General features: G+C 71.5%; 51 protein-coding genes, 1 tRNA gene and 1 pseudogene (1 of these 53 running past the window's edge). 27 read left to right on the forward strand and 26 right to left on the reverse strand.

Annotated features, from left to right (window positions below; translation table 11 throughout):
* Positions 1-102: 102 nt before the first annotated feature.
* The 3 genes from ACFYZZ_RS40670 to ACFYZZ_RS40680 all read right to left on the reverse strand — a co-directional run bounded on the left by ACFYZZ_RS40670 (position 103) and on the right by ACFYZZ_RS40680 (position 3401).
* On the reverse strand, positions 103-684 hold the full coding sequence (locus ACFYZZ_RS40670) for a hypothetical protein (RefSeq protein ID WP_389187635.1): 582 nt from the start codon (positions 682-684) through the stop codon (positions 103-105).
* 237 nt (positions 685-921) lie between these two features.
* Complete coding sequence (locus ACFYZZ_RS40675; RefSeq protein WP_386574700.1) at positions 922-1824, reverse strand: tRNA (adenine-N1)-methyltransferase; 903 nt, start codon at positions 1822-1824, stop codon at positions 922-924.
* 50 nt (positions 1825-1874) lie between these two features.
* Positions 1875-3401: a site-2 protease family protein gene (locus ACFYZZ_RS40680; protein WP_389187638.1), complete on the reverse strand. Its 1527-nt coding sequence runs from the start codon at positions 3399-3401 to the stop codon at positions 1875-1877.
* A gap of 176 nt (positions 3402-3577) precedes the next feature.
* Between ACFYZZ_RS40680 and ACFYZZ_RS40685 the strand changes: the two genes are divergently transcribed.
* Both ACFYZZ_RS40685 and ACFYZZ_RS40690 read left to right on the forward strand, forming a co-directional pair.
* A complete protein-coding gene (locus tag ACFYZZ_RS40685) occupies positions 3578-4534 on the forward strand; it encodes a RecB family exonuclease (protein WP_389187641.1) in 957 nt (318 codons plus the stop codon).
* Positions 4535-4548: 14 nt separating this feature from the next.
* Positions 4549-5220 (forward strand): response regulator, encoded by a 672-nt coding sequence (locus ACFYZZ_RS40690; RefSeq protein WP_381666685.1) that lies wholly within the window; start codon positions 4549-4551, stop codon positions 5218-5220.
* An 81-nt stretch (positions 5221-5301) separates the two neighbouring features.
* Here ACFYZZ_RS40690 and ACFYZZ_RS40695 read toward each other — a convergent pair whose 3' ends face one another.
* The 4 genes from ACFYZZ_RS40695 to metH form a co-directional block, all read right to left on the reverse strand.
* Positions 5302-6882: an ABC transporter substrate-binding protein gene (locus ACFYZZ_RS40695; RefSeq protein WP_389187645.1), complete on the reverse strand. Its 1581-nt coding sequence runs from the start codon at positions 6880-6882 to the stop codon at positions 5302-5304.
* A gap of 64 nt (positions 6883-6946) precedes the next feature.
* Positions 6947-8551, reverse strand: a complete 1605-nt coding sequence (locus ACFYZZ_RS40700) for an ABC transporter substrate-binding protein (protein WP_389187648.1) — start codon at positions 8549-8551, stop codon at positions 6947-6949.
* Positions 8552-9011: 460 nt separating this feature from the next.
* Entirely contained in the window at positions 9012-9713 is a 702-nt protein-coding gene (locus ACFYZZ_RS40705) for an HAD family hydrolase (RefSeq protein ID WP_389187652.1), read from the reverse strand.
* Positions 9714-9823: 110 nt separating this feature from the next.
* Positions 9824-13339 carry a methionine synthase gene (metH, locus tag ACFYZZ_RS40710; protein WP_389187656.1) on the reverse strand — a complete coding sequence of 1172 codons (3516 nt, stop codon included), beginning with the start codon at positions 13337-13339 and terminating at the stop codon, positions 9824-9826.
* 299 nt (positions 13340-13638) lie between these two features.
* Here metH and ACFYZZ_RS40715 point away from each other — a divergent pair, with 299 nt between their 5' ends.
* The 6 genes from ACFYZZ_RS40715 to ACFYZZ_RS40740 all read left to right on the forward strand — a co-directional run bounded on the left by ACFYZZ_RS40715 (position 13639) and on the right by ACFYZZ_RS40740 (position 21051).
* Positions 13639-14403 (forward strand): IclR family transcriptional regulator, encoded by a 765-nt coding sequence (locus ACFYZZ_RS40715; RefSeq protein ID WP_386574692.1) that lies wholly within the window; start codon positions 13639-13641, stop codon positions 14401-14403.
* A gap of 368 nt (positions 14404-14771) precedes the next feature.
* Positions 14772-15566: an MIP/aquaporin family protein gene (locus ACFYZZ_RS40720; protein WP_386574691.1), complete on the forward strand. Its 795-nt coding sequence runs from the start codon at positions 14772-14774 to the stop codon at positions 15564-15566.
* Between the two features lie 81 nt (positions 15567-15647).
* Positions 15648-17186 carry a glycerol kinase GlpK gene (gene glpK, locus ACFYZZ_RS40725; protein WP_389187661.1) on the forward strand — a complete coding sequence of 513 codons (1539 nt, stop codon included), beginning with the start codon at positions 15648-15650 and terminating at the stop codon, positions 17184-17186.
* Positions 17187-17233: 47 nt separating this feature from the next.
* Complete coding sequence (locus ACFYZZ_RS40730) at positions 17234-18850, forward strand: FAD-dependent oxidoreductase (protein WP_389187663.1); 1617 nt, start codon at positions 17234-17236, stop codon at positions 18848-18850.
* Between the two features lie 294 nt (positions 18851-19144).
* The gene (locus ACFYZZ_RS40735) at positions 19145-19816 is read left to right on the forward strand and encodes a FadR/GntR family transcriptional regulator (RefSeq protein WP_389187666.1); all 672 of its coding nucleotides are present in this window, start codon (positions 19145-19147) and stop codon (positions 19814-19816) included.
* Between the two features lie 185 nt (positions 19817-20001).
* The gene (locus tag ACFYZZ_RS40740; protein WP_389187669.1) at positions 20002-21051 is read left to right on the forward strand and encodes a PAC2 family protein; all 1050 of its coding nucleotides are present in this window, start codon (positions 20002-20004) and stop codon (positions 21049-21051) included.
* A gap of 70 nt (positions 21052-21121) precedes the next feature.
* Here ACFYZZ_RS40740 and mshC read toward each other — a convergent pair whose 3' ends face one another.
* From mshC to ACFYZZ_RS40760, 4 genes are all read right to left on the reverse strand, one after another.
* Complete coding sequence (gene mshC, locus ACFYZZ_RS40745) at positions 21122-22351, reverse strand: cysteine--1-D-myo-inosityl 2-amino-2-deoxy-alpha-D-glucopyranoside ligase (RefSeq protein ID WP_389187672.1); 1230 nt, start codon at positions 22349-22351, stop codon at positions 21122-21124.
* 93 nt (positions 22352-22444) lie between these two features.
* Entirely contained in the window at positions 22445-23263 is an 819-nt protein-coding gene (locus ACFYZZ_RS40750) for an SCO1664 family protein (protein ID WP_389187675.1), read from the reverse strand.
* Positions 23227-23817, reverse strand: coding sequence for a DUF3090 domain-containing protein (locus ACFYZZ_RS40755; protein ID WP_386574682.1), 591 nt, complete (start codon positions 23815-23817; stop codon positions 23227-23229). The genes ACFYZZ_RS40750 and ACFYZZ_RS40755 overlap by 37 nt, the downstream gene beginning before the upstream one ends.
* A 91-nt stretch (positions 23818-23908) precedes the next feature.
* A complete protein-coding gene (locus ACFYZZ_RS40760) occupies positions 23909-24595 on the reverse strand; it encodes a histidine phosphatase family protein (protein ID WP_389187679.1) in 687 nt (228 codons plus the stop codon).
* Positions 24596-24657: 62 nt separating this feature from the next.
* Here ACFYZZ_RS40760 and corA point away from each other — a divergent pair, with 62 nt between their 5' ends.
* Positions 24658-25653 (forward strand): magnesium/cobalt transporter CorA, encoded by a 996-nt coding sequence (gene corA, locus ACFYZZ_RS40765; RefSeq protein ID WP_389187682.1) that lies wholly within the window; start codon positions 24658-24660, stop codon positions 25651-25653.
* A 7-nt stretch (positions 25654-25660) separates the two neighbouring features.
* Here the strand turns inward: corA and ACFYZZ_RS40770 are convergent, their stop codons facing one another.
* Together ACFYZZ_RS40770 and ACFYZZ_RS40775 are read right to left on the reverse strand one after the other, a co-directional pair.
* Positions 25661-26449: a ferritin-like domain-containing protein gene (locus tag ACFYZZ_RS40770; RefSeq protein ID WP_389187685.1), complete on the reverse strand. Its 789-nt coding sequence runs from the start codon at positions 26447-26449 to the stop codon at positions 25661-25663.
* 201 nt (positions 26450-26650) lie between these two features.
* The gene (locus tag ACFYZZ_RS40775) at positions 26651-27706 is read right to left on the reverse strand and encodes an LLM class F420-dependent oxidoreductase (RefSeq protein WP_389187688.1); all 1056 of its coding nucleotides are present in this window, start codon (positions 27704-27706) and stop codon (positions 26651-26653) included.
* A 174-nt stretch (positions 27707-27880) separates the two neighbouring features.
* On the opposite strand from ACFYZZ_RS40775, the gene ACFYZZ_RS40780 reads away from it, so the two are divergent.
* Positions 27881-28864, forward strand: a complete 984-nt coding sequence (locus ACFYZZ_RS40780) for an aldo/keto reductase (protein WP_389187691.1) — start codon at positions 27881-27883, stop codon at positions 28862-28864.
* A complete protein-coding gene (locus ACFYZZ_RS40785; RefSeq protein ID WP_389187693.1) occupies positions 28861-31101 on the forward strand; it encodes a helix-hairpin-helix domain-containing protein in 2241 nt (746 codons plus the stop codon). Before ACFYZZ_RS40780 ends, ACFYZZ_RS40785 begins: the two co-directional genes overlap by 4 nt.
* A 137-nt stretch (positions 31102-31238) precedes the next feature.
* Here the strand turns inward: ACFYZZ_RS40785 and ACFYZZ_RS40790 are convergent, their stop codons facing one another.
* On the reverse strand, positions 31239-31973 hold the full coding sequence (locus ACFYZZ_RS40790) for a hypothetical protein (protein ID WP_389187696.1): 735 nt from the start codon (positions 31971-31973) through the stop codon (positions 31239-31241).
* Positions 31974-32020: 47 nt separating this feature from the next.
* On the opposite strand from ACFYZZ_RS40790, the gene ACFYZZ_RS40795 reads away from it, so the two are divergent.
* Positions 32021-32209 carry a DUF5703 family protein gene (locus ACFYZZ_RS40795; protein ID WP_005485166.1) on the forward strand — a complete coding sequence of 63 codons (189 nt, stop codon included), beginning with the start codon at positions 32021-32023 and terminating at the stop codon, positions 32207-32209.
* Between the two features lie 71 nt (positions 32210-32280).
* Here ACFYZZ_RS40795 and ACFYZZ_RS40800 read toward each other — a convergent pair whose 3' ends face one another.
* From ACFYZZ_RS40800 to ACFYZZ_RS40810, 3 genes are all read right to left on the reverse strand, one after another.
* Positions 32281-33102 carry a chaplin family protein gene (locus tag ACFYZZ_RS40800; protein ID WP_389187699.1) on the reverse strand — a complete coding sequence of 274 codons (822 nt, stop codon included), beginning with the start codon at positions 33100-33102 and terminating at the stop codon, positions 32281-32283.
* A gap of 141 nt (positions 33103-33243) precedes the next feature.
* Positions 33244-33477 (reverse strand): chaplin ChpH, encoded by a 234-nt coding sequence (chpH, locus tag ACFYZZ_RS40805; RefSeq protein ID WP_389187701.1) that lies wholly within the window; start codon positions 33475-33477, stop codon positions 33244-33246.
* A 146-nt stretch (positions 33478-33623) separates the two neighbouring features.
* Entirely contained in the window at positions 33624-34949 is a 1326-nt protein-coding gene (locus ACFYZZ_RS40810; RefSeq protein WP_389187704.1) for a M20/M25/M40 family metallo-hydrolase, read from the reverse strand.
* Positions 34950-35147: 198 nt separating this feature from the next.
* Here ACFYZZ_RS40810 and ACFYZZ_RS40815 point away from each other — a divergent pair.
* The 4 genes from ACFYZZ_RS40815 (at position 35148) to ACFYZZ_RS40830 (ending at position 41071) form a co-directional block, all read left to right on the forward strand.
* Positions 35148-35235, forward strand: a tRNA-Leu gene (locus tag ACFYZZ_RS40815).
* Positions 35236-35388: 153 nt separating this feature from the next.
* Positions 35389-35526, forward strand: a complete 138-nt coding sequence (locus tag ACFYZZ_RS40820; protein ID WP_389187707.1) for a hypothetical protein — start codon at positions 35389-35391, stop codon at positions 35524-35526.
* A gap of 266 nt (positions 35527-35792) precedes the next feature.
* A complete protein-coding gene (locus tag ACFYZZ_RS40825; protein WP_389187710.1) occupies positions 35793-39653 on the forward strand; it encodes a Pls/PosA family non-ribosomal peptide synthetase in 3861 nt (1286 codons plus the stop codon).
* 74 nt (positions 39654-39727) lie between these two features.
* A complete protein-coding gene (locus ACFYZZ_RS40830; RefSeq protein WP_386574662.1) occupies positions 39728-41071 on the forward strand; it encodes a M1 family metallopeptidase in 1344 nt (447 codons plus the stop codon).
* On the opposite strand, the pseudogene ACFYZZ_RS40835 reads toward ACFYZZ_RS40830, so the two are convergent.
* The 3 genes and pseudogenes from ACFYZZ_RS40835 to ACFYZZ_RS40845 form a co-directional block, all read right to left on the reverse strand.
* A pseudogene (locus tag ACFYZZ_RS40835) lies at positions 41068-41301 on the reverse strand (L-idonate 5-dehydrogenase); the annotation flags it as partial. The gene ACFYZZ_RS40830 and the pseudogene ACFYZZ_RS40835 sit on opposite strands and share 4 nt — an antisense overlap.
* Positions 41302-41321: 20 nt before the next feature.
* Positions 41322-42719: a GntP family permease gene (locus ACFYZZ_RS40840; RefSeq protein ID WP_389187714.1), complete on the reverse strand. Its 1398-nt coding sequence runs from the start codon at positions 42717-42719 to the stop codon at positions 41322-41324.
* 39 nt (positions 42720-42758) lie between these two features.
* Positions 42759-43277, reverse strand: a complete 519-nt coding sequence (locus tag ACFYZZ_RS40845; RefSeq protein ID WP_386574658.1) for a gluconokinase — start codon at positions 43275-43277, stop codon at positions 42759-42761.
* A gap of 142 nt (positions 43278-43419) precedes the next feature.
* Between ACFYZZ_RS40845 and ACFYZZ_RS40850 the strand changes: the two genes are divergently transcribed.
* A complete protein-coding gene (locus ACFYZZ_RS40850; RefSeq protein WP_389187717.1) occupies positions 43420-44121 on the forward strand; it encodes a FadR/GntR family transcriptional regulator in 702 nt (233 codons plus the stop codon).
* Here ACFYZZ_RS40850 and ACFYZZ_RS40855 read toward each other — a convergent pair.
* Positions 44118-44492, reverse strand: a complete 375-nt coding sequence (locus ACFYZZ_RS40855; RefSeq protein WP_386574656.1) for a YchJ family protein — start codon at positions 44490-44492, stop codon at positions 44118-44120. The two genes, ACFYZZ_RS40850 and ACFYZZ_RS40855, sit on opposite strands and share 4 nt — an antisense overlap.
* 127 nt (positions 44493-44619) lie before the next feature.
* On the opposite strand from ACFYZZ_RS40855, the gene ACFYZZ_RS40860 reads away from it, so the two are divergent.
* Genes ACFYZZ_RS40860 through ACFYZZ_RS40870 form a run of 3 tightly spaced genes read left to right on the forward strand, consistent with a single transcriptional unit; the run spans position 44620 to position 47361 of the window.
* The gene (locus tag ACFYZZ_RS40860) at positions 44620-44919 is read left to right on the forward strand and encodes a dsRBD fold-containing protein (RefSeq protein WP_389187720.1); all 300 of its coding nucleotides are present in this window, start codon (positions 44620-44622) and stop codon (positions 44917-44919) included.
* Between the two features lie 12 nt (positions 44920-44931).
* Positions 44932-46236 (forward strand): phosphoribosyltransferase family protein, encoded by a 1305-nt coding sequence (locus ACFYZZ_RS40865; RefSeq protein WP_389187723.1) that lies wholly within the window; start codon positions 44932-44934, stop codon positions 46234-46236.
* A 9-nt stretch (positions 46237-46245) separates the two neighbouring features.
* Positions 46246-47361 carry a CapA family protein gene (locus ACFYZZ_RS40870; protein WP_389187725.1) on the forward strand — a complete coding sequence of 372 codons (1116 nt, stop codon included), beginning with the start codon at positions 46246-46248 and terminating at the stop codon, positions 47359-47361.
* Between the two features lie 9 nt (positions 47362-47370).
* Here ACFYZZ_RS40870 and polX read toward each other — a convergent pair whose 3' ends face one another.
* The 4 genes from polX to ACFYZZ_RS40890 all read right to left on the reverse strand — a co-directional run bounded on the left by polX (position 47371) and on the right by ACFYZZ_RS40890 (position 51567).
* The gene (gene polX / locus ACFYZZ_RS40875) at positions 47371-49098 is read right to left on the reverse strand and encodes a DNA polymerase/3'-5' exonuclease PolX (protein WP_389187728.1); all 1728 of its coding nucleotides are present in this window, start codon (positions 49096-49098) and stop codon (positions 47371-47373) included.
* Between the two features lie 35 nt (positions 49099-49133).
* Positions 49134-49760, reverse strand: a complete 627-nt coding sequence (locus ACFYZZ_RS40880; RefSeq protein ID WP_389187732.1) for a cytochrome b/b6 domain-containing protein — start codon at positions 49758-49760, stop codon at positions 49134-49136.
* Entirely contained in the window at positions 49744-50472 is a 729-nt protein-coding gene (locus ACFYZZ_RS40885; protein WP_389187735.1) for a molybdopterin-dependent oxidoreductase, read from the reverse strand. Before ACFYZZ_RS40885 ends, ACFYZZ_RS40880 begins: the two co-directional genes overlap by 17 nt.
* A gap of 78 nt (positions 50473-50550) precedes the next feature.
* A complete protein-coding gene (locus ACFYZZ_RS40890) occupies positions 50551-51567 on the reverse strand; it encodes a hypothetical protein (RefSeq protein ID WP_389187738.1) in 1017 nt (338 codons plus the stop codon).
* A 305-nt stretch (positions 51568-51872) separates the two neighbouring features.
* Here ACFYZZ_RS40890 and ACFYZZ_RS40895 point away from each other — a divergent pair, with 305 nt between their 5' ends.
* The 4 genes from ACFYZZ_RS40895 to ACFYZZ_RS40910 are packed head-to-tail and all read left to right on the forward strand — an operon-like array spanning position 51873 to position 54055.
* A complete protein-coding gene (locus ACFYZZ_RS40895) occupies positions 51873-52781 on the forward strand; it encodes a DMT family transporter (RefSeq protein ID WP_389187741.1) in 909 nt (302 codons plus the stop codon).
* Positions 52782-52814: 33 nt separating this feature from the next.
* Positions 52815-53330 carry an NUDIX hydrolase gene (locus tag ACFYZZ_RS40900; protein WP_389187744.1) on the forward strand — a complete coding sequence of 172 codons (516 nt, stop codon included), beginning with the start codon at positions 52815-52817 and terminating at the stop codon, positions 53328-53330.
* Between the two features lie 21 nt (positions 53331-53351).
* Positions 53352-53744, forward strand: coding sequence for a YidH family protein (locus ACFYZZ_RS40905; protein ID WP_389187747.1), 393 nt, complete (start codon positions 53352-53354; stop codon positions 53742-53744).
* Positions 53732-54055, forward strand: a complete 324-nt coding sequence (locus ACFYZZ_RS40910; protein ID WP_389187749.1) for a DUF202 domain-containing protein — start codon at positions 53732-53734, stop codon at positions 54053-54055. Before ACFYZZ_RS40905 ends, ACFYZZ_RS40910 begins: the two co-directional genes overlap by 13 nt.
* 72 nt (positions 54056-54127) lie before the next feature.
* On the opposite strand, the gene ACFYZZ_RS40915 is transcribed toward ACFYZZ_RS40910, so the two are convergent.
* Entirely contained in the window at positions 54128-55078 is a 951-nt protein-coding gene (locus ACFYZZ_RS40915) for an NADP-dependent oxidoreductase (RefSeq protein WP_389187752.1), read from the reverse strand.
* A gap of 114 nt (positions 55079-55192) precedes the next feature.
* Between ACFYZZ_RS40915 and ACFYZZ_RS40920 the strand changes: the two genes are divergently transcribed.
* The 3 genes from ACFYZZ_RS40920 to ACFYZZ_RS40930 form a co-directional block, all read left to right on the forward strand.
* Positions 55193-55492, forward strand: a complete 300-nt coding sequence (locus ACFYZZ_RS40920) for a hypothetical protein (RefSeq protein WP_389187755.1) — start codon at positions 55193-55195, stop codon at positions 55490-55492.
* Positions 55493-55659: 167 nt separating this feature from the next.
* Positions 55660-56682 carry a phosphotransferase family protein gene (locus ACFYZZ_RS40925; protein WP_389187757.1) on the forward strand — a complete coding sequence of 341 codons (1023 nt, stop codon included), beginning with the start codon at positions 55660-55662 and terminating at the stop codon, positions 56680-56682.
* A gap of 6 nt (positions 56683-56688) precedes the next feature.
* Positions 56689-56828: the start of an acyl-CoA dehydrogenase family protein gene (locus ACFYZZ_RS40930; RefSeq protein ID WP_389187760.1), read on the forward strand. The gene runs 1084 nt beyond the window's last position; the window shows 140 of its 1224 coding nt (coding positions 1-140); its start codon is at positions 56689-56691; its stop codon lies off the right edge, out of view.

Consider the following 56828-nt stretch of genomic DNA (forward strand, 5'->3'; position numbering starts at 1 on the left):
CTGCGCGATCTGGCACAACCGGACCATCGGCGCACCCATCACCAGGTCACTGATCGCCTACGACCACTGAGCCACATCGGAACTACTCGTCTAGGCCTGTCGTCAGACGCTGTGAGCCCCGGCCGGGGTGGAGCGGAGGAACGCGGTGCCGTTCCATCGCCACTTGGCCGGGGTTTTCACGTCGGGGCAGCAACTGGGCACGTCGGACGAGGAGTAGCCGAGCAGGGTGGCGCTGACGGCACCCGCGCGCAGGGCGAAGTCGGTGACGGTGAGGCGGTCCTTGGGGTCGACGAGGGTGGCGACCACGCGGGCCTTGCCGCCGTCCGTGCCCCGGGTGAGGACGTAGACGCCGTCGGGCGGGGTGCCCATGGGGGCGTCGCAGTGCACGACCGCGACGGTTTCCGGTCTGCCGTCGCCGTCCAGGTCGCCGGCTCCCTGCTTCACCACCAGCGCCTTCACCGGTCCGCAGTCGAGGGGGAAGTCGACGCCCGTGGTGCTGGGTGGTGCGACGGCGGCGGGGGCCGACTTGGCCTCGGTGCCGGGGGCCGGTTGGGCGGCCGTGGCCGAACCGGGCTGGACGACGGAGGACAGGGCGATCACGCCGGCGACCGCGGTGGCCGTGGCGACCCAGTGGATGGGTCCGGCGTGCGTGTGGGCGAGCTCCGGAACGGCGGATTGCTGCACTAGGAGTGTCTCCTGTGAGGGCTGTGCCGGTGGGGGGGGTGGCCTGCATGGTGCCACACGTCACAGTGCGGGGGAACGGCGGGGTCGGTACGGGATTTTCGCCGGCGAAGTGCACACGCGCGCGTGGGGCCGTACACCTCCTGGTGCCGTGTCAACGCAAGGGCGCCGTGCCCGAGTTCCCCGGATCGTCCGGGAACTTGGGCACGGCGCCCTTGCGTTGTGCTCGGTGGGAGCGGGTCAGCGGCCGGAGCCGCCCTCGGCGTTGGGGCCGGCGTAGTCCTCGCCGTAGGCGCCCTTGGCGGGGCGGCGGCGGCGCATGGGCGGCTCGACGCCGTCCGCGAGGCGGCGGGCGGTGAGCAGGAAGCCGGTGTGGCCGATCATCCGGTGGTCCGGGCGGACGGCCAGGCCCTCGATGTGCCAGTTGCGGATCATCGTCTCCCAGGCGGTCGGCTCGTTGAAGCAGCCGATCTCCCGGATGGACTCGACGGTCCGGGCGAGCTGGGTGGTGGTGGCCACGTAGCAGCACAGGATGCCGCCGGGCACCAGCGCCTTGGAGACGGCCTCCAGGCATTCCCAGGGGGCGAGCATGTCGAGGATGACGCGGTCCACGTCGACGTCGGACAGGTTGTCCTGCAGGTCGCCGACGGTGAGCTGCCAGGCGGGGTGCGGGCCGCCGAAGTAGCGCTCCACGTTCTGCTGGGCGATCTCGGCGAAGTCCTCGCGGCGCTCGTAGGAGTGCAGCATGCCCTGGTCGCCGATGGCGCGCAGCAGGAAGCTGCTGAGCGAGCCGGAGCCGACACCGGCCTCCACGACGCGGGCGCCGGGGAAGATGTCGGCGAAGGCGAGGATCTGCCCCGCGTCCTTGGGGTAGACGACGGCTGCCCCGCGGGGCATGGACAGGACGTAGTCGGGGAGCAGGGGGCGCAGCGCGAGGTAGGCCACGTTGCCGGTGGTGCGGACAACGCTGCCCTCGGGAGCACCGATCAGTTCGTCGTGCGGGAAGGAGCCCTTGTGGGTGTGGAAGTTCTTCCCGGCTTCGAGCGTGAACGTGTAGTGGCGGCCCTTGGGGTCGGTCAGCTGAACCTGGTCCCCGACCTTGAAGGGCCCGCGCCTGCGGGCGGCACCGGTCGGTTCGGACATGTGACCAGCCTACCGGCACCTGAGGGGGCCGCCGACCACTAGGGCCTGTCCTAGGACGGCCTCGCCATGGCCTTCACGAAGGCGCGTTCGACGTCCGCGGCGGACAGGACGCCGTAGATCTCACCGCTCTCCTCGACCACCAGGTACTCGGTCGCCGGTGTGGCCCGCAGGACGTCCAGCAGCTCCTCCCCGGACAGCTCGGCGGAGACCCGCATGCCGTCGGTCAGCTCCTGGGCGAGGCCGCTGACGGCGACCCAGGGGCGGCGGTGCTCGGGTACGCCGACGATGGCGGCCTCGCGGACGAGGGAGAGGGGGTGTCCCTCGGCGTCGACGACGACCAGGGCGCGGGCACCGGCGGCGTTGGCGCGACGCAGGGCCTCGGAGAGCGGGGTGTCGGTCTGCACCGGTACGGCCCGCCGGGTCAGGGTGCGGGCCCGCAGCTCGGGGAGGTGCTCGCGCAGCCGGGCCATGCGCAGGCTGTTGCCGGCGCCGGTCCAGATGATCGCGGCGAGGATGGCGGCGAGCAGGGCGTCGGTGACGGTGTCCATGCCGCTGATCTCCTCGCTGCCGCCGCCGAGGGCACCGGACTGGTTGAGCAGCGGGAGACCGACCAGGACCGAGATGGCGAGGGCGCGGCCGACCCAGGCGGCGGCGACGGTGCCGCTCATGGGCTTGCCGGTGATCTTCCAGACGACGGCGCGGAGCATGCGGCCGCCGTCCAGGGGCAGGCCGGGCAGCAGGTTGAAGGCGGCGACGATGAGGTTGGAGATCATCAGGCCGGCCAGCAGGACGCCGGGGACGGTGTCGGGCTCCACCGGCTTCATCGCGAGGTAGAAGATCCCGGCGAGGACGAGCGAGAGCAGCGGCCCGACGAAGGCCAGGACGAACTCCCGGCCCGGGGTCTCGGCCTCCTTCTCGATCTCGGAGACGCCGCCGAAGAACTGGAGCTGGATGCGGCGGACCGGGAGCTTGAAGCGGATCGCGGCGACCGTGTGGGCCAGCTCGTGGACCAGCACGGAGGCGTAGAAGGCGACGGCGAAGAACAGGGACACCAGATAGCGGGCGGCGCCCAGTTCGGGCAGCACACGGTCCAGCTGGCCGCCGAAGACCCAGGTGATCAGCGCGGCGACCAGGAACCAGCTCGGCGCGACGTACACCGGCACGCCGAAGGGCCGGCCCATGAGCAGCCCGCCACCGGGTTCCCTGGCCGGCGGCTGGGGCGGCTCCCCCTTGGCGATCCCGGAGTGGGCGAGGGTCCGGTGCTCGCCGGACCCGGTGCGGGTGCCTGCGGCGGGCGTCTCTTCGCCGGCCCTGGTGTCCCCGGTGTCCCCGGCATTCTTGGCGTTCCCGGCGTTCTTGCCGGTCGTCGGGTGCGGGGGCTCGGTCGGGGTGTCTTCGGCGGTGTCGGGATCCGGGTGGGGGTCCCGGTCCGCGGGAGGCGGGGGCGTCGGGGCGTCGTGGGGCTCCGGCCCGGGGTGGTCGGTGGTTCCGGTCGTCGGGGCCGTAGGACCTGCGAGGTGCTCGGCCGGCTCGTCGTTGCCGGACCGCGGCTGCCCGCTCCCGCCGCTCACGTCCACGCTGTCCCCTCGTTCGAAGCGTCTTCCGCACCAACCGGGCGGAAGGGTCTGGGTCGATGGTATGCGGCCGTGGTGACGCGTTCCGCCCCGGCACCCCCTGTGTTTGCCCCGCCGTCGAGCGCCCGACGCGCCCGCGGCTGGGTCACTGTCAGTGCCGGGCCGTATGGTCTGGGGACATGGACAGCAGCAGCGAGGACGCGGGGGCACGGCCCGGCGCGGTCGAGGACTCAGGGACAGCCGGCTCCAGCGGTGGCGCCGCCGGGTCGGCGGGTGAGCGTGCCGCCATGGCGCCCACGTCGTTGTCCCCGTCGCGCGCCGGTGACTTCATGCAGTGTCCGCTGTTGTACCGGTTCCGGGTGATCGACCGGTTGCCGGAGAAGCCGAGCGAGGCGGCGACCCGGGGCACGCTGGTGCACGCCGTGCTGGAGCGGTTGTTCGACGCCCCCGCCGGGGAGCGGACCGCGCCGCGGGCCAAGGCGCTGATCCCGGGCCAGTGGGACCGGCTGCGGGAGAGCAGGCCCGAGCTCGGCGAGCTGTTCGCCGACGACCCCGAGGGTGAGCGGCTGGCCCGCTGGCTCGGCGAGGCCGAGCAGCTCGTGGAGCGCTGGTTCACGCTGGAGGACCCGTCCCGGCTGGAGCCCGCCGAGCGGGAGCTGTTCGTGGAGGCCGAGCTGGAGTCGGGTCTGCGGCTGCGCGGGATCATCGACCGGGTGGACGTGGCGCCCACGGGCGAGGTGCGGATCGTCGACTACAAGACGGGCAAGGCGCCGCGGCCGGAGTACGCCGAGGGCGCGCTGTTCCAGATGAAGTTCTACGCGCTCGTCGTGTGGCGGCTGAAGCAGGTGGTCCCGCGCCGGCTCCAGCTCGTCTATCTCGGCAGCGGGGACGTGCTGACGTACGACCCCGTCCTCGCCGACCTGGAGCGCGTGGAGCGCAAGCTGCTCGCCCTGTGGGAGGCCATCAGGCGGGCCACGGACACCGGGGAGTGGCGGCCCCGGCCGACCAAGCTGTGCGGCTGGTGCGACCACCAGGCGCACTGCCCGGAGTTCGGCGGCACTCCCCCGCCCTATCCGCTGCCCGTGAGGGCGCCTGAGTCGGAGGCCGTGCAGCAGGGCAGAATGGGCCGGGACTAGCGAAGGAGTGTCACGTGGCCATCCGCGTCCTACTGGTCGACGACCAGCCCCTGCTGCGTACCGGTTTCCGCATGATTCTGGAGGCCGAGCAGGACATCGCGGTCGTGGGCGAGGCCGGTGACGGCCTGCAGGCTCTCGACCAGGTGCGCGCCCTGCAGCCCGATGTCGTGCTCATGGACATCCGGATGCCGCGGATGGACGGGGTGGAGGCGACCCGGCAGATCTCCGGTCCGGGTCGGGACGGCCCGGCGAAGGTGCTCGTGCTGACCACGTTCGACCTCGACGAGTACGTGGTGGAGGCGCTGCGGGCCGGGGCGAGCGGCTTCCTGCTCAAGGACGCGCCCGCCGACGAGCTGGTGCAGGCGATCCGGGTCGTGGCGGCCGGCGAGGCCATGCTGGCGCCGAGCATCACCCGCCGTCTGCTGGACAAGTACGCCACGCACCTGCCCTCCGGCGAGGAGCCCGTGCCGGACACCCTGCACACCCTCACCGACCGCGAGGTGGAGGTGCTGAAGCTGGTGGCGCGCGGGCTGTCCAACGCCGAGATCGCCGCCGACCTGTTCGTCAGCGAGACCACGGTCAAGACGCACGTCGGGCACGTCCTGACCAAGCTGGGCCTGAGGGACCGGGTGCAGGCCGCGGTGTACGCGTACGAGAGCGGCCTGGTGCGGCCCGGCGCGCAGTAGCACGTACGGGCGGTACGGAAAAACGCCGAGGGCGCCCTCCCCCGCAGGGAAGGGCGCCCTTTCGCGCCGGGACCGGGGTCGTCAGCTCTTGCTCAGTTCCCAGAACCGGAACACCGTCGAGGCGTCCAGGCAGTACTCCAGGCCGTAGACGCCGTCGCGGACGAGCGCGTACTGCTTGGCCTGCCAGACCGGCAGCACGGGCAGCTCGTCGGCGACGATGTCCTGCAGCTTCCCGAAGTCCTTGTCGGTCGCGGTGCGGTCGCTCTGCGCGGCCGTGCCGGGGATGAGGGAGCCGGTGATGGTGTTGTTGCTGTAGTTGTTGCCCAGCACGTTGCCCTTGCCGAAGAAGGGGGCCGTGAAGTTGTCGGCGTCCGGGTAGTCCGGCACCCAGCCCTTCACGTACACGCCGTACTTGCCCTGGGCGATGTCCTTCTCGTACTGGTCGAAGCCGACGGACTTGACGTCGGCCTGGAACAGTCCGCTCGCGTTGAGCTGGCCGGCGATGGCCTTCAGCTCCTCGTCGGTGGCGGGGCCGTAACGGGACGGCGTGGACCACAGGGTGAGCTTCACCTTGCCGGTGATGCCGTCGGCGCGCAGCGCGGCGGCGGCCTTCTCCTTGGAGGGGCGGGCGCCATAGGTGTCGAAGAACGCCGTGTTGTGGCCCGCGATGCCCGCCGGGATGATCGAGTACAGCGGGGTGGCCGTGCCCTGGTAGACGTTCTTGACCAGGGCGTCGCGGTCGAGGAGGTAGGCCATGGCCTTGCGGACGCCGACCTTGCCGGCGACCGGGTCCTTCATGTTGAAGACCAGGTGCTGGACCTCGGCGCTGCTGCCCTCGATGACGTCGACGCCCTTCTTGCCGTCCTGCTGGTCGAGGTCGGCGATGTCGGTCGCGGACAGACCACGGTAGGCGATGTCCACGTCACCGCTTTCGAGGGCCGTCTTCAGGCCGGCCCGGTCGCCGTGGAAGAACTTCAGCGTGACGCCGGAGTTCTTGGCCTCGGCGGTGCCCTTGTAGTGGGAGTTGACGGAGAAGACCGCCTCGTCCTTGTCGAAGGAGTCCAGCTTGTAGGGCCCGGAGCCGACGGCCTTGTCGTCGGTGCGCAGGCCGTTCGCGTCGTACTGCTGGTGGTCGACGATGGAGCCGGCACCGGAGGCGATCTTGCTGGGGAAGGTGGCGTCGGGGACCTTGAGCCGGAAGACGACCGTCTTCGCGTCCGGTGCGTCGACCTTGTCGAGCATCGGGAACATGATCGCCGGGCCGGCGGAGTCGTTGATCTTCAGCATGCGGTCGAAGGAGAACTTCACGTCCTCGGAGGTGAGGTCGTCACCGTTGCTGAACGTCAGGCCGTCCTTCAGCTCGCACCTGTACACCATTGCCCGGGTGTCGGTGAAGGAGCACTGCTTCGCCGCCTCCGGCTCGGGCTCCGTGCCGCCCTTGGGGAAGCTGAGCAGCGACTGGAAGACGTTGTTGAACAACAGCCAGGAACCGGGGTCGTAACCGGAAGCCGGGTCCGTGGCGAGGACGTCGTCGGACATCCCCATCACCACGGAGGAGCCGGTACCCCCGGATGCACCGTCTTCCGTGCCGCAGCCGGTCAACAGGCCGGAGGCCAGCCCCGCCACGATGGGAAGAACTGGCCACTGGTTGCGCATGTTCACTGTGTGCCTTGTCGTCGGTTCGTCGATCCGAGGCCCCCGTTCCGTGCCCCGGACAAGAGAAGCGTCAGCCGCTCACACCGCGGCCGAGCTCCCACAACTGAAGCGTCGAGGAGGAGTTGAGGGCGTAGGAGACGCCCGTGATGTCGTTCCGTGCGGCGACGTACTGCTTGCCCTGCCACAGGGGCAGCACGGGGACGTCCTCGGCGACGATGTCCTGAATCTCGGTCAGGGTCTTGGTGGCGTTGAGCCGGTCGGCCTCGCGGCGGGACTCCGGGATCAGCTTGCGCTGGACCGTGCCGTTGGAGTACGGCGAGCTCAGGAAGTTGCCCTTGTCGAGGAAGGGCGCGACGAAGTTGTCGGCGTCCGGGAAGTCGGGGAACCAGCCCATGCCGTAGACGTCGTACTGGCCCTTCTTCTCGGCGGGCCGGAAGGACGCCCAGGGGTGGCCCTGGATGCTGACGTCGAACAGACCGCTGCCGCGCAGCTGCTGCTGCAGGATCTGGAACTCCTGCTTGGTGGCCGAGCCGTAGTGGTCGGTGGTGTAGTGCAGCGTCAGCTTCACCGGGGTGGTGATGCCGGCCTTGGCGAGCAGGTCCTTCGCCTTGCCGACGTTGGGGTCGCCGTACTTGTTGAAGAACGAGTTGGAGTGGCCGGTGAGGGTCGCCGGGACCAGCGAGTACAGCGGCTCGGCCTGGGTGCCGTAGACCTTGGAGACGAGTTCGCCGCGGTTGATGATCTGGGCCATGGCCTGGCGGACGGCCTTGCTCTTCACCGTCGGCGCGTCGGTGTTGAAGGCGAGGTAGCGGATCTCCAGGCCCGGCATGTCCACCAGGTCGACGTTCGCGTCCGAGCCGCTGTCCAGCTTGGTGATCTGCGCCGGGGACATGGCGCGGGTCATGACGTCGATGTCGCCCTTGTCGATCGCGGCGCCCATGGCGTCCGCGTCCTCGTAGGTGCGCAGCACGACCTCGCTGTTGTTCACCTGCACGCTGCCCTTGTAGGACGGGTTCTTGGTGAAGGTGCCGCTGACGATCGCGTTGTCCTTGACGTCGGCCTTGAAGGTGTACGGGCCGGAGCCGTCGACCTCGAAGCCGTCGCGCAGCTTGCGCCGGTCGTAGTCCTTGGGGTCGATGATGCCCGCGACCGGGGTGGACAGCTTGTACGGGAAGGTGGCGTCGGCCGTCTTGAGGTGGAAGATGACCTCGCGGTCGCCCTGGGTCTCGACCGTGTCGATGGTGTTCAGCAGGGCGGCGACACCGCTGTCGGCGTTGATGCGCAGGGCACGCTCGATGGAGTACTTGACGTCCTCGGCCGTGACCTTGTCGCCGCCCGCGAACGTCAGGCCGTCCCGCAGCTTGCAGGCGTAGCGCTCGTTGCCGCTGTCGGTGAAGGAGCAGCTCTCGGCCGCCTCCGGCACCGGCTCGCCCTCGCCCTTGGGCTGGGTCATCAGGGTCTGCACCGTCTGGCGCAGGATGTTCCAGGTGCCGACGTCGTAGGCGTAGGCGGGGTCGAGGGGGGCGGGCGCATCACTCGTGACGGTGAACCGGTCCGTGGTGCCGACGACGATGGCGTTCCCGCTCTTGCTCCCGCCGGCGGATCCGCCGCACGCGGCGAGAACCGGCGTGAGCAGGCCGGCGACTGCCGGAAGCACCAAAGTCTTGCGGTTCATGCGGGACTTTCTCCAGAGCTGTACGAATCCGTGTACCCGGCATGCAGGGGTGGCTGCGGCGGATCACGGGGGTTGCTGCGATGTTCTCGCGACGAGATTAGACCGCCCCCGCAGGAGGGTTCACAGCCGCGCGAGTTGAGACCCCATCACGCAGTGAAACCGGGTGTGGACAGACCGAAAACCCGACAGTGGCAGGTTTGGTGCAGCGTCCCATCAATCGGGACACAAGGGCACGCCCGATGACCCCGAACCGGGGTGATCGGCACACCTGGGCAACGTTGTCGAGCCCGTCACACGTGGGGAACGTCACACTTCCAACTGGGTTGGCGGTTACCGGAATTAGGTCGGGCGGCCCGCTTCGAATTCCACCCAGGTGTACTTCCCCGGAATTTTGTCCACCGCGTCCAATGGACTTTGACTCCCCCAAGCTCTGCGAGCAGGGGGTACCCCCAGTGAACGGCTAACACATTTCCGTCATGAGGCTGCACAGAAATGCCAGGTCGACCTCTTCCAGCGAACTCACGACCGTGCGCCCGTCGGTCTGGGCGATGGGCGCCACCGAGGGCACGGCGACCACCCGGCAGCCCGCGGCCTCCGCGGACTCGACGCCGGTCGCGGTGTCCTCGATCACCGCGCACCGGGCCGGATCGGCACCGAGCCCGGCGGCGGCGAGCAGATACGGGTCCGGGTACGGCTTGGTGCGCGACACCTCGTCGCCGGCCACGGTCAGGGCGAAGTGCTGGGGGCCGAGGGCGGCCAGCACGCGGTCGATGATGCGCCGATGGGAGGCGGAGACCAGGGCGGTCGGGATGTCGTGCTCGTACAGCTCGGCGAGCAGCCGGCCGGCGCCCGGCATCAGCGGCAGGGAGCGGCCGATGCGGTCCTCGAACCCGTCGTTGAGCAGCGTGGTCAGCTCGGCGAGGGTGATGTCGGCGCCGGTGGCCTCGATCAGGAATCCCGCGCTGCGGGTCATGGGGCCGCCGACCACGACATGGCGCCAGGTCTCGTCCAGGGTGTGGCCCAGGGCGGCGAAGACCTCGACCTCCACGTCCCACCAGAAGCCCTCGGTGTCCACCAGGGTGCCGTCCATGTCGAGGAGTACGGCCTGCAGGGCTGAGCCTTCGGCCGTACGGGTTCCGAGCGCGGGGACCGTACTGGTCATCCTGGCGCACCTCCTTGAGGGACGACCAGGCCGGTTCCCGGACAGGGAACCGGCCTGCGGTGGACCGACCAGTGTACGACTTATCCGATCAGTGTGCTGTGCGACGCGCCTCACCGGGCGTTGAAGTACTTCGCCTCCGGGTGGTGGATCACGATCGCGTCGGTGGACTGCTCGGGGTGGAGCTGGAACTCCTCGGACAGGTGGACGCCGATCCGCTCGGGCTGCAGCAGTTCGGCGATCTTGGCGCGGTCCTCCAGGTCGGGGCAGGCGCCGTAGCCGAGGGAGAAGCGGGCGCCCCGGTACTTCAGGGCGAACATGTCTTCGATATCGGCCGGGTCCTCGCCGGCGAAGCCGAGTTCGGAGCGGACGCGGGCGTGCCAGTACTCGGCCAGCGCCTCCGCCAACTGCACGGACAGGCCGTGCAGTTCGAGGTAGTCGCGGTAGGAGTTCGACTCGAAGAGCTTCGCCGTCTCCTCGCCGATGCGGGAGCCGACGGTGACCACCTGGAGGCCGACGACGTCCGTCTCCCCGGACTCCTCCGGGCGGAAGAAGTCGGCGAGGCACAGCCGGCGGCCGCGGCGCTGGCGCGGGAACGTGAACCGGGTGCGCTCGTTGCCCCGCTCGTCCAGGATGATCAGGTCGTCGTCCTTGGAGACGCACGGGAAGTAGCCGTAGACCACGGCCGCCTCCAGCAGGTTCTCCGTCTGGAGCCGGTCGAGCAGGCCGCGCAGGCGGGGGCGGCCCTCGGTCTCCGCCAGTTCCTCGTACGTCGGACCGTCCCCGGTGCGGGCCTGCTTCAGCCCCCACTGGCCCTTGAACAGTGCGCCCTCGTCCAGCCAGCTCGCGTACTCCTTGAGCTGGATGCCCTTGATGACGCGGGTGTCCCAGAACGGCGGGGTCGGCACCGGGTTGTCGGTGGCGACGTCGGAGCGGACGTGCCCCTCCTCGGGGCGCTCCTCGACCTGGACGGCGGCCGTCGCGCGGACGCGGCGCTGCCTCAGCTCGGGCAGCTGTGCGCCGGGCACGCCCCGCTTGACGCCGATCAGGGCGTCCATCAGGTGCAGGCCCTCGAAGGCGTCGCGGGCGTAGCGGACCTCGCCCTCGTAGATCTCGTGCAGATCCTGCTCGACGTAGGCGCGGGTGAGGGCGGCGCCGCCGAGGATGACCGGGAAGCGGGCGGCGAGACCGCGCTGGTTCAGCTCCTCCAGGTTCTCCTTCATGATCACCGTGGACTTCACCAGGAGGCCGGACATGCCGATGACGTCGGCCCGGTGCTCCTCGGCGGCTTCCAGGATCGCGGAGACCGGCTGCTTGATGCCCAGGTTGACGACGTTGTAGCCGTTGTTGGACAGGATGATGTCGACGAGGTTCTTGCCGATGTCGTGCACGTCGCCGCGCACGGTGGCGAGGACGATGGTGCCCTTGCCCTCGGCGTCCGACTTCTCCATGTGCGGTTCGAGGTAGGCGACGGCCGTCTTCATGACCTCGGCGGACTGGAGCACGAACGGCAGCTGCATCTGGCCGGAGCCGAACAGTTCGCCGACGACCTTCATGCCGTCCAGGAGAGTGTCGTTGACGATGTCCAGGGCGGGGCGGGTCTCCAGGGCCGCGTCGAGGTCGGCCTCCAGGCCATTGCGCTCGCCGTCGATGATGCGGCGCTTGAGGCGCTCCTCCAGCGGGAGGGCGGCCAGTTCCTCGGCCTTGCCCGCCTTCAGGGACTTCGCGGTGGCGCCCTCGAAGAGCTGCATGAGCTTCTGGAGGGGGTCGTAGCCCTCACTGCGGCGGTCGTAGATCAGGTCGAGGGCGGTCTGGACCTGCTCCTCGTCGAAGCGGGCGATCGGCAGGATCTTGGAGGCGTGCACGATCGCCGAGTCCAGGCCCGCCTTGACGCACTCGTCCAGGAAGACGGAGTTCAGCAGGATGCGGGCGGCCGGGTTGAGGCCGAAGGAGATGTTCGACAGGCCCAGCGTGGTCTGTACCGCCGGGTGCCGCCTCTTCAGCTCGCGGATCGCCTCGATGGTGGCGATGCCGTCCTTGCGGGACTCCTCCTGGCCGGTGCAGATGGTGAAGGTCAGAGTGTCGACGAGGATGTCCTCCTCGCGGATGCCCCAGTTCCCGCTGAGGTCGTCGATCAGCCGCTCGGCGATCTCGACCTTCTTCTCGGGGGTGCGGGCCTGGCCCTCCTCGTCGATGGTCAGCGCGATCAGGGCGGCGCCGTGCTCCTGGGCCAGCCGGGTGACCTTGGCGAAGCGGGAGTCGGGGCCGTCGCCGTCCTCGTAGTTGACCGAGTTGATCACCGCGCGGCCGCCGAGCCTCTCCAGGCCCGCCCGGATGACGTCGACCTCGGTGGAGTCGAGGACGATCGGCAGGGTGGACGCGGTGGCGAAGCGGCCGGCCAGTTCCTCCATGTCGGCGACGCCGTCGCGGCCGACATAGTCCACGCACAGGTCGAGCATGTGCGCGCCCTCGCGGATCTGCTCGCGCGCCATCTCCACGCAGTCGTCCCAGCGGGCGCCCAGCATGGCCTCGCGGAACTTCTTGGAGCCGTTGGCGTTGGTGCGCTCGCCGATGGCCAGGTAGGAGGTGTCCTGGCGGAACGGCACGGTCTGGTAGAGGGAGGCGGCGCCGGGCTCGGGCTGCGGCTGCCGCTCGGTCGGGGTGAGGCCCCGGACGCGCTCGACGACCTGGCGCAGGTGCTCCGGGGTGGTGCCGCAGCAGCCGCCGACCAGCGAGAGGCCGTACTCGCGGACGAAGGTTTCCTGGGCGTCGGCCAGTTCCGGCGCGGTCAGCGGGTAGTGGGCGCCGTCCTTGCCGAGGACCGGCAGGCCCGCGTTGGGCATGCAGGACAGCGGGATACGGGCGTTGCGGGCGAGGTAGCGCAGGTGCTCGCTCATCTCGGCCGGGCCGGTGGCGCAGTTCAGGCCGATCATGTCGATGCCGAGCGGCTCCAGCGCGGTGAGGGCCGCGCCGATCTCGGAGCCGAGCAGCATGGTGCCGGTGGTCTCGACGGTCACGGACACGATCACCGGCACGTCCAGGCCGAGGGCGGTGAGGCCCCGGCGGGCGCCGAGGACGGCGGCCTTGGTCTGCAGCAGGTCCTGGGTGGTCTCCACGAGCAGGGCGTCGGCGCCGCCGGTGATCAGGCCCTCGGCGTTGCGCTGGTAGGCGTCGCGCAGGGTGGTGTAGGGGGCGTGGCCGAGGGTGGGCAGCTTGGTGCCGGGGCCGATGGAGCCGAGGACCCAGCGGGGCCTGCCGTCCTTGGCTGTGAACTCGTCGGCGACCTCGCGGGCCACGCGGGCGCCGGCCTCGGACAGCTCGTGGACGCGGCCCGGGATGTCGTACTCGGCGAGCGCGGAGTGGTTGGCACCGAAGGTGTTGGTCTCGACGCAGTCGACGCCCACGGCGAAGTACGCCTCGTGGACGGAGCGGACGATGTCGGGGCGGGTGAGGTTGAGAATCTCGTTGCAGCCCTCGAGGTCCTGGAAGTCCTCGAGCGTCGGTTCCTGGGCCTGGAGCATCGTGCCCATGGCTCCGTCGGCGACCACCACACGGGTGGCGAGTGCTTCGCGGAGCGCGGACGCACGGGTCCGGCTGTCGGCGGAAGGGGTCGTTGGCAACGAGGCCATGAAGGGGCTCCCTGGGGTGCGACGGCTGTCGGCTATGCGCCTTCCCCGGACATTGCTGGGCAAGGGCACGGCGTCAGAGTAACCGGCAGTGGGCTTGGATGGGCAGCGGCGTCCACGAGGCGGACTCGGGTGGCGGACCCTCGGATGGCCGCGGCGCCGCTTGCAGGCGACGGGAGATGTAACAGGTGTCGGTCGACCATTAGCGGGAGGCCGTCATGGACCGGTAGTGTTCGACATTGCCGAACGGTGTCTTCGATGCTGTTCGGGAATGGTCGAAGGGGACGGAGGGCAGGACGGCGATGGCACGGAACATCCAGTCGCTCGAACGGGCGGCCGCGATGCTGCGGCTGCTCGCGGGCGGCGAACGACGGCTCGGTCTGTCGGACATCGCCTCGTCGCTGGGCCTCGCCAAGGGCACCGCCCACGGCATCCTGCGCACCCTCCAGCAGGAGGGCTTCGTCGAACAGGACGACGCCTCCGGGCGCTACCAACTGGGCGCCGAGCTGCTGCGCCTGGGCACCACCTATCTCGACGTGCACGAGCTGCGGGCGCGCGCCCTGGTGTGGACCGACGACCTGGCCCGGGCCAGCGGGGAGAGCGTGTACCTGGGCGTCCTGCACCAGCAGGGCGTACTGATCGTGCACCACGTCTTCCGGCCCGACGACAGCCGGCAGGTGCTGGAGATAGGGGCCATGCAGCCGCTGCACTCCACGGCACTGGGCAAGGTGCTGTCGGCGTACGACCCGGTGGCGCACAGCGAGGCCATGGAGGCCGACCGCAAACCCTTCACCGACCGCACGGTGTGCGAGCAGGCGGACTTCGAGCACATCCTCGACATCACGCGCGCGCGTGGGTACGCGGCGGACGTGGAGGAGACCTGGGAGGGCGTGGCCTCGGTCGCCGCGCCCATCCACGACCGGCGCCGGATGCCCGTGGGCGCCGTCGGCATCACGGGCGCCGTGGAACGGCTCGGCCGGGACGGCGAACTGCGCCCCGAACTGATCGCGGCGGTACGGGACTGCGCCCGCGCGGTCTCCCGCGACCTGGGCGCGGGGCGGTTCTGAGCAGCCGGGCGATGCGCCGCTGACCAGCGGATGACCCACCGGGGACGACCGGGACGCTAGGCGGCGTTCCGGTTCTCGCCATACCCTGAAGTGGACATATAGGGCGAGAAGGTACGTCAGCGCACGAAGAGCGATAACCGGCAGCGATCAATAACGATCCTGTTTTCGATAACAGAACCCTTGACGCATACGTAACGCCGAAGCAAGACTCCCGTCCATCGGTCGGCATTGTCGAACACCTACCGGCAATACGCGCTAGAGTGTGACAACGCCAAGGGCCGGAACATCGCTCTCACCCCCGAGGGCGCCAGAACCCCCGGCGGGACCCGGGGTTCGGCTTCCCTGGACGAAGGACAAAGGAGTCGCGGGTGTCCAGCTCCGACATCTTCATCGGCGAGACCATCGGTACCGCCATACTCATCCTGCTCGGTGGCGGCGTCTGCGCCGCCGTGACGCTGAAGGCCTCCAAGGCCCGTAACGCCGGTTGGCTCGCCATCACCTTCGGGTGGGGTTTCGCCGTACTGACGGCCGTTTACACCTCGGCGCCGCTCTCCGGCGCCCACCTGAATCCGGCCGTGACGCTCGCGCTCGCGATCAAGGACAAGGACTTCAGCAACCTGCCCGTCTACTGGGGCGGCCAGCTGCTCGGCGCCATGATCGGTGCCACCCTGGTCTGGGTCGCCTACTACGGTCAGTTCCACGCGCACCTCACCGACAAGGAGATCGTCGGCGGTCCGGGTGCACAGGCCACGGCGGCCAAGGCCGTCGAGGCGCAGGAGACGGGCGCCGGCCCGGTCCTGGGCGTCTTCTCCACCGGTCCCGAGATCCGGAACGCGGTGCAGAACCTCCTCACCGAGATCATCGGCACCGTGGTGCTGGTGCTCGCCGTCCTCACACAGGGCCTGAACGACAAGGGCAACGGCCTCGGCACCCTGGGTGCCCTGATCACCGCCTTCGTGGTCGTCGGCATCGGCCTCTCGCTCGGCGGTCCGACCGGCTACGCGATCAACCCGGCCCGTGACCTCGGCCCGCGCATCGTGCACGCCCTCCTGCCCCTGCCCAACAAGGGCGGCTCCGACTGGAGCTACGCCTGGATCCCGGTGGTCGGTCCGCTGATCGGCGCCGCCATCGCTGCAGGCATCTACAACGTCGCCTTTGCTTAAGAAGAACCGAGAGAAGAACCGAGTCTTCCAGCACGCGCCGTACGTACAGCCCCATCACCACGGATCTTTCAGGAGCACACAGTGACCGACGCCCACACCGCAGGCCCGTTCATCGCGGCCATCGACCAGGGCACGACTTCCTCGCGCTGCATCGTCTTCGACAAGGACGGCCGTATCGTCTCGGTCGACCAGAAGGAGCACGAGCAGATCTTCCCGAAGCCGGGCTGGGTCGAGCACAACGCCAACGAGATCTGGACCAACGTCCAGGAGGTCGTCGCCGGAGCCATCCAGAAGGCCGGCATCACCCGCGACGACATCAAGGCCATCGGCATCACCAACCAGCGCGAGACCACCGTGCTGTGGGACAAGAACACCGGTGAGCCCGTCCACAACGCCCTGGTCTGGCAGGACACCCGCACCGACGCCCTGTGCAAGGAGCTCGGGCGCAACGTCGGCCAGGACCGCTTCCGCCGCGAGACCGGTCTCCCGCTCGCGTCGTACTTCTCCGGTCCCAAGGCCCGCTGGCTGCTCGACCACGTCGACGGCCTGCGGGAGCGCGCCGAGGCGGGCGACATCCTCTTCGGCACCATGGACACCTGGGTCATCTGGAACCTGACCGGCGGTGTCAACGGCGGCCACCACGTCACCGACGTGACCAACGCCTCCCGCACCATGCTGATGAACCTGCACACCATGCAGTGGGACGAGAAGATCGCCGAGTCCATCGGTGTCCCGCTGCAGATCCTGCCGGAGATCCGCTCCTCCGCCGAGGTCTACGGCGAGGTCACCGGCGGCAAGCTCGGCGACCTGCTCGGCGGCATCCCGGTCGCGTCCGCGCTCGGCGACCAGCAGGCGGCCCTGTTCGGCCAGACCTGCTTCTCCGAGGGCGAGACCAAGTCCACCTACGGCACCGGCACCTTCATGGTGATGAACACCGGTGACAAGATCATCAACTCCTACGCGGGCCTGCTGACCACGGTCGGCTACAAGATCGGCGACCAGCCGACCGTGTACGCCCTGGAGGGCTCGATCGCCGTCACCGGCTCCCTGGTGCAGTGGATGCGCGACCAGATGGGCCTGATCTCCACCGCCGCCGAGATCGAGACGCTCGCGCTCTCGGTCGAGGACAACGGCGGCGCCTACTTCGTGCCGGCCTTCTCCGGCCTGTTCGCCCCGCACTGGCGCTCCGACGCCCGCGGTGTGATCGCCGGCCTGACCCGGTACGTCACCAAGGCGCACCTCGCCCGTGCGGTCCTGGAGGCGACCGCCTGGCAGACCCGGGAGATCGCCGACGCGATGGTCAAGGACTCCGGCGACGAGCTGGTGACCCTGAAGGTCGACGGCGGCATGACCTCCAACAACCTGCTGATGCAGACGCTCTCGGACGTCCTGGACGCACCGGTGGTGCGCCCGATGGTCGCCGAGACCACCTGCCTCGGCGCCGCCTACGCCGCCGGCCTGGCCGTCGGCTTCTGGTCCAGCACCGACGAACTGCGCGCCAACTGGCGCCGGGCCGCCGAGTGGACCCCCCAGATGGACGCGGACACCCGCGACCGCGAGTACAAGAACTGGCTCAAGGCCGTCGACCGGACCATGGGCTGGATCGAGCACGAGGACTGAGCGGCCCGAACCGCTCAGACAGCTCTGACGAGGAGTAAGAACCCGAAATGACCAGTCAGCCCACCCTGCAGTCCGTGCCTGCCCTGGGGACGCACCCGGCCTCCGGCTCCAACCCGAGCCGGGCCGAGACCAGGGAGCAGCTCTCCAAGGCGTCGTACGACCTTCTTGTGATCGGCGGCGGCATCCTGGGCATCTCCACCGCCTGGCACGCCGCGCAGTCCGGACTCAGGGTGGCGCTGGTCGACTCCGGCGACTTCGCCGGTGCCACCTCCTCCGCCTCCTCCAAGCTGCTCCACGGCGGTCTGCGCTACCTGCAGACCGGCGCGGTGAAGCTGGTGGCGGAGAACCACTTCGAGCGCCGTGCGGTCTCCCGCCAGGTGGCCCCCCACCTGGCGAACCCGCTCACCTTCTACCTCCCCGTGTACAAGGGCGGGCCGCACGGCGCGGCGAAGCTCGGCGCGGGCGTCTTCGCCTACTCCGCGCTCTCCGCGTTCGGGGACGGCGTCGGCCACCTGCTCTCCCCCGCCAAGGCGGCGCAGGACGTGCCCGAGCTGCGCACCGAGAACCTCAAGGCCGTGGCCGTGTACGGCGACGACCAGATGAACGACGCGCGCATGGCGCTGATGACGGTCCGCGCGGCCGTCGAGGCGGGCGCGGTCGTCCTCAACCACGCCGAGGTCACCGGACTGCGCTTCACCAAGGGCCGGGTCACCGGCGCCGACCTCCGGGACCGCATATCCGGCGAGGAGTTCGGGGCCAATGCCCGCCTGGTGCTGAACGCGACCGGCCCCTGGGTCGACCACCTGCGCCGGATGGAGGACCCGAACGCGGCCCCGTCCATCCGCCTGTCCAAGGGCGCGCACCTGGTCCTGAAGCGCACCTCCCCCTGGAAGGCCGCGCTCGCCACCCCCATCGACAAGTACCGCATCACCTTCGCCCTCCCCTGGGAGGACATGCTGCTGCTCGGCACCACCGACGAGGAGTACGAGGGCGACCCGGCGGACGTCGCGGTCAACGAGAAGGACATCGCCCAGATCCTGGACGAGGCCGCGTTCTCCGTCCGGGACCAGCAGCTGCAGCGCGACCTGATCACCTACGCCTTCGCCGGCTTGCGTGTGCTGCCGGGCGGCCCCGGTGACACCGCCAAGGCCAAGCGCGAGACCGTCGTCACCGAGGGCAAGGCCGGCATGCTGTCGGTCGCCGGCGGCAAGTGGACGACCTTCCGGCACATCGGCCGCACGGTGATGCAGAAGCTGGAGGAGCTGCCGGGCCACCCGCTCGGCGACGACTTCGAGCCCATCTCCTCGCTGCCGAAGAAGCTCCCGCTGCCCGGTGTCGCCAACCCGCGCGCGGTCGCCCACCGCCTCCTGGTGGACCACCCGGCGCCCGGCCCGCGCATGGCCGCCGACACCGCCAAGCACCTCGCCACCCACTACGGTTCGCTGGCCTTCGACATCGCCCGGCTGGCGAACGAGAGCCCGGAGCTGGCCGAGCGCGTCCACCCGGACGCTCCGGAGATCTGGGCGCAGGTCGTGTGGGCCCGCGACCACGAGTGGGCCGAGACGGCGGACGACGTGCTGCGCCGGCGCACCACGCTGACCATCCGTGGCCTGGCCACGGACGAGGTCCGCGACAAGGTCCAGGGCCTGCTCGACAAGAAGTAGGTCCCGGCCGGCCCCTCCCCCCTGACCGGGGCCGGAACGGATGAGGGACGGCTCCTCCCGCACGAGGAGCCGTAGAGACGAAGGGGGCGGCTCCGCGCCGACGGAGCCGCCCCTTTCGTGTGCGCGCGCGTGTGCACCAACTACGGCGGTGCCACGAAGACCGCCTGCACCAGCACCACGTGGACGTACTACCAGGCCGTGAAGGCCTTCGGCTGACAGTGCTCGCCGACCCTCTCCCCGGTGCCCCCATAATGTGCTGAGACATCCGATGTCTGAGCCGCTGGGAGGCCGGTCATGGCAGTCACCGATGAGGCGATCGAGAAGATCAAGGACATGATCGTCTCCGGTGCCCTGCGCCCTGGCGACCGGCTGCCCAAGGAGAGCGAACTCGCCGCCGACCTCGGCCTGTCCCGCAACTCGCTGCGAGAGGCCGTACGGGCCCTGTCGCTGATCCGGATCCTGGACGTCCGGCAGGGCGACGGCACCTACGTCACCAGCCTCGATCCGCAGTTGCTGCTGGAGGCGATGAGCTTCGTCGTGGACTTCCACCGTGACGACACGGTGCTGGAGTTCCTGGCCGTGCGCCGGATCCTGGAGCCGGCCGCGACCGCGATGGCCGCCTCGCGGATCGGCGAGCAGCAACTGGACGCGCTGTCGGCCCAGTTGGACGCGCTCGGCGCCGAGCCCTCGGTGGAGGAGCTGGTCGCCTGCGACCTGGAGTTCCACCGGGGCATCGTGCAGAGCGCGCACAACTCGGTGCTGTGCTCGCTGCTTGACGGCCTGTCGGGTCCCACCACCCGGGCCCGGATCTGGCGGGGGCTCACCCAGGAGGACGCGGTCAGCCGCACCCTGCGCGAACACCGGGCGATCCTCGCCGCACTGCGCGACCGGGACGCGGAGGCGGCCCGCTCCTGGGCCACCGTGCACATCGCGAGCGTGGAGCAGTGGTTGCGCAGCACCTTGTGATGTTGCAGCACCTTGTGCAGTTCCTGTGCGAAGCGGGCCGGGCGCCCCGTTGACAGGTGGGGTGTTCCGAGGTGGCGAACGGGGCAGTGATCCGTGCATCCCCCGGCCCGGGGGGCTGCGGACGCCCCCGCCGGACGCCGTAAGGTTGGGACGTCAGGCGAGGGCACGTCGGAAGGAGGCACTGGGTGATCGAGCTGGAGGGGGTTCCCGAGCTGATCGACCCAGTCATGGTGGCCGCGTTCGAGGGCTGGAACGATGCCGGCGACGCCGCCTCCACGGCGGTCGCGCATCTGGAACGCGAGTGGAAGGGCGAGGTGTTCGCGGCGCTCGACGCCGAGGACTACTACGACTTCCAGGTGAACCGCCCCACGGTGTTCATGGACGGCGGAGTGCGCAAGATCACGTGGCCGACGACGAGACTGTCGGTGGTCCGGGTCGGCGGCGAGAAACCGCGCGACCTGGTGCTGGTCCGCGGCATCGAACCGTCCATGCGCTGGCGCTCGTTCTGCAACGAGCTGCTCGGCTTCGCGCACGAGCTGGGTGTGGAGCTGGTGGTCATCCTGGGCGCTCTGCTCGGTGACACCCCGCACACGCGTCCGGTCCCGGTCAGCGGCGTCACGTCCGACCCGGACCTGGCCCGCCGCATGGACCTGGAGGAGACCAAGTACGAGGGCCCGACGGGCATCGTCGGTGTGCTGCAGGAGGCGTGCACGCACGCGGGCGTCCCGGCGGTGTCGCTGTGGGCAGCCGTACCGCACTACGTCTCCCAGCCGCCCAACCCGAAGGCCACGCTGGCGCTGCTGAACCGGCTGGAGGACCTGCTCGATCTGCGCATCCCGCAGGGCGAGCTGTCCGAGGACGCGCGCGCCTGGCAGGTGGGCGTGGACCAGCTGGCGGCCGAGGACAGCGAGGTCGCCGAGTACGTCCAGACGCTGGAGGAGGCCCGGGACACCGCCGAGTTGCCGGAGGCCTCCGGCGAGGCGATCGCCCGCGAGTTCGAGCGGTATCTGCGGCGCCGCGACGTGAGCCCGCCGGGCGGGCACGCCACGGCGGACGGCGGGGACGCCTCGTACCTGCGGGACAGCCCCGGCGGCAAGGCCCGGCCGCCCCGTCCGCCGAGGCCGGGAGCCTCCGGGACCTCGGAGGGCTCCTCGGAGGGTTCTGCCGACGGTCCCGCCGATGGCTCCGCCGAGGGTTCGTCCGAGGGCGGCGACGAGGACACGTCGGAGGACTGAGCCGACGGATCGGGACGACGAAAGAGGGGCGGTTCCCTTGCCGGGAACCGCCCCTTCGCCGTACCTGCGGTTACAGGGCCACGCCGAGCAGCGCGTCCACCGCCCGGGTCACGAGACCGGGCGCGGCGGTGTCGGTACCGCCCTCCGCCTCCTGGCGGGCCGCCCAGCGGTCCACGGCGGCGAGCGCCGCGGGGGCGTCCAGGTCGTGCGTGAGGGCCTCGCGGATCTCCTCCACCAGCGCGTCGGCGGACGGGCCGTCGGGCCGGGAGACGGCCGCGCGCCAGCGGCCGAGGCGGTCCACGGCGTCCTGGAGCACCTGGTCGGTCCACTCCCAGTCGGAGCGGTAGTGGTGGGCGAGCAGGGACAGCCGGATGGCGGCCGGGTCGACGCCGTCGCGGCGCAGCTTCGAGACGAAGACGAGGTTGCCCTTGGACTTGGACATCTTCTCGCCGTGCAGGGCGACCATGCCGGCGTGCACGTACGCCTTGGCCATGGGGAACTCGCCGGTGAGCACCTGGGCGTGCGAGGCGCCCATCTCGTGGTGCGGGAAGGCCAGGTCGGAGCCGCCGCCCTGGACGTCGAAGCCCATGCCGAGGTGGTCGAGGGCGATGGCCACGCACTCGATGTGCCAGCCGGGGCGGCCACGGCCGAGCGAACCGCCGTCCCAGCTGGGCTCGCCCGCACGGGCGGCCATCCACAGCATCGGGTCGAGCGGGTTCTTCTTGCCCGGGCGGTCCGGGTCGCCGCCGCGCTCGGCGGACAGCAGCCTCATCGCGGCCGCGTCCAGGCCCGAGACCTCGCCGAAGTGCGGGTCGGACTCGACGGAGAAGTAGACGTCGCCCTCCAGCTCGTAGGCCGCGCCGAGGTCGCGCAGCCGCTCCACGAGCGGGACGATGCCGGGTATCGCCTCGACGGCGCCTATGTAGTGCTGGGGCGGGAGCATCCGCAGGGCGGTCATGTCCTCGCGGAAGAGGGCCGTCTCCTGTTCGGCGAGGGCGACCCAGTCGACGCCGTCCCGCTCCGCGCGCTCCAGCAGCGGATCGTCGACGTCGGTGACGTTCTGGACGTAGTGAACCTGCCGCTTGGTGTCGAGCCACACGCGCTGAACGAGGTCGAACGCGTTGTAGGTCGCCGCGTGACCCATGTGGGTCGCGTCGTACGGCGTGATGCCGCAGACGTAGATACGGGCGACGGGACCGGGGTCGAGGGTGACGAGGCCGCCGGTCGCGGTGTCGTGGATCCTCAGGTCGCGGCCCTGACCAGGCAGGGCGGGGACCTCGGAAGCGGGCCAGGCATGCATGTACATGAGCCTAACCGGCCGCGAGCTGCCGATACGAACGGGATCTGGCCGGATGGCCTGTCGGGCCCTCTTGTACCTCGGCCCCGGATGTGCTCACACCGGTGGCCAGGGGATGGCCGGCCACTCCCCGCTCGGCTCCGGGTGGCGACCGGCGGCCAGCAACGCCTCGACACGCACGCGCGTGGCATCGATTTCGGCCGTCGTGATGAGTCCGGCCAGCCGCACGGCCAGCTCCCCGCCGTCGGAAAGGGTCTTCTTCAGCCGTTGGAGCACCTCGACGGCCTCCGGGGTGAGCGGCTCACCGGCCCAGCCCCACAGCAGCGTGCGGAGCTTGTTCTCGACGTTGAAGGCGACCCCGTGGTCGATGCCGTAGAGCCGGCCGTCCACGGTGGGCAGCAGGTGGCCGCCCTTGCGGTCGGCGTTGTTGATCACCGCGTCCAGGACGGCGAGGCGGCGCAGCCGCTCGTCGTCGGCGTGCACCAGCAGCGCGGTGCGGCCCTCGCCGACCTCGGCGAACCCGATCGCCTTCCAGCCGGGCTCGGGCTCCTCGCCGTCGACCAGGGCGAGCAGCTCGGCCTCGGCGCTCACGTCGATCCACAGCTGGCACATGCCCTCGCCGTAGGGACCGTCGCGCAGCACGGTCGCCGGGACGAGCCCCCAGCCGGTGGCCTCGGAGACCTCGTAGGCGGCCACCTCGCGGCCGGCCAGGGTGCCGTCGGGGAAGTCCCACAGCGGGCGCTCGCCGGCGACCGGCTTGTACACGCAGGATGCTTCCTGCCCGTCGTAGGCGACCGTGCAGAACAGCGTCGCGTTGGACGCCTCGCGGATGCGGCCGCGCACCTTCAGCTCACCGTTGGTGAGCAGTTCGGCGGCGGTCACGCTCCGCGGCGGTATCCGTTCTGGCGCGGACATACGTGTCCTTCCGGGTCGAGCGGGAGGCTGCACAGCGGGCACGGCGGCCGCCCGGCGTTGACGACGTCCAGGGCGCGCTTGGCGAAGGCCCTGGCCTGCGCGCCGGTCAGCCGGACCCGCAGCATGGGGGGCCCGTTCTCCTCGTCCTGGAGCAGCCGCTCCTCGGCCTCGGCGAGGTCCTCCTCGGTGTCGGCGTCCAGCTCCACGAGGGCCTGGGCCTCCACGATCATGCGCTGTTCCTCGCCGTCCCAGGCCAGGGCCATGGTGCCGACCCGGAACTCCTCCTCGATGGGGGTGTCCAGCGGGCCGGTGTCGGCGACCTCCGTGGGGGCCATGGCGGGGACGGCCGCACTGCCGCCACTACGGCGTACGACCTCGTCCAACAGCTCGTCCATACGCTCGGCGAGCGCGGCCACCTGGGTCTTCTCCAGAGCCACGCTGGTCACCCGGGAGCCTGCGGTGGCCTGGAGGAAGAACGTACGGCGTCCGGGCAGTCCTACCGTGCCCGCCACGAAGCGGTCCGGCGGATCGTAGAGGAACACCTGACGGGACACGTCCTGTCTCCATTGGATTCGAGAGTGGGTGCGGTGCGGGCCCTGCGTGAAGGCGACTGTACGGATCGCTTCACCCTACTGCGCCCGACGATCACGGTGCGCCCGCACCGCCCCCGACCGGTGCGTCTTCCCCCGGAGGTTCCTCGCGCGGGGCAAGGGAGGCGAAATCGCCGGTGTCGCCGAGACGAACGAGAAACGGCCTGAGACGGGTGTAGCGGATCGCGGTGACGGAGCACGGCTCCACCGAGATCCGCTGGAAGAGGTCGAGGTGCAGTCCGAGGGCGTCCGCGACCAGTGACTTGATGACGTCGCCGTGCGAGCACATCAGGTAGACGGCGTCGGCGCCGTGGTCGCGCTCCACGCGCGCGTTCCACTCGCGTACGGCCTCGGCGGCGCGGGTCTGCATGGCCCGCATCGACTCGCCGCCGGGGAAGGCCGCGGCCGAGGGGTGGGCCTGGACGACCTCCATCAGCGGCTCGTCCTTCAGCTCGGCGAGCTTGCGGCCGGACCAGTCGCCGTAGTGGCACTCACCGATCCGTTCGTCGGTGTGGGCGCGCAGCCCGGGCCGGGCTTCCAGCAGCGGCTGTACGGTTTCCTGACAGCGTTCCAGGGGGCTGACGACGACCTCGGAGATCGGCAGCCCGTCGAGGCGGCCGGGCAGCGCGGCGGCCTGTGCGGCCCCCCGCTCGTCGAGGGCGACGCCTGGCGTCCACCCGGCGAGCACGCCCGAAGTGTTGGCGGTCGACCGTCCGTGCCTGACGAGGATCAGCGTGGGCATGCGGCCCAGCGTAAGCGCATCACGACGTGCGCAGGCGGCCCGGTGAGGGGAGAATGCGCTCCGTGATCGTGGACTGCGCCATCTACCGGGACGGTCACCGTACCGAGGGCCCGGAGGACCTGTCCGACGCCCTGGACGAGGCACGGGCGGCCGGCGGTTTCATGTGGATCGGGCTGTACGAGCCGTCGGAGCGGGAGTTCGACCTGGTCACCCAGGAGTTCGCGCTGCATCCTCTGGCGGTCGAGGACGCCTTGAAGGCGCACCAGCGGCCCAAGCTGGAGGTGTACGACGACTCGCTGTTCATGGTCCTCAAGCCGGTGGTGTACGAGCAGGAGAGCGACGCCGTCTCGGCCGGCGAGGTCATGGTCTTCATCGGCGACGGCTTCGTGGTGACCGTCCGGCACGGCGAGGGCTCGCCGCTCGCCGCTCTGCGGCACCGGCTGGAGGAGGACCCGGAGATGCTGTCCAAGGGCCCCACGGCGGTGCTGTACGCGATCGCCGACGCCACCGTCGACCACTACCTGGAGGTGGCGACGGAGCTGCAGACGGACCTGGAGGAACTGGAGGCCGAGGTGTTCCAGCCGGAGCGCGGCGGCACCCGCCACACCGCGTCCCGGGTCTACACCTTCAAGCGGCAGATCCTGGAGTTCCGCCGGGCCACCGTGCCGCTGGCGGTACCGCTGACCCGGCTGGCCGGTACCGGCGCGCTCGGCGTCGCGGTGCCCTTCGTGCACGAGAAGGCGCGGCCCTTCTTCCGGGACGTGAACGACCACCTCGCGCGCGTGAACGAGTCCGTGGAAAACCTGGACCGGCTGGTGTCGGACATCCTGTCGGCGCATCTGGCGCAGATGAGCGTGCGGCAGAACGACGACATGCGGAAGATCTCGGCCTGGGCGGCGATGGCCGCGGTCCCCACCATGCTGGCGGGGATCTACGGCATGAACTTCGACCACATGCCCGAGCTGCACTGGCTGTGGTCCTACCCGGCGGTGATCCTGCTGCTGGTCGCCCTGGAGGTGCTGCTGTACCGGACCTTCAAGCGGCGCGGCTGGCTGTGAACGCGGCTCAGGCGTACTCGGGGGCGGGGGTGGCGGGCCCGCCGAGGGCGTTGCGGTGCTCGGGCATGCGCAGGCTCACCATGCGGTGCCAGCCCGCCAGCCGCTCGTGGGCGTACACGGCGTGGATACCGGCCGTGAGGGCTGCCGACCTGGCCCGCGGCCAGCCGAGGATGCGGCCCATGTGGGCCATCACGGCGAGGCTGACGTCGCGGTAGACACGGATCTCGGCGAGCGCGCACTCGCGCAGGGTGCGCTGGATGAGCCGGCCGTGTCCGGCGGCGGCGAAGCGGAGCAGTTCCTCGTGGGCGTAGGCGAGGTGGTTGTCCTCGTCGCCCGAGATCATCCGTACCGCCGTGCCGACCTCGGGATGGTCGCCGAAGTATCTGCGGAGCATCTCCATCTGTTCGGAGGCCCGCTGTTCGGTGACCCGGCTGTGCGAGAGGTAGACGATGACGTCCCGCACGGTGAGCGGCTCGTCCCGCCTGAGCTTGTCGTGGGCGAGACCGATGCCCTCGCGTTCCAGGAGCATCGTGTAGTCGGTCTCGGGCGGGACCGGGACCGGGGTGAGGCCGCGCTTCTTCAGCAGGGCGTGGAAGATGCGCCCGTGCTTGTCCTCGTCGGCGCCGTGCCGGGCGATCTTGGGGGCCATCGCCCGTTCGCTCTGCGGTACCAGCGCGGAGATCCGGCCGTTCTCCCAGCCGCCCTGGGACTCCCCGCTGGCGGCGATGGAGCAGAAGAGCCGGAAGGACTCGTCGTCGTCGAGGATCTCCTGGAACAGACTCTTGGCCGAGAACATGGCAGACACCTCTCTGCAGGATTCCGCAAAGAACGAGTCAAATGCGGACAGAGTGGAGCCGCAACAGCTGCGCGGGCCGACTCGGCCGAAAGGCGTAGCACCGGGGTCGTAACCGCGCGGCGCCCGGCGCGTTGTTCCCCGTGACGGCCGTGGCGGGGAAGACCCCCGAGCCCCCACCACGGCCGCGGAAAACTCCCCCTGTCAGGCGAGCCCGGCGCGCTCCATGGCCTCGGTGCCGGCCCGCAGGGAGGCGAGCCGCTCGTCCAGCGTGAAGCCGGCGGGGGCGAGGGTGAGGGTGGTGACCCCGGCTGCGGCGTAGGCCTTCATGCGGTCGGCGATGCGCTCCACCGAGCCGAGCAGCGTGGTCTTGTCGATGAGGTCCTGCGGGATGGCGGCCGCGGCACCCTCCTTGTCCCCGGACAGGTACTTGTCCTGGATCTCGGCGGCCTCCTTCTCGTATCCCATGCGCTGGGCGAGCTGGTTGTAGAAGTTCTGCTTGCGGCTGCCCATGCCGCCCACGTACAGCGCCGTGTAGGGGCGGAAGGTGTCGGCCAGCCGGGGTACGTCCTTGTCGTCGCCGACGGCGAGCGGCAGCGTCGGGCAGATGTCGAACCCGTCGAGGGTCTTGCCGGCCTTCTCCCGGCCCGCCCGCAGGTACTTGACCGCGGTGTCCTCGAGGTGTTCGGCCGCGGGGAAGATCAGCAGCGCGCCGTCGGCGATCTCACCGGTCTGCTCCAGGTTCTTGGGGCCGATGGCGGCGATGTACAGCGGGATGTGCTCGCGCTCCGGGTGCACGGTCAGCTTGATCGGCTTGCCCGGACCGCCGGGCAGCGGCAGCGTCCAGTGCTCGCCCTCGTACGACAGCCGCTCGCGCGTCATCGCCTTCCGGATGATCTCCACGTACTCGCGCGTGCGGGCCAGCGGCTTGTCGAACTTGACGCCGTACCAGCCCTCGGAGACCTGCGGCCCGGAGACGCCGAGGCCGAGCCGGAAGCGACCCTTGGACAGCGAGTCGAGCGTCGCCGCGGTCATCGCCGTCATCGCCGGCTGCCGGGCCGGGATCTGGAAGATGGCCGAGCCGACGTCGATGCGCTCGGTCTGGGCGGCGACCCAGGTGAGCACCGTGGCCGCGTCGGAGCCGTACGCCTCGGCGGCCCAGCACACGGCGTACCCCAGCCGCTCGGCCTCCTGCGCCACGGCCAGATTGTCCGCGTCCATCCCGGCACCCCAGTAGCCGAGGTTGATCCCGAGCTGCATGGCCGATTCCCCTTACCCGTGAGTAACGTCGCTTGGCGGAGACCATAGCGCGGGGTCGGGGCCGACGGGCAGGGCATGCCGGGGATCGGGGGGCACCCGGCCCTGCCGATCACACCGGACGGAGTTGTCCACAGGCAACCCACCGCACCAGTTCTGGCCAGTAATCTCGCGCACATGGAGCAGAGGCATCTCGGCCGCACAGGCCTGCGCGTGTCCCGGATCGGACTCGGCACCCTCACCTGGGGCCGGGACACCGACGAGCACGACGCCGCGGACATGCTGAAGGCGTTCTGGGAGGCCGGCGGAAGCCTCGTCGACACCGCGGACGTGTACGGCGACGGCGAGGCGGAGTATCTGCTCGGACAGCTGATAGACGGACTGGTGCCGCGCCGGGACCTGGTGATCTCGACCAAGGCGGGCAGCGTGCCCGACCCCGACCGGCGCTTCGACGGCTCCCGCGGCCATCTGCTCGCCGCCCTGGACGCGTCGCTGGCCCGCCTCGGCACCGACTACGTCGACATCTGGCACGTCCACGCCTTCGACCCCGACACCCCGCTCGAGGAGACGCTCCAGGCCCTCGACCTGGCGGTGAGCAGCGGTCGCGCCCGGTACGCGGGCGTCTCCAACTTCTGCGGCTGGCAGCTCGCCAAGGCGGCCACCTGGCAGCTCGCCGCGCCGGGCACCCGTACCCGGCTGGCCAGCACACAGCTGGAGTACTCGCTGCTCCAGCGCGGCGTCGAGCGGGAGGTGCTGCCCGCCGCGCTCGACCTGGGCGTCGGCCTGCTGCCTTCCTCCCCGCTGGGCCGCGGCGTGCTGACCGCCAAGTACCGGCACACCACTCCCGCGGACTCGCGCGGCGCCTCCGAGCACCTGGCGCCGTTCGTCGCGCCGTATCTCGACGACACCGCGACGCGCATCGTGGACGCGGTGCAGACGGCCGCCGACGGGCTCGCGGTCACCCCGCTCCAGGTGGCCCTCGCCTGGGTCCGGGACCGGCCCGGAGTGGCCGCCCCGATCGTCGGCGCGCGCAACGCACAGCAGCTCACGGCGGCGTTGTCAGTGGAGGCGCTTAATCTTCCTGACGAGATCTGCCGGGCGCTCGACGATGTGTCGGCGCCCGTGCACCGCTATCCCGATCACGACTGGAGCACGCTGTGAGCACGGAGCCGGAGACCACGGAGGACACCGGGCCGGGGACCCCGGAGAACCCGGCGAGCCCGGAAACCCCGGAGCAGGACACGGCGGCCGACGACAGCCGTGGGACCGCCGCTGCCGAGACCGCAGAGGGCGAGACCGCGGAGGGCGAGACCGCGGAGGGCGAGACCGCGGAGGGCGAGACCGCGGAGGGCGAAACCACCGCCGGCGAGACGGCCGAGGGCGCAGCCGCGCCCGAGCGGTCGGAGGCCGAGGCCGAGCTGGCCGCGCAGCAGGTCGAGCGGGAGCGGATCGAGCGACGCAAGGCGGAGAAGAAGGGGCCCATCGAGAGCGGCACCAAGCTCAGCGGCAAGGCCGCCGACCTGCTCGCCGCGGTCCGCGCGGTGGAGAGCGGCGAGAAGCCGGTCGCCACGGCCTTCGCCGAGCCGGAGCCGGCCCCGCGCCGACCCGCCCCGGCGCCCGTACGGCCTGCGCAGCCCGCCCCAGCGGCCGCCGCACCCGCTGCCCCGGCCGCCGAGGCCGTCGAGACCGTGCGGCGTGTGCTGCGCGAGGGCGGCGCACCCGAGGCCCTCGCGCCCCAGGTGGCGGCAGCCCTCGGCGAGGGCGCCGACACCGCGCTCCGGGAGGACCCCTGGCAGCTGCTGCGGATCGGCGGTGTACGGCCGGAGCAGGCCGACGGGTTCGCGCGGGCGCTGCTCGGCGCGGCGTGCGGTCCGGACGACGAGCGGCGGGTCCGCGCGCTGGCCGTCTGGCTGCTGGAGCAGGCGGCGCTGGCCGGGCACACCGCCCTGGAACTGCCGGCGCTCACCGCGGCCCTGGCCCAGCGGGGCGTGCCCGACGCGGACGCGGCCGTGCAGGACACCATCGCCGAGGGCGAGGCGCTGGTCTTCCAGGACGCCCTGGAGGAGCCCGGCGCCCCGGCCCCGCAGGAGGAGGACGGCGAGGAGGAGGAGCGCCCGGTCCGCGTCCTCGTCGGCCTTGAGCGGTATGCGCTCGCCGAGGAGAGCCTCGCCGACGGCCTGGCCCGCCTGGTCAACTCGACCTCCAAGGAAGCTGCCGAGCGGTGGGAGGCGGCCGCTGCCGGGGCGGCCGGCGGTGCTGCCGAGCTGGCCCGCGCGGTCGCCGGGCACGGCCTGGTGCTGCACACCGGCGCCGAGGCGGCCCGCGCCGAACCGGCCGCCCTGCTCGGCGCCGCCCGCTCCGCCGGTCTGCGTGCCTTCGCCGTCTGCCACACCCCCGACGGCAGCCGTCGCCTCGCCGCGCTGGTGGGCGAGGGAGCGGAGGAGGCCGTGGGCACCGTCGCCGGTCTCCTGTCCGGTGCCGAGGGCCCCGGCCGGGACGCCGACGGCGCCCTGGATCTCGACCTGCTGATCGTGCTGGACGCGCCCCAACTCGACGTGGAGAGCGCCGCGATGCTGGTGGAGTCGCTGCCCGACGGCGCCCGCCTGGTGCTGAGCGGCGACCCCGCGGTGCTGTGGTCGGCCGGACCCGGGCGGGTCTTCGCCGATCTGCTCGCGGCCCGTGCCTGCCCACAGATCGCCTCCCGCACCCCGGACCCCGGCCCGCTCGGCGAGCTGGTCTCCGGCATCGGCGTCGGCGAGCTGAACCAGGTCGAGGCGCCCGGCAAGGAGATCGTCATCGTCCCGGTGCGGGACGCCGGCGAGGCCGTGCACCGGACCGTGCAGCTGGTCGCGGACTCGGTGCCGCGGGCCATCGGCGTGCCGGCCGAGCAGGCCGTGGTGATCACCCCGGGCCACGGCGGCGCAGCGGGCACCCGGGCGCTCAACTCCGCTTTGAAGGAACGCCTCAACCCGGGCCCCGGCCGCTTCGGCGGCTTCGACGCCGGCGACCGGATCGCCTACTCCCCCGCCCCGGGCCGTACGGTGCCGGGCCGGGTGGTGAACGCCGACGCCGACGGGCTGCACCTGGAGTGCGCCGGCGCTCCCGTCGTCGTACCGCGGGAGCGGGTGGAGCAGTGCGTACGGCACGGCTGGGCGCTGACCGCACACCAGGCGGTGGGCGGCCGCTGGCCGGCCGCGGTGGTCGTGCTGCCCGGCGACGCCGCGCAGACGCTCAGCAGACCCTGGGTGTACACGGCGTTCGGCCGGGCGGAGCGGCATCTGTCGGTGGTGCACGGTGTGGAGCAGGCCCTGCCGAAGGCGGTCGCCGAGGTCTCGGCCAAGCCCCGCTCGACGCGCCTGCAGACGCTGCTGCGCACGCAGGTCTCGCCGGCCGGCTGACGAGTCCTGCGCCGCAACGGCGATCAGCCGCAAGGCCGATCAGCCACAACGGCGGATCTGGGGGGTCCCCCCACGCCCTTGAGGCAGTGAGGGAGGTGCCGTACGGGCGTCCGGCCCCACGGCACCGCCGCCTCGGCTCACCGCTCGGCGTCGATCGGCTCCAGGTCCTCGTCCTGGTCCTCGTCCTGGTCCTCGTCCTGGTCCTCGTCCTCGTCGCCGTCGAACTCCAGGTCGTCCTCCTCCTCGATGTCGTCGGAGACGTCCTCGTCGAACACCGCGCTGACGTCGAATCGGCACACCACCCGCTGCGGGTCGACCTGCTCGAACGGCGCCTCCAGCCACTCCCCGGGCTCGGCCGGCTCGTCCGCGGCCGTGACCCAGAGCGTGGAGTCGCCCTCCTCCAGGCCGAACTCCTTGTGCCGGGAAGCGATCTCGTCCGGTTCGAACTCGCCGAACAGGACGCCCAGCGCGCCGTGGACCGTACCGGCGGCGTCCTCCCCCGCGCCGCCGTCGTCCTCGTACTCCACCGCTTCGACCCGCTGGGCCTGCGCCAGCAGCCGCTGGGGCTCCGCCACGGCGTAGTCGCGTCGGATCAGCACACTGATCGCGTTCGGTTCCTCGGGGCCCGCGTACGGCGGCAGCGAGTCGTCCGCACCGGGGATCTCGAAGGGCGTGACCTCGTCGTAGCGGTCGTAGAGCAGCTCGTCGTACACCTCGGCGGCCGCGGCCAGCTCGTTGAACGCCTCGTAGACGGCCGGGTCGTCCTCCCCCGACCTGGCTTCGACCGCCGCCAGGTGACGGTCGAGCGCGGTCTTGACCGCCTCGGCGGCGGCGCGTACCTCGGCAGCGGTGGGCTGCGCAGCATCAGACATAGTGCAGACGCTATCCGTACCGGGCACCAGCCCGCACAATAGATGCGATGCCGGAATACGAATTTGTCGACGTGTACGTACCGCGCGGGGTGTCCCGCAAGGACGCGACACGTCTGCTGACGGACCATGCCGAGTACGGACACTGGGAGTTGGACCGACTGAGCCTGCTGCGAGACGGCAGCCGCAGGGTGCGGTTGCGCCGACGGATCATCCGCCAGGTGCGGGCCACGTGGTGAGGCGGCACGCATGAACAGAGCGGGCCCCGCCGTCCTGGCAGGGCCCGCTCCGTTGTCCGGCCGCTGTCGCGCTACGCCGAGGCCCGGGCCTTGCGGTACAGCACGGCGCCCGCGAGCAGCGCGCCCGCGCCCGCCGGCAGCGCGAGGCCCAGCGGCAGGTCACTGCCGGTGTGGGCGAGCTGGGCGGTGTTCAGGTACGTGCTGGTGTGTCCGCCCTGCTGCTTGACCTGGGACGAGCCGTTCGGGGTGTGGCCGCCGCCTGCGGGCGGGGTCCCCGGGTGGCCCGGAGTTCCCGGGTGCCCAGGCTGACCGGGCGTACCCGGGTGACCAGGCGTACCGGGATGGCCCGGGGTGCCAGGGTGGCCCGGCTGACCGGGCTGGCCCGGGTGCCCCGGCTGACCGGGATGCCCCGGCTCGCCCGGATTCCCGGGCGGCTGGCTCTGCTGACCGCCGCCGTTGGCACAGTCGTTGCCCGTGGTGGCGTTGCCTGCCCCGACGACGTCCACGCTGTTGCCGCACACGTTCACCGGGACGTCGATCGGCACCTGGACGGTGTTGCCCGAGCCGACGCCCGGCGAGTCACTGGTGTCGCCGCCCGCGTGCGAACCGCCGGAGCCACCGGACCCGCCGTGACCCCCCGCGTCGCTGCCGCCATGATTGGCGCATTTGTTGCCCACGGCCGGGTTGAGGAGCCCGACCACGTTGACGGTGTTGCCGCAGACGTTCACCGGCACGTGTACCGGCGCCTGCACCGTGTTGCCGGACAGTACGCCGGGCGAGCCGGCCGCGGAGCCGATCGCGCCCGAGTCGGCCTGTGCGTAGCCGCTCGCGGCGGCGATCACACCGGTGGCGGCCGCCATGGTCAGCAGGCCCTTGCGGGTGCTCTGTCGCATTTCTGGATTCCCCCCTGCCTTCGATTCTCCGTGCATTCCACGGAAAGGAGTTCCGCGGTAAAAAGACCGGTCGGCCTCGGAGCGCATGGCGCGCACCCCGAGGCCGACGGCTCGTGATAGACGCTCTTCAGAAAGTCGGCGTCAGTCGTTGATGCAGGTGTTGCCGAAGGCGGGGTTCAGGAGCCCGATCACGTTGATCGTGTTGCCGCACACGTTCACCGGGACGTGCACGGGCACCTGGACGACGTTGCCGGAAACGACGCCGGGCGAGTTCACGGCGGCACCCTGGGCACCCGAGTCGGCAACGGCCAGGCCCGCGCCGGCGAGAACCAGACCACCGGTGGCAGCGGCGGCAGCGACGACCTTCTTGATCATTATTCCTCCTTGTAGGCAAATGCGATCCACAATGCGGCATCGCATCACCTGTAACGAGGAGGGAGTAATGGAGCTACGAGCTTATCGTCGCATTCACTCTTCTCAGTCGATCTCGTACGGACGCCCGAATACCAGCGCCCAAGACTTCACGACGCGTCGATAAACCGGTCCAGGACCCGCACGCCGAACTTCAGCCCGTCCACCGGCACCCGCTCGTCCACGCCGTGGAACATGCCGGCGAAGTCCAGCTCCGGCGGCAGCTTGAGCGGCGCGAAGCCGAAGCCGCGGATGCCGAGGTCGTCGAAGGACTTGGCGTCGGTGCCGCCGGAGAGCATGTAGGGGATCGCCTTGGCGGTCGGGTCCTCGGCCAGCAGCGCGGACTGCATGGCCTCGACGAGCGCGCCGTCGAAGCTCGTCTCCAGCGCCTTGTCGGAGTGCACGTCCTCGCGCCGGACGTGCGGTCCGAGCAGCCGGTCGAGGTCGCCGAGGAACTCCTCCTCGTGGCCCGGCAGGAAGCGTCCGTCGATGTGCGCGGTGGCCTGGCCCGGGATGACGTTGACCTTGTAACCGGCGTTCAGCTGGGTGGGGTTGGCGGTGTTGCTCAGGGTCGCGCCGATGAGCTTGGCGATGCCGCCGAGCTTGGCCAGGGTGGACTCCATGTCCTCCGGGTCCAGCTCGGTGCCGAGCGCGTCGCCCAGCTCGTCGAGGAAGGCCCGGGTGGTCTTGGTGACCCGCACCGGGAACCTGTGCCGGCCGACCCGGGCGACCGCCTCGGACAGCTCGGTGATGGCGTTGTCCCGGTGGATCATCGACCCGTGCCCGGCGGTGCCGGCCACGGTGAGCTTCATCCAGTGCATGCCCTTCTCGGCCGTCTGGATCAGATAGAGCCGCCGCTGCTCGTTCACGGTGAAGGAGAAGCCGCCCACCTCGCTGATCGCCTCGGTCACGCCCTCGAACAGGTCCGGGTGCCGGTCGACCAGGTGCCGGGCGCCGTACGTGCCGCCGGCCTCCTCGTCGGCGAGGAAGGCGAGCACGATGTCCCGCGGCGGCCGCCGCCCGCTGCGCAGCCGGTCGCGCACGACCGCGAGGGTCATGGCGTCCATGTCCTTCATGTCGACGGCCCCGCGCCCCCAGACGCATCCGTCGGTGACCTCACCGGAGAACGGGTGGTGGGTCCAGTCGTCGGCGTTGGCCGGTACGACGTCCAGGTGGCCGTGGATGAGCAGCGCGGGCCGGGAGGGGTCCTCGCCCTCGATCCGGGCCACGGTGGAGGCGCGCCCCGGGTGCGACTCGAAGATCTTCGGCTCCAGCCCGACCTCGGCGAGCTTCTCCGCGACGTACTCGGCGGCCGTGCGCTCGCCGGGGCCCGAGTGGTCGCCGTAGTTGCTGGTGTCGAACCGGATCAGCTCGCGGCAGAGGTCCACGACCTCGTCCTCGCCGGTGACGCCCTTCGCCGTGTCCGTCTCGCTCACGCTGCGTCCTTCCGCTGTCTGCTGGTTGTCCCCCTCATCCTCTCTCCGGCCCGACCCCGGGCCCAAGACCGGTCCCGGCCCGTCACACGCCGTTCACGCGGGACCGGGGCAGCGGGACGGGGTGTGATCAGCCACCCCCGAAAGCCTGGTAATGTTTCCTTCGTCGCCGCGAGGGAAACCCCGCACGACAGACACCTTGTCCGGGTGGCGGAATGGCAGACGCGCTAGCTTGAGGTGCTAGTGCCCTTTATCGGGCGTGGGGGTTCAAGTCCCCCCTCGGACACCAGTGAGGGCCCCTGTTCATCAGGGGCCCTCTGCTTTTCCTCATCCGCGGCGGCACCGGGCATCAGCTCCTCACGTACATCGCCGGATACACCACACCGGACGCCCCGCCCGCCGCCCTCGTCCACCCGGTCCGGAGGGTGCCACGAGCCGTACCGTGCGTATCGACGGACCGGGCGGGCGGCATCTCGGGACCATCCGCGCCCTGGGCATCGACACCCGGCCGGCGCCCGAGCAGGCGGCACAGCCCCTGCGGGAACTCGTAGCGAAGTTCGCTGCGGGCGGCGGGAGCTGACGGCCACACAAATTGCCCTGTGTGTCCGCTCCCTTGCGGTGCGTGTGGGGCATCTCTCGTGGAGCAGGAAAACAGCAGGTCAGCAGCGTCAGTCCGGTCCGCTCCCAGTCACCCGGACAGCCTTGCCGGGTGGCTGGACCAAGTGGCGGAGCCTAGCGTCGTACTAATATTTCCGGCTTGTTACCGAGCTGGAGCCGGACAACCCCAGGCAGACCTGCGGGCCCGCCAGCGCCCCGGAGGCTTCCGGGATCGAGACGCGAGGACCGATGGCAGCCATAGACGAGAGCAGCGCTCTCGGCCTGCTCGACGAAGAGTTCCGCACGCAGTTCGGCGACAGGGCACGCTTCTCCGCGGGGCCCGCCGCCTCACCGCGCACGCTGGTCGACATCTTCGACGCCTCCGTGCGGTCGTACCCCGACGAACTCGCCCTGGACGACGGCACCCACCGCCTCACCTACCGCGGACTGGCCGTGGAGGTGGAGCAGTTGCGGCGGCAGCTCGCCGAGGCGGGCGTCGGGCTCGGGGACCGGGTCGGGGTGCGGGTTCCCTCCGGGACCAACGAGCTGTACGTGGCGATTCTCGCCGTGCTCGCCGCCGGTGCCGCCTACGTCCCCGTGGACGCCGAGGACCCGGAGGAGCGGGCCGAGTTGGTGTTCGGGGAGGCGGCCGTACGGGCCGTCATCGGGGCCGGGCGCACTGTCACCACCCAGGGCGCCGCCGGCTCCCCCGCCGCCCGGCCCGGTGTCGAGCACGACGCCTGGATCATCTTCACCTCCGGGTCCACCGGGAAGCCGAAGGGCGTGGCCGTCACGCACCGCAGCGCCGCCGCGTTCGTGGACGCGGAGGCGGCCCTCTTCCTCGCCGACGAGCCGATCGGGCCCGGCGACCGGGTCATGGCGGGGCTGTCCGTGGCGTTCGACGCGTCCTGCGAGGAGATGTGGCTGGCCTGGCGGTACGGCGCCTGTCTGGTGCCCGTGCCCCGGTCGCAGGTCAGGAGCGGTGCCGATCTGGGGCCCTGGCTGGTCGAGCAGGAGATCACGGTCGTGTCGACCGTGCCCACTCTGGCCGCGCTGTGGGAGCCCGAGACCCTGAACGACGTACGGCTGCTGATCTTCGGCGGCGAGGCCTGCCCGCCCGAGCTGGCGCAGCGGCTGGTCACCGAGGGGCGCGAGGTGTGGAACACCTACGGGCCGACCGAGGCGACCGTCGTGGCTTGCGCGGCGCTGCTCACGGGTGAGGAGCCGGTGCGGATCGGGCTGCCGCTGAACGGGTGGGAGCTGGCCGTCGTCGACGAGAGCGGGGAGCCCGTGCCCCTGGGGGGCAGTGGGCAGCTCGTGATCGGCGGGGTCGGGCTCGCGCGGTATCTCGATCCCGAGAAGGACGCGGAGAAGTATGCGCCGCTGGAGTCGCTGGGCTGGGAGCGGGCGTATCGCAGTGGTGACCTGGTCAAGGCCGAGCCCGAGGGACTGATCTTCCTGGGGCGGGCCGACGAGCAGATCAAGCTCGGCGGGCGGCGGATCGAGCTGGGCGAGGTGGACGCCGCGCTGCAGGCGCTGCCCGGTGTCGCGGGGGCCGCCGCCGCGGTGCGCACCGCCCGTAGCGGCAACCAGCTCCTCGTCGGGTACGTCGTCACCCAGGACGGCTGGGACCAGGCGGCCGCCGTCGAGAAGCTGCGCGCGGAGCTGCCCGCCGCGCTGGTGCCGCTGCTCGCGCCCGTCGCCGAGCTGCCGACCCGGACGTCCGGAAAGGTGGACCGGAACGCCCTGCCGTGGCCGCTGGAGGGCGTGGAGACCCCCAAGGCCGATCTGTACGGCACCGAGGCCTGGCTCGCCGAGCAGTGGGCCGAGGTGCTGGGCATCCCGGTGACCAGCGCCTCCGACGACTTCTTCGCGATCGGCGGCGGCAGCCTGGCCGCCGCCCAGCTCACCACCCGGCTGCGCACCCGCTACCCGAGCGCCGCCGTGCTCGACATCTACCAGCAGCCCACCCTGCGCAAGCTGGCCCGGCGCCTGGAGGCCTCGGCGCAGGACGACGGCGCACAGCGGACGGTCGCTCCGGTGCCGGTGCGCGCCCAGGCCGTCCAGCTCCTGCTGCTCGTCCCGCTGCTCACGCTGCTCGGGCTGCGCTGGACGGTGGTCCTGGCCGCCGTCGGGAACCTGCTGCCGGCCTACGCCTGGCTGCCGACCGCTCCCTGGTGGCTGCTCGCGGCCGGCGCCCTGTTGTTCTTCAGCCCGCCCGGCCGGATCGCGATCGCGGCGGGCGGGGCGCGGCTGCTGCTGCGGGGCCTTGCGCCCGGGCGGTACCCGCGGGGCGGGAGCGTGCATCTGCGGCTGTGGACCGCCGAGCGGCTGGCCGAGTTCAGCGGCGCCACCTCGCTGACCGGCTCGTGGCTGGAGCGGTACGCGCGGGCGCTGGGCGCACGGATCGGGCCCGAGGTGGACCTGCACTCGCTGCCGCCGGTCACCGGCCTGCTCCGGCTGGGGCGCGGGGCGGCCGTAGAGTCCGAGGTGGACCTGAGCGGGTACTGGCTGGACGGTGACCGATTGGAGGTCGGTCCGGTGCGGGTCGGCGCGCACGCCGTCGTGGGGACGCGCAGCATGCTCTTCCCGGGCGCGCGGGTCGGCAAGCGGGCCGAGGTGGCGCCGGGGTCGGCGGTGACCGGGCAGGTGCCCACCGGTCAGCGGTGGGCGGGCGCGCCCGCGGTCAAGCTCGGCAAGGCCAAGCGCAACTGGCCGAAGGAGCGGCCGCAGCGGGGCACGTACTGGCGGGTCATGTACGGCGTGACGGGCGTTGCGCTGAGTGCCATGCCGGTGTCGGCGGGTGTGGCCGCGCTGCTGGTCGCTCGTGTCTTTGTGGCACCCGGGGCCGGACTCACCGAGGCCCTTGGCAAAGCCGCGCTCGCGCTCGTCCCGGCCACACTGGCCTTCGGGCTGGCGTACGCGCTGCTGATCCTCATCGCCGTACGCCTGCTCAGCCTCGGGCTGCGCGAGGGTACGCACCCGACGCACAGCCGGGTCGGCTGGCAGGCGTGGACCGTGACGCAGCTGATGGACCGGTCCCGCGAGACGCTGTTCCCGCTGTACGCCGGGCTGGTCACGCCGGTGTGGCTGCGGCTGCTGGGAATGCGCGTGGGGCGGGGCGCCGAGGTGTCGACCGTGCTCGCGCTGCCGAGCCTGACCACGGTCGGCGACGGGGCCTTCCTGGCCGACGACACGCTGACCGCGCCGTACGAGCTGGGTGGCGGCTGGGTGCGGATCGGGCGTGCGGAGATCGGGCGGCGGGCCTTCCTCGGGAACTCCGGGATGACCGCGCCGGGGCGGAGCGTGCCGGACGGCGGCCTGGTCGGCGTGCTGTCGGCGACGCCCAAGAAGGCGAAGAAGGGCACCTCGTATCTGGGGCTGCCGCCGGTGAAGCTGCCGCGCAGCGCAACCGGCGGGGATCAGAGCCGTACGTACGACCCGCCCGCCCGGCTGCTGTGGGCGCGCGGTCTGGTGGAGCTGTGCCGGATCGTGCCGGTGTTCTGCTCGGCGGGGCTGGCCGTGCTGACGGTGGCGGCGCTGTGTGCGCTGGGGCCGTGGGCGCCGCTGCTGTCGGGGCTGGTGCTGCTCGCGGCCGGGGCCGCGGCCGCGCTCGCGTCCGTCGTGGCGAAGTGGCTGCTGGTGGGGCGGCACCGCGCCGGGGAGCATCCGCTGTGGAGTTCCTTCGTGTGGCGGGGCGAGCTGGCGGACACGTTCGTCGAGGTGCTGGCCGTGCCGTGGCTGGCCGGGGCCGTGCCGGGGACCCCGGTGATGACGGCGTGGCTGCGCGGGCTCGGCGCCCGCATCGGCAAGGGCGTCTGGGTGGAGAGCTACTGGCTGCCGGAGACGGACCTGGTGACCCTGGAGGACGCGGCCACCGTGAACCGCGGCTGCGTCCTGCAGACTCACCTCTTCCACGACCGGATCTTGCGGACGGATACTGTGGTCCTCCGTGAGGGCGCCACGCTGGGTCCTGGCGGGATCGTGCTGCCCGGCAGCACGGTCGGGGCCCGTACGACCCTGGGTCCCGCGTCGCTCGTCATGGCCGCGGAGTCCGTACCGGACGACACCCGCTGGCTCGGCAACCCGATCGAGGCATGGCGTCCGTGAGCGCAGCCTTTTCGGGCTCGGTGAGCGGTGCACCGGCACGGAGTGGTGGCACAGCGCAGGGAGCGGACACAGCAGTGGCAGTTCAGCAGTCGGTCGGCCCGGACCCGTACTTCCCGGACAACGGTGACTCCCGCTACCGGGTGCACCGCTACGAACTCACGCTGGACTACCGCCCGGGCCCGAACCGGCTGGCGGGCACGGCCCGGATCAACGCCATCGCGGGACGGACGGCGCTCACCGAGTTCCAGCTCAACCTGGCCGACTTCAAGATCGGCCGGGTGCGGGTGGACGGCCGGCAGCCGCACTACACGCACCGTGGCGGCAGGCTGCGCATCCGCCCGGCCAAGCCGGTCCGGGCCGGGGCCGCCTTCACGGTCGAGGTGCACTGGTCCGGCAACCCCGGCCCGGTGTCGAGCCCCTGGGGCGGGATCGGCTGGGAGGAGCTGTCGGACGGGGCGCTGGTGGCGAGCCAGCCGATCGGGGCGCCGACCTGGTACCCGTGCAACGACCGGCCGGCCGACAAGGCGTCGTACCTGATCTCGGTCACCACGCCGTCGGCGTACGCGGTGGTCGCGGGCGGGCGCCTGCTGACCCGTACGACGAAGGCCTCGACGACCACCTGGGTGTACGAGCAGGCCGCGCCCACGTCCAGCTATCTGGTGGGTCTCGCGATCGGCAAGTTCCAGACGGTGCTGCTGGGCGACCCGGGGCCGGGCGGCATCCCGCAGCACGGGCACATCCCGGCGCAGCTGCTGCCCGAGTTCTCCCGGGACTTCGCGCGGCAGCCCGCGATGATGGAGCTGTTCCAGGAGCTGTTCGGGCCGTACCCGTTCGACGAGTACGCGGTCGCGGTGACCGAGGAGGAACTCGATGTGCCCGTCGAGGCACAGGGGTTGTCGCTGTTCGGCTCCAACCACGTGGACGGGGCGCGGGGTTCGGAGCGGCTGGTGGCGCACGAGCTGGCGCACCAGTGGTTCGGCAACTGCGTGTCCATCGCCGACTGGCGGCACATCTGGCTGAACGAGGGCTTCGCCAAGTACGCGGAGTGGCTGTGGTCGGAGCGCTCGGGCGGCCGCAGCGCCCAGCAACTGGCTGCCGCCGCACACCGGTTGCTGTCCACGCTGCCGCAGGACCTCCGGCTGGCCGACCCGGGCCGCAAGTCGATGTTCGACGACCGGCTCTACGAGCGGGGCGGCCTGACCCTGCACGCGGTGCGCTGCGCGCTGGGCGACGAGGCGTTCTTCCTCATGGTGCGCAGCTGGGTGCGGCTGCACCGGAACGGTTCGGTGACGACGTCGGCGTTCACGGCGCACGTGGCCCGGTTCGCGGACGAGCCGGTGGACGGGCTGTTCGAGGCGTGGGTGTACGGGGCGGCACTGCCGCCGCTGCCGATGCAGGGCACGCGGGCGGCCGTCTAGCTCTCGAAGTCGAGCAGCACTTTGCACGACCGGCTCCGGTAGGCGGCCAGGGCGAACGCCGCCTCGGCCTGCCGTACCGGAACGACCGCGCTGATCAGCCGGCCGTCGAACTCCGCGCGGGCCGCCAGCAGGCGCAGTGCCTCGTCGAACTCGGTGTCGAAGCGGAACGCGCCCCGCAGCTCGATCTCCCGGCTCACCAGGAGGTTTCCGGGGAAGGGGCGCTGTCCCGGCCGTCATCGCCGTACCGCTCCTAGATCACCAGGGACAGCAGCAGGACCAGTCCGCCGGCGACCACCGAGATGATCGTCTCCATCACTGACCAGGTCTTGACGGTCTGTCCGACGCTCAGCCCGAAGTACTCCTTCACCAGCCAGAAGCCGGCGTCGTTGACATGGCTGAAGAAGAGCGAGCCGGCGCCGATGGCGAGGACCAGCAGGGCGGTGTGGGTGGTCGACATGTCGGCCGCGAGCGGCGCGACCAGACCGGCCGCGGAGATCGTCGCCACCGTCGCCGAGCCGGTGGCCAGCCGGATCGCCACCGCGATCAGCCAGGCCAGCAGCAGCGCCGGGATCGACCAGTCCTTGGAGATGTCCAGGATCATCTGGCCGACGCCGGAGTCGATCAGCGTCTGCTTGAAGCCGCCGCCCGCACCGACGATCAGCAGGATGCCCGCGATGGGCATCAGGCCCTTGTCGACCGTCTGCTGGAGCCGGTCCTTGCCGAACCCGGCGGCCCGGCCCAGTGTGAAGAAGCCGACGATGACCGCGGCGAGCAGCGCGATCAGCGGGGAGCCGACGACGTCGAAGACCCGCTGGGTCATGTCGGTGGGGTCGTCGACGACGATGTCCACCAGGGCCTTGGCCAGCATCAGCACCACGGGGAGCAGCATGGTGGCGAGCGTCGCGCCGAAGCCGGGCCGGCGCTCCAACTCCTCGGAGGCACGCTGCGGGAGCATGCGGTCTGGGGCCGGGACGTCCACCCAGCGGGCGGCGAACCGGGAGAAGACGGGGCCGGCGATGATCACCGTGGGTATGGCGACGAGGATGCCGAGCGCCAGGGTCACGCCCAGGTTGGCGCCGACCGCGTCGATCGCGACCAGCGGGCCGGGGTGCGGCGGGATCAGGCCGTGCATCACGGACAGACCGGCCAGCGCCGGGATGCCGATGCGCATCAGGGAGTAGTTGCCGCGCTTGGCGACCATCAGCACGACCGGGATCAGCAGCACGATGCCGACCTCGAAGAACAGCGGCAGGCCGACCACGGACGCGATCAGCACCATCGCCCAGGGCATCGCACGTCCGCCCGCCTTGGCGAGGATCGTGTCGACGATCTGGTCGGCGCCGCCGGAGTCGGCGAGGAGCTTGCCCAGGATCGCCCCGAGCGCGATCAGGACGCCGACGCCGGCCACCGTGGCGCCGAGCCCGGTGGTGAAGCTGGTGATGGCCTTGTCCAGCGGTGCCCCGGCGACGGCCCCGAGGACCAGCGAGCCGATGGTCAGCGCCAGGAAGGCGTGGAGCTTGAACTTGGTGATGAGCAGGACGATGACGGCGATGCCCGCCAGGACGGCGATGCCGAGCTGCGCGTGGCCGGCCGAGGTGATGGGCTGGACGGTGTCCGATGCCAGCATCTCGACGCTGAGTCTGGTCACGGGGGTTCCCTTGCAGGTACGGGGGACGGGGGTGGGGTGCTACGCGGATGTGTCGGAGAGCGCGTCGAGCGCCTTCACGGCTCGATCGGTGATCTCCTCGGGGCTGCCGCTGACGTCCACGGCGACTCCCTGTTCGTCGGACTCCAGGGGCTGGAGGGTGGCGAACTGGGAGTCCAGCAGGGCGGTCGGCATGAAGTGACCCTGCCGGTGGGACATGCGGTCCTCGATGAGCCGGCGGTCGCCCGTGAGGTGCACGAACACGATCCCGGGCGCCACGGCCCGGAGCCGGTCCCGGTACGACCGCTTCAGCGCCGAGCTGCTGACCACCCCGCCGAGCCCGGCCCGCCCGTGCGCCCAGTGACCGATGGCGTCGAGCCACGGCCACCTGTCGGCGTCCTGGAGCGGGATCCCGGCCGACATCTTGTCGATGTTGGCCTTGGGGTGGAAGTCGTCGCCCTCGGCGTACGGGACGCCCAGCCGGGCGGCGAGCAGAGGACCGATCGTGGTCTTGCCCGTCCCGGCGACGCCCATCACGACGACGACCTGGGGGGTGCGCATGACTGCCTCGCTGTCTTCCTCGACATCCGACGCCGACGTCCGGCGTCGCCACACTGAAACCTATTAGGTACGACGAATTCAAGGGTGTGTGACATATAAGTCTGACTTTTTGGCTCTGTGATCCACGCCGTACTCTGAGTGCATGAGCACACCGGGCCGGGGGCTGCACGGCCGCGTACTGGACACCCTCGGTCCCGCGATCACCGCCGGCGAGTACCCGCCGGGCAGCGTGCTGCGCACCGACGAGCTGGCACAGCACTTCGAGGTGTCACGTTCCGTGATGCGCGAGGCGGTTCGGGTGCTGGAGTCCATGCACCTGGTCGAGTCCCGTCGCCGGGTGGGCGTGACGGTCCGCCCCAAGGCCGAGTGGAACGTCTACGACCCGCAGGTCATCCGCTGGCGCCTCGCGGGCGCCGACCGCCCGCACCAGCTGCGCTCCCTGACCGTGCTGCGCTCGGCGATCGAGCCGGTGGCGGCGGGCCTGACCGCGAAGAACGCCACGGCCGAGCAGTGCGCAGAACTCACCGAGTGCGCACTGGGCATGGTGTCCAACTCACGCGGTCACCGGCTGGAGGCGTATCTGGTCCACGACATCGCCTTCCACCGGGTCATCCTCACGGCTTCGGGCAACGAGATGTTCGCGCGTCTCGGCGACGTCGTCGCGGAGGTGCTGGCGGGGCGCACCCATCACGAGGTGATGTTCGAGGACCCCGACCCGGCTGCCGTGACCCTGCATGTGCAGGTCGCGGAGGCGGTGCGCGCGGGCGACGCCGCCCGCGCCGAACAGCTGACCCGCGAGATCACCGTGGGCGCCCTCCAGGAACTCGACATCCTGGCGCCCTAGTCGAGGAAGTCCCCGTCGACGTACACCCACGCCCCGTCCACCCGCTCGAACCGGCTGCGCTCGTGCAGTGAGCCGCCGCGGTAGGAGGCGCGGAACGTCACCGTGCCGGTGGTGTGGAAGGCGGACCCGTCGGTGCTGCCGAGGATCTCCAGCCCCGTCCACTTCATGCCCGGGTCCAGGTCCAGCCGTTCCGGCCGGGTCCGGGGATGCCAGGTCCGCAGCAGGTACCCCGTGTCCCCCTTCACGAACGCGCTGTACCGCGACCGCATCAGCGCCTCGGCGGTCGGCGCGGCGGCGGACCCCGAGTGGAAGCGGCCGCAGCAGGCGTCGTAGGACTCGGGTCGGCCGCAGGGGCAGGTGCGCGTGGTCATGGCCCACATTCTGCCCGTGACCGGGGAGGCGCCCGCCGCCGGTGCGGTGCACAGTGGAAGAGGAGACGCGCCGGTGCGTCCCGTTGCCTCGCAGCGCAGTGAGGAGAGACGGACGATGACTCGACCCGTGAGCAACCGTCCTCCGTCCGTCAAGGAATGGCGGCTGAACCTGTACCTGTCCGAACACGACCCGGACACCACGGCCCGGATCATCCTGGACACCGGGGACAACGTCCTGGAGAGCCACGCGGAGGCCCGCAGGAGCCCCTACGACACGGCGGTGCCCGAGATCGGTGACGAACTCGCGGCCGGACGTGCGCTGATCGCCATGGGCCGCCTGCTGCTGCGCGCGGCCGCGGGCGACATGAAGGAGATGGGCGCGATCGAGATCGACACTCCCGCGCCCCTCTGGCCGACCCAGGGATGACGGAGCTGTGCCGTGCTCTTCACCGACCGAGTCGAGGCGGGGCGGCTGCTGGGCGCCCGTCTCGAGTACCTGAGGGGTCAGGACGTCGTGGTGCTGGGACTGCCGCGCGGCGGGGTGCCGGTCGGCGCGGCGGTCGCCGAGGCGCTCGACGCCCCCCTGGACGTCTGCCTGGTGCGCAAGCTGGGCGTGCCCGACCAGCCGGAGCTGGGCATGGGCGCGATCGGCGAGGGCGGCGTACGGGTGATCAACGACGAGGTGCTGCGCCTCACCGGCGTCGGCCCGGCGGCACTGGAACGGGTCGAGAGACACGAGCGCGAGGTGCTCGCACAGCGGGCCGCCCGCTACCGGGGCGACCGCACGCCCGTCGCCGTCGCGGGCCGGACCGCCGTGGTCGTCGACGACGGTGTGGCCACCGGCTCGACCGCGCGGGCGGCCTGCCAGATCGCCCGGGCCCGGGGCGCGGCGCGGATCGTGCTGGCGGTCCCCGTGGCGCCACGGGACTTCGCCCGGCGGCTCGGCGGGGACGCCGACGAACTGGTCAGCCTGGACACCCCGGACGACTTCCTCGCGATCGGCCAGTTCTACGTCGACTTCGCCCAGACCGACGACGACGAGGTCACGGCCTGTCTGCGGCAGGCGGCCAGGCGGCACGACCGGTTCGCCGGCACCGGCGCCGAGGACCGCGAGGTGGAGGTGGCGGCCGGTGCCGTACGGCTGCGCGGGCGGCTCACCCTGCCCGAGGGCGCGACCGGGGTCGTCGCCTTCGCCCACGGCAGCGGCAGCAGCCGACACAGCCCGCGCAACCGGTTCGTGGCCGAGGGACTGAACCGGGCCGGCCTCGGCACCCTTCTGTTCGACCTGCTCACCGAGGCCGAGGAGCGCGACCGGGCCAACGTGTTCGACATCGGGCTGCTGGCCGGGCGGCTGGCCGGCGCCACCGGATGGCTGCGCGAGGAACCCGACGTCGAAGGGCTCGCCGTCGGCTACTTCGGCGCCAGCACCGGCGCGGCCGCCGCCCTGTGGGCGGCCGCCGAACCGTCGGCGCGCCCCGCCGCGGTCGTCTCCCGCGGTGGCCGGCCCGACCTCGCCGGGCCGCGGCTGCCCGAGGTGACGGCGCCCACGCTGCTCATCGTGGGCGGGGCCGACATCCAGGTGCTCGGGCTCAACCAGGAGGCACAGGCGCAACTGCGGTGCGAGAACCGGCTTGAGGTGGTCCCCGGCGCCACGCATCTGTTCGAGGAGCCCGGCACCCTGGAGCGGGTGACCGAGCTGGCCCGCGACTGGTTCACCGACCACATGGCACCCGCGCACGTGTAGGTGGGGATCATGCCCGAGGGGCTCGTCACCCTGTTCCTCGCCGGTGACGTCATGCTCGGCCGGGGCGTCGACCAGATCCTCCCGCACCCCGGTGACCCCGCCCTTCGGGAGGGCTACCTGCACGACGCCCGCGACTACGTCGCCCTGGCGGAGGCGGCAAACGGTCCGGTACCGCAGCCGGTGGCCCCCGCCTGGCCCTGGGGCGAGGCGCTGCCGGTGCTGGAGCGTGCCGCGCCCGACGTGCGGGTGATCAATCTGGAGACGGCGGTCACCGAGGACGGCCGCTTCGCGCCGGGCAAGGGAGTCCACTACCGGATGAACCCGGCCAACCTGCCCGCTCTCGCCGCGGCGCGGCCCGACGTCTGTGTGCTCGCCAACAACCACGTGCTCGACTTCGGGATGCAGGGCCTCCTGGAGACGCTGGACTCCCTTGCGGCGGCCGGGCTGCGCATCGCGGGTGCCGGCCGGGACGAGGACGCGGCCTGGCGTCCGGCGGCCGTACCGCTGCAGGCGGGCGGACGTGTGCTGGTCTTCTCCTTCGGGATGCCGTCCAGCGGCATCCCGCACGGCTGGGCCGCCGGTGCCGAGCGGTCCGGGGTGGCCCTGGTCGCCGCGCCGACCGAGGACGCCGCGGCCGCCTTCGCCGACCGGCTGCGACAGGCCGGCCGCCCGGACGACATCGTGGTCGCCTCCGTCCACTGGGGCTCCAACTGGGGCTACGGCGTCTCGCACGCCGAGGTCCGCTTCGCCCACGCGCTCGTCGACGCCGGGGTGGACGTCGTCCACGGCCACTCCTCGCACCACCCGCGCCCGGTGGAGGTGTACCGCGACCGACTTGTGCTGTACGGCTGCGGCGACCTGGTCGACGACTACGAGGGCATCGGCGGCTACGAGCGTTACCGGGACGACCTGCGGCTGCTGTACCTGGCCTCGCTCGAACCCGGTACAGGCCGGCTGACCGGCCTGCGGATGGTGCCGCTCCAGGCCCGCCGGATGCGCCTGGAGCACGCGTCGGCCGAGGACACCGCCTGGCTGCGCGCCACCCTCGACCGGTGCAGCCATGACTTCGGCACCCGGGTCGAGCTGGGGGACGACGGCACACTCACGGTGCGGGCCCTGCGGTGAAACGGGAGTTCAGCTCCGCCCGGCCTTGCGCAGGAACTTGCGCAGGCGGGTCAGGGGCCAGGTGTTGATCACGTCGTCCTTGGTGAGCCAGCCGCGCTGTGCGGTGGCGACGCCGTAGCGCAGTTGGTCGAGGTGGAGGACGGAGTGGGCGTCGGTGTTCACGGCGAACTTCACCCCGTGCTCCCGGGCCCGCAGGATGTCCTCGTCACGCAGGTCCAGCCGGTCCGGCTGGGCGTTGACCTCCAGCGCGGTGCCGTGGCGGGCGCAGGCGGCGAACACCTCGTCCCAGTCGGCGTCGACGCCCGGCCGTTTGCCGATGAGCCGGGTGGTCGGGTGGCCGATGACGTTCACGTACGGGTTCTCGCAGGCCCGCAGGAGCCGCCGGGTCATCGCCCCCCGGTCCAGGTCGAAGTGCGAGTGCAGGGAGGCCACGCACAGGTCGAAGCCGGCCAGGAAGTCGTCCGGCCAGTCCACGTCGCCGTCGGGGCCGATGTTCAGCTCCGTACCGTGCAGGAGTCTCATCCTGCCCAACGTGCCGTCCAGTTCTCGCAGTTGCTCCCGCTGGGCGAGGATCTTCTCGTCGGTCATGCGCTGCATGTACAGGTTGGGCGCGTGGTCGGTGACCGCGTAGTAGGCGTAGCCGCGTGCGGCGGCGGCCTCCAGCATCGTCTCCAGCGGTGCGAGGCCGTCGGTGAGGTCCGTGTGGGTGTGCAGGTCGCCGCGGATGTCACGCTCGCTCAGGACCTCGGGCAGCTCGCCATGCAGGGCCGCTTCGATCTCTCCCCGGTCCTCGCGCAGCGTGGGCGGGATCCAGGGCAGGCCGAGCCGGTCGTACACCTCCTCCTCCGTGCGGGAGGCGAGCGATTCGTCGCTCTCCGCGTCGAACAGGCCGTACTCGGACAGCTTCAGCCCCTGGTGGACGGCGATGGTGCGGGTGCGGATGTTGTGCGCCTTGGAGCCGGTGAAGTACTGCAGTCCGGCGCCCCATGAGTCTGGCGGCAGCACCCGCAGGTCGACCTGGAGGCCCTTGCCGGTGCGGATCGACGTCTTCTTCGTGCCCTGGGCGATGACCTCGGCGGTGGACGGCAGGGCACACAAGGCCTCCATGAAGGGGGCGGACCGTTTCGCCGCCACGAGCACGTCAAGGTCCCCGATGGTCTCCCTCATCCGGCGCACGGACCCGGCGTAGGTGCAGCGCTTGCAGCCGGTCACCGCGGACAGCTCGGCGACGATCTCCTCGGCGGTCTCCAGCGCGAGGGACAGCGGGATCCGCCCGCCCGCGCGCTGCATCAGCTCGATGCCGTGCCGGAGGTTCTCCTGCGTCTTCTCGCCGAACCCCTTCAGGTCGGCCAGCGCGTCCGCCTCGATGGCCGCGGCCAGTTCGTCGACCGAGGAGATGTGCAGGTCCTCGTAGAGCCGCAGTGCCTTCTTCGGACCGAGCGTGGGGATCGTGATCAGTGCCCGCACGCCGGCGGGGATCTTCGCCCGACGCTCCTCGACCACGGCCATCTTGCCGGTGCGCAGGTACTCGATCACCTTCTCGGCGATCGACTTACCCACGTTCGGGATCTCCTTCAAGCCGTCGGCGTCCAGCTGGGAGATGTCCGTGGGATGGCCGCCGATGGCACGCGCGGCCTTCTCGTAGGCGCGCGCCTTGAAGGCGTCGCCTCCCGTGATCGCGATGAGGTCCGCGTACTCCTGCAGGAGCGCCTCGACCTCTTCATTGCGCCGGGCCACCCTTCAAGTCTAGGAAGAGACCGCTCGCCGCGTCCTCAGGGACGCCACAAGGGGTGCTCCCGCTTGGCCCACTCCCTGCTCACCGACCCCGTCCGCAGTCCCCGGCGTGCCTCCGGGTCCGCCAGTGCCATGCCGATGTGGCCGGCCAGGACCACGCCGATGGTCAGCGCCAGCCAGTCGTGGACGAAGGTCGCCGAGGTGCGCCACATCAGCGGGGTGAGGTGGGTGAACCACATCATCAGGCCGGTGCCGAGCATGACCAGGGTGGCCCCGGCGATCCAGGCGGCGTAGACCTTCTGGCCCGCGTTGAACTTGCCCGCCGGGCGCGAGGAGTGGCGCTTGTCGCGCACGAGCACGGCGCGCAGCCACACGCGGTCGTGGGGGCCGAAGCGGTTGAGGAAGCGCAGGTCGGTGCGGAAGGCCCGGGAGGCCAGGCCGAGCAGGACCGGGACGGGCAGGGCCAGCCCGGCGCACTCGTGGATGCGTACGACCAGTGCGCGGCGCCCGACGAGCACGGCCAGCTGCGGGATGTAGAGGCAGGCCGCGGTCACCACGCACACGCCCATCAGGGCGGCCGTGGTGCGGTGCACCCACCGTTCGGCCCGGCTGAAGCGGTGGACGCGCGCGTTCGTCGGGGCCGGGGTCTCAGCTCGTAGGCTCATCGGTCCGTCCGTTCGAGCGGCCGACCCAGGCGTCGACGTCGTAGCCGAGGTTCTCCCAGTAACCGGGCCGGACCTCGTCGGTCACGGTGATGCCGGAGAGCCATTTGGCCGACTTGTAGAAGTACATGGGGGCGACGTAGAGCCGGGCCGGGCCGCCGTGGTCGTGGCCGATGTCCTTGTCCTGCATGCGCAGGGCGACCAGGACGTCCGGGCGGCGGGCCTGGGCGAGGGTGAGGCTCTCGGTGTAGGTGCCGTCGAAGCAGGTGAAGCGGATGGCCTTGCCGGAGGCCCGGACGCCTGCGGCGTCCAGCAGGTGGGAGAGGCGTACGCCCTCGAAGGGGGTGCCCGGGACCCGCCAGCCGGTGACGCACTGGACGTCCTTGACCAGCCGGGTCTGCGGCAGGGCACGCAGCTCGGCGAGGGTGTAGGTGTGCGGGTGGTCGACCAGGCCGTCGACGGTGAGCCGGTAGTCGGCGGGGCTCTTGTGCGGGACGGACGCGGCGACCGAGTAGTAGCGGAAGCCGCCGCCGTTGGGCAGCAGGCCGGTCAGGCCCGTGGGGTCCTTGCCGGAGACGGTGCCGAGGAAGCCCTCCAGGCCGCGTTGCAGCACCGGAGCGGCGGCGACGCCGAGGGCGCCCAGGCCGAGGGTGCCGAGGAAGACACGGCGGCCGATCGGCCTGCCCTCCGGTTCCTCGGCTGGTTCAGAGTTCACGTAGTCATTCGAGCACTTCCGGCCTCTCTCGGGCCAGGGAGTCGGGCCACAGGTCAGACTTCCGTAATCACTTCTCACCTACGGCTCGGGAAACGACGCCTCGGGTAACGGTCTGCCGAGTGCGCGGGAGCGGGCGGTGCGGAAGGCCTGCCAGGCGTCGCGGTGCGGGTAGGACCAGGGGGCCCGGGTGGCGTGCCGGCCGATGCGCTGGAAGAGGGCCGCGGCCTCGGCCGGGCGGCCGGCCGAGGACATGGCGAACGCCAGGTGGTTGAGGTCGATGTGGCGGCGGGGGTGGTCGTCGTGCTCCCACTCCAGCCACCAGTCGAAGGCCGCGCGCAGGATCCGGCGGGCCCGGGGGCCCGACCAGTGCCCGGAGCCGACCGGGTCGCCGGGGGTCGGCCCGGTGGCGGCCAGGACCCGGTAGCGCTCGGCGTACGCGACCACCGGCAGGACGGCCAGCGGGGAGTCGGCAGGGGCCTCGGCGGCGGCCAGCTCGGCGAGGTCGTACACCTCGTGGGACTCGGCCCGGCCGCCCTGGGGCCGCTCGGCGAGCCGGGCGACCAGCAGGTGGTGTCCGTGGTGGTGCTCGGGATGCCGCTCGCGCAGTTGGGCGAAGGTGCGCAGCACCTCGTGCTCCGGGCCCTGGGTGCGGGCCAGCTGGAGCAGGCCGAGCCAGGGGGTGGGGTCGGCGGGGGCGAGCGTGGCGGCGGTGTGGCAGGCCTCGCGGGCCCGGTCGGCGTCGTCCTTGCCGCGCAGGGTGCGCTGGACCAGGGCGAGGGCGTGCAGGGTGGCGGCGTCGGCTGAGCCGGGCTCGGCGAGCAGCCACTCGTGCGACCAGGCGGCGGCGTAGGGCTCCGCGGCGAGCACGGTGGCCCGGTGCCCCCGCCGGTCCCAGTCGTCGCCGGTGTGCAGCAGCAACGACCGGGCGACCTGCCAGCGGCCCTGGGCCAGCGCGGCCCGGGCGGCGAGGAGTTCGGCGTCGCCGAGCGCGTCGTCGAAGGCATCCGGTAAGACGCCGGAGTCGTCCGGGGCGGTGTCGCCGGACTGGTCCGTGGGGGCCCGGCGAGCGCCGAGCAGAGGCGGGAGTGGGGTCACCGCAGGACTTCCTGTTTCTCGGGCTGCCATCGACCGATCACGCACAGCAAACCCCCAGCCAAGGTTTGCGTCAAGCGGAACCCGGGTTGGTGCTCACTTCAACCATCTTGCGGGGCAAGGCACTTGACGTGCAGACGCCCTGTTTGCCGTACCACAGAGGCGAGGTGGGGACGGGCTTCTGTGGCGTACGCCATGGCGCCGCGCGTCCGCGCGGCCGACCATGGCCGGACTGTTCCGGGTCTCTCCGGGGCGATGCGGCCCCGGGAGCGCTACAGTCGGCCACTACGCGTCCGTGGTCCGGCCGGATGATCGAGGTACGCAGCGTGTCGGTTCTGGTTCTCTTCCTCGCCGTGAGCGCGGCCGGCTGTGTCGGTTTCGGATTCGTGCTCCAGCAGAACGCCGCCCAGAAGGCACCGCTCGGCGACTTCCTGTCGTTCCGGCTGCTGCTCGACCTGATGCGGGTGCCGCGCTGGCTCGGCGGCATCGGCCTGATGACGGCCGGCATGGCGCTGGGTGCCGTCGCGCTCGGCAAGGGTGAGATCTCGCTCGTCGAGCCGCTGCTCGCCACGAACCTGCTGTTCGCGCTCGCCCTCTCCCGCCACCAGACCAGACAGTCCCTGGGCCGTCAGGGCTGGACCGGCCTCGCGCTGCTCGCGGGCGGCGTGAGCGCGTTCATCATGGCGGGCGAGCCGCGCGGTGGCAGCGCGGTCGCCGACCCGGTGCGGCACTGGCTGATCATCGGCGCGATGCTCGGCGCGGCCATGGTGCTCACGACGTACGCCAAGCGGTCCCGGCTGAGCTGGGGCCCGGTGCTGCTGGCGACCGCCGCCGGGCTGCTGTACGGCGTGCAGGACGCGCTGACCCGGGTGAGCGGCACCCGCTTCTCCGAGGGCGGCTTCACGGAACTGCTCACCAGCTGGCAGCCGTACGGCGTGCTCGCGCTGGGCATCACCGGTCTCGTCCTGGTGCAGAGCGCCTTCGAGACGGCCCCGCTGCGCATGTCGCTGCCCGCGCTCACCGCGGCCCAGCCGCTCGCCGGCATCCTGTGCGGGGTGGGCTTCCTCGGCGACCGGCTGCACACCGACACCGGGGCGCTGGCCTGGGAGGCCGCGGGGCTCGCGGCGATCGTCGCGGGCATCGTGCTGCTCGGGCTGCACCCGGCGATGCCGTGCGGCACGCAGGCGGAGCGCGCGAGGGACCTGACGGCACGCTGAGCCGGCCGCGCGGGGCCCTGCTTGGATACGGGCATGAACCCTGCTGACGAGATCCTCGACATCGTCGACGAGCACGACCGCGTCGTCGCCCAGGTCGCGCGCGGCGAGGCGTACGCCCGGGGCCTGCGCCACCGGTGCGTGTTCATCCAGGCCCGGGACGCGGCCGGGCGGCTCTTCGTCCACCGGCGCACCGCGACCAAGCTGGTGTTCCCGGCCCTCTACGACATGTTCGTCGGCGGGGTCGTGGGCGCCGGCGAGTCCTACGACGAGGCGGCGCTGCGGGAGGCGGAGGAGGAGCTGGGCGTGACCGGCCTGCCCCGGCCGGCCTTCCTGTTCAAGTTCCTCTACGACGACGGGGCCGGGAACAGCTGGTGGTCGGCGGTGTACGAGGTGCGGTGCGACCTTCCGGTACAGCCCCAGGCGGAGGAGGTCCAGTGGCACGACTTCCTGCCCGAGGACGAGGTCGAGCAGCGGCTCGGCGACTGGGAGTGGGTGCCGGACGGTCTGGCGGCGTACGAGCGCCTGAGGGCGTTTCGTGCCGCCCGTTGAGGCCCCGGTAGGGTCCTGCGCGTGATCGAATTCGTACGGAACGTCCGGCTCTGGTTCGCCCCGGAACAGGTGCGCGAGGAGGGCAGCACACCCGACTACCGGTTCTCGCTGGCCAACGAGCGCACGTTCCTGGCCTGGCTGCGCACCGCGCTCGCGCTGATCGGCGGCGGTTTCGCGGTGGACCAGTTCCTGCCGGACCTGCGCTGGGCGTCGCGGGTCGGCCTGGCGCTCGCGCTGCTCGGCGCCGGTCTGCTGTGCTCGCTGCGTGCGGTGAACCACTGGGTGGCCTGCGAGCGGGCGATGCGGCGGGGCGAGGATCTTCCGGCGTCCCGCTTCCCGGCGATGCTGAGCCTGGTGGTCGCGGTGGTGGCGGTCGCGATGGTCGTGGTGGTGCTGGTCGGATGGGAAGGGTGAGCACCGAGGCCCGGGATCCCGGGCTGCAGCCGGAGCGCACCCGGCTGGCCTGGCGGCGTACGACGCTGTCGAGCACCGTGGCCGCCGTACTCGCCGTGCGGACCGCGCTGCACGGCGGACCCACGGCCGTCGGTGTCGTCCTGGGCGCCCTGTGCTGCGCCCTCTGGCTGGGCTTCCTGTGGGTGGCCCACCACCGGATCCGCGCGCTCGCGGCCGGCCCGCACCCGGCCGCGCTGACACCCCGGCACGCGACGGCGGCGGTGCTGTGCACGGTGGCGATGGCCGCGTGCGCGGCCGTACTCGTGTTCTAGGCGGTGCCTCCCCCTGCCGGTCCAGGCGGTGCCTCCCCCTGCCGGTCCAGACGGCGCCTTCCCCTGCCGGGTCTAGTCGGTGCCCTCCTCGGCCTCCCAGTCCACCGTGACCACGATCTTGCCCCGGGTGCGCCCCTCCTGGCTCAGCCGGTGCGCGTCCGCCGTCCGCTCCAGCGGCAGGGCCTCCTGGACGTGCACGGACACGGCCCCCTGCTCCGCCAGCTCGGTCAGGCGGGCCAGGTCCGCGGCGTCGGGGCGGACGAAGCAGTACCGGCCGCCGTAGCTCAGCACCTCGGCGTCGGCGATGGACGCGAGCCGGCCCTCGGGGGCGAGCAGGTTGGCGGAGACCTTCAGCGTGTCACCGCCGACGGTGTCGAAGACCGCGTCCACGCCCTCGGGAGCCATTCCGCGCACCCGTTCGGCCAGGCCCTCGCCGTAGGTGACCGGCTCGCCGCCGAGGCTGCGTACGAAGTCGTGGTTGCGCTCGCTCGCCGTGCCGATCATCCGGGCGCCCACGTGGGCGCCGATCTGGACGGCCAGCGAGCCGACCCCGCCGGCCGCCGCGTGCACCAGCACGGTCTCACCGCGCTTGATCTCCAGCGTCTTCACCAGGACCTGGTAGGCGGTGAGCCCGGCCAGCGGCAGTCCCGCGGCCTCCTCGAAGGACAGGTTGCGCGGCTTGCGGGCCAGGGTGCGCACGGGCGCGGCGACGTACTCGGCGAAGGTGCCCCGGGACAGGAAGTCCTCGCGGACGTAGCCGATCACCTCGTCGCCGACGGAGAACTCCGTGACGGCGACTCCGGGCTGCACCACCACACCGCTCACGTCCCAGCCCGGGACGACCGGGAAGACGGCGTCCAGGACGGGGTCGAGGTAGCCCTCGCGACACTTCCAGTCGACCGGGTTGACCGCTGCCGCGCGCACCTTGACCAGCACCTGGTCGGGGCCGACCTTCGGGTCGCGGACCTCCCCGTACTCCAGCACCTCGGGTCCGCCGTAGCGGCTGTAGCTGATGCCCTTCATGCCCTCGACCTTCCGGGGTACTCGTGCGCCACGCAACCGGTATGCCCCGATATGTCCCGTTTGCGCGCGTAGCCTGTCGGTCGCCACCGTTCCGTACCCCTCGAAGGTGAACACATGACCACGCTCCACCAGGAACACACCGAGCACGGCACCCACAGCCACGGCCCGGGCTGCGGGCACACCGCCGTCCAGCACCTCGACCACCTCGACTACGCACACGACGGCCATCTGCACCGCGAGCACGGCGGCCACTGGGACGAGTGCGAACCGGCCGGCCACACCCCGCACGAGGGCCACGAGCACGTGCACCACGAGGAGTGCGGGCACGCCCAGGTGCAGCACGGCGACCACGTCGACTACCTGCACGACGGACACCGGCACGCCGAGCACGGGGACCACTGGGACGACCACTGACCCCTGCGATAGAAGGGCCGACGGCTCCCCGGGCAGCACGCGGGGAGCCGTCGGCCTATCGTGGCTCCGGTCACGTTTCTCGCCACGTTCGGCGTATGCACTGGACGGCATACCGACCGGTCGGCATCATAAGTCGGGTCCAGTTCACCCGTTCGTAGGAGTGATGTATGAGCGCCGACCACCCGCCCGGACTCGATCTCGACCGGCTGCGCGGCCTGCTCGACCGTGAGCGGCCCGGTCTGGTGAACGGCCCGCTGACCGGTCGGCTGATCGAGGGCGGACGGTCGAACCTCACCTACGCGCTCTCCGACGGCACCTCGAAGTGGGTCGTCCGGCGCCCGCCACTCGGCCATGTGCTGGCCACCGCGCACGACATGAAGCGCGAGCACCGGGTGATCAGCGCCCTGCACCCGACGAAGGTGCCGGTCCCCCGCCCGGTGCTGCTGTGCGAGGACGAGGAGGTGCTCGGGGCGCCGTTCTACGTCATGGAGTTCGTCGAGGGCACCCCGTACCGCACCGCGGACCAGCTCGCCCCGCTGGGCGAGGAGCGCACCCGGAACGCGGTGCTGTCACTGGTGGACACGCTGGTCGAACTGCACGCGGTGGACCCCGCCGAGGTGGGCCTGGGCGACTTCGGCCGGCCCGAGGGCTTCCTCGACCGGCAGCTGCGCCGCTGGGGCAAGCAGCTGGACGCCTCCCGCAACCGCGAACTGGCCGGCATCGACGAGCTGCACGCGGCCCTCGGACGCGCCCTGCCCACCTCCCCCGCCCCCGCCGTCGTGCACGGCGACTACCGGCTGGACAACGTCCTGATCGGATCCGACGACAAGATCAAGGCGATCCTCGACTGGGAGATGTCAACGCTGGGCGACCCGCTGACCGACCTGGGCCTGCTGGTGATGTACAGCCAGCCGCTCGGGATGCCCCACTCGCCGGTGTCCACGACCGCCGAGGCCCCGGGGCACCCGTCCCCGCAGGAGCTGATCGAGCGGTACGCGGCACGCTCGGGGCGCGACGTCTCCGCCGTCTCCTGGTACACGGCGTTCGCCTGGTTCAAACTCGCCGTGATCCTGGAGGGCATCCACTACCGGTACACGCTCGGCCAGACGGTCGGGCGCGGCTTCGACCGCATCGGCGAACTCGTGCCCGTCTTCATCGACCACGGACTGACCACTCTTCAGGAAGGCTGACCGGACATGGACTTCGCGTTCGACGCGCGTACGGAGGAGCTGCGCGCCAAGCTGCTCGCCTTCATGGACGAGTACGTCTATCCGGCGGAGGCGGTGGCGGAGGAGCAGCGGGCCGCGCTTGCCTCGCCCTGGGACACCCCGGCCGT

The organism is Streptomyces sp. NPDC001816, assembly GCF_042892235.1.
Lineage (GTDB): Bacteria > Actinomycetota > Actinomycetes > Streptomycetales > Streptomycetaceae > Streptomyces.

Excerpts from the sequence above, each read along its gene's own strand:
- ACFYZZ_RS40675 (WP_386574700.1), bottom strand. The coding sequence starts at position 1,824 with ATGTCCGAACCGACCGGTGCCGCCCGCAGGCGCGGGCCCTTCAAGGTC.
- ACFYZZ_RS40685 (WP_389187641.1), top strand. The coding sequence starts at position 3,578 with ATGGACAGCAGCAGCGAGGACGCGGGGGCACGGCCCGGCGCGGTCGAG.
- ACFYZZ_RS40700 (WP_389187648.1), bottom strand. The coding sequence starts at position 8,551 with ATGAACCGCAAGACTTTGGTGCTTCCGGCAGTCGCCGGCCTGCTCACG.
- ACFYZZ_RS40705 (WP_389187652.1), bottom strand. The coding sequence starts at position 9,713 with ATGACCAGTACGGTCCCCGCGCTCGGAACCCGTACGGCCGAAGGCTCA.
- metH (WP_389187656.1), bottom strand. The coding sequence starts at position 13,339 with ATGGCCTCGTTGCCAACGACCCCTTCCGCCGACAGCCGGACCCGTGCG.
- ACFYZZ_RS40715 (WP_386574692.1), top strand. The coding sequence starts at position 13,639 with ATGGCACGGAACATCCAGTCGCTCGAACGGGCGGCCGCGATGCTGCGG.
- ACFYZZ_RS40730 (WP_389187663.1), top strand. The coding sequence starts at position 17,234 with ATGACCAGTCAGCCCACCCTGCAGTCCGTGCCTGCCCTGGGGACGCAC.
- ACFYZZ_RS40735 (WP_389187666.1), top strand. The coding sequence starts at position 19,145 with ATGGCAGTCACCGATGAGGCGATCGAGAAGATCAAGGACATGATCGTC.
- mshC (WP_389187672.1), bottom strand. The coding sequence starts at position 22,351 with ATGCATGCCTGGCCCGCTTCCGAGGTCCCCGCCCTGCCTGGTCAGGGC.
- ACFYZZ_RS40750 (WP_389187675.1), bottom strand. The coding sequence starts at position 23,263 with ATGTCCGCGCCAGAACGGATACCGCCGCGGAGCGTGACCGCCGCCGAA.
- ACFYZZ_RS40760 (WP_389187679.1), bottom strand. The coding sequence starts at position 24,595 with ATGCCCACGCTGATCCTCGTCAGGCACGGACGGTCGACCGCCAACACT.
- ACFYZZ_RS40770 (WP_389187685.1), bottom strand. The coding sequence starts at position 26,449 with ATGTTCTCGGCCAAGAGTCTGTTCCAGGAGATCCTCGACGACGACGAG.
- ACFYZZ_RS40775 (WP_389187688.1), bottom strand. The coding sequence starts at position 27,706 with ATGCAGCTCGGGATCAACCTCGGCTACTGGGGTGCCGGGATGGACGCG.
- ACFYZZ_RS40780 (WP_389187691.1), top strand. The coding sequence starts at position 27,881 with ATGGAGCAGAGGCATCTCGGCCGCACAGGCCTGCGCGTGTCCCGGATC.
- ACFYZZ_RS40790 (WP_389187696.1), bottom strand. The coding sequence starts at position 31,973 with ATGTCTGATGCTGCGCAGCCCACCGCTGCCGAGGTACGCGCCGCCGCC.
- ACFYZZ_RS40795 (WP_005485166.1), top strand. The coding sequence starts at position 32,021 with ATGCCGGAATACGAATTTGTCGACGTGTACGTACCGCGCGGGGTGTCC.
- ACFYZZ_RS40800 (WP_389187699.1), bottom strand. The coding sequence starts at position 33,102 with ATGCGACAGAGCACCCGCAAGGGCCTGCTGACCATGGCGGCCGCCACC.
- chpH (WP_389187701.1), bottom strand. The coding sequence starts at position 33,477 with ATGATCAAGAAGGTCGTCGCTGCCGCCGCTGCCACCGGTGGTCTGGTT.
- ACFYZZ_RS40825 (WP_389187710.1), top strand. The coding sequence starts at position 35,793 with ATGGCAGCCATAGACGAGAGCAGCGCTCTCGGCCTGCTCGACGAAGAG.
- ACFYZZ_RS40845 (WP_386574658.1), bottom strand. The coding sequence starts at position 43,277 with ATGCGCACCCCCCAGGTCGTCGTCGTGATGGGCGTCGCCGGGACGGGC.
- ACFYZZ_RS40850 (WP_389187717.1), top strand. The coding sequence starts at position 43,420 with ATGAGCACACCGGGCCGGGGGCTGCACGGCCGCGTACTGGACACCCTC.
- ACFYZZ_RS40855 (WP_386574656.1), bottom strand. The coding sequence starts at position 44,492 with ATGACCACGCGCACCTGCCCCTGCGGCCGACCCGAGTCCTACGACGCC.
- ACFYZZ_RS40870 (WP_389187725.1), top strand. The coding sequence starts at position 46,246 with ATGCCCGAGGGGCTCGTCACCCTGTTCCTCGCCGGTGACGTCATGCTC.
- ACFYZZ_RS40880 (WP_389187732.1), bottom strand. The coding sequence starts at position 49,760 with ATGAGCCTACGAGCTGAGACCCCGGCCCCGACGAACGCGCGCGTCCAC.
- ACFYZZ_RS40895 (WP_389187741.1), top strand. The coding sequence starts at position 51,873 with ATGATCGAGGTACGCAGCGTGTCGGTTCTGGTTCTCTTCCTCGCCGTG.
- ACFYZZ_RS40900 (WP_389187744.1), top strand. The coding sequence starts at position 52,815 with ATGAACCCTGCTGACGAGATCCTCGACATCGTCGACGAGCACGACCGC.
- ACFYZZ_RS40910 (WP_389187749.1), top strand. The coding sequence starts at position 53,732 with ATGGGAAGGGTGAGCACCGAGGCCCGGGATCCCGGGCTGCAGCCGGAG.
- ACFYZZ_RS40915 (WP_389187752.1), bottom strand. The coding sequence starts at position 55,078 with ATGAAGGGCATCAGCTACAGCCGCTACGGCGGACCCGAGGTGCTGGAG.
- ACFYZZ_RS40920 (WP_389187755.1), top strand. The coding sequence starts at position 55,193 with ATGACCACGCTCCACCAGGAACACACCGAGCACGGCACCCACAGCCAC.
- ACFYZZ_RS40925 (WP_389187757.1), top strand. The coding sequence starts at position 55,660 with ATGAGCGCCGACCACCCGCCCGGACTCGATCTCGACCGGCTGCGCGGC.